The following is a 47,247-nucleotide window of genomic DNA, read 5'->3' as shown; positions in this document are numbered from 1 at the left end:
CGGACCCTTATGATTATTCCGGCGGCAAGCAGGTTAGCCGCCGTAAGCTGCAGGCTCCGTCCTGTAGTGGCCGGAGAGTGACGCCGGGGGGCGCGCGCCCATGGGGTTTCACCATCCGAGAGAGGAAAGGGCATCTTTCCAAGCTTTTGAAGGGGGCTGAGATGGAGGAACGGGGCTCCATCGCCTGGGAGGTGGTCGACGGCGCCGGATGGATATATTTCAACCGTCCGGAGAGGCTCAACGCCCTGCAACCGGGTTCGGCCCGAGACCTCTGGGCCTGCCTGAATGCCCTCGAATCCCGCGGCGAGGTCCGGGCGGTGGTCTTCACCGGCCGAGGGAACGCCTTCTGCGCGGGGATGGAACTGAGCGAACTGGAGGGTGCCACGCCGCTGGCGGCGCGACGGCGCGCCCGGGAGGCCCAGATGATCACCGACCGCATAGCCGAGCTCTCCCTGCCCACCATCGCCGCGGTGAACGGCGTGGCCATGGGGCTGGGGCTGGAGATCTGCCTGGCCTGCGACCTGGCCCTGGCCACCCCGGGAGCGCGCTTTGCATTTCCCGAGGTCCGGCTGGGAATGATCCCCTCCGGGGGCGGGACCCAGAGGCTGGCCCGCCTGGTGGGGCTGCGAAGGGCTCGCGAGATGCTTCTCGCCGGGCGTGTGGTGGACGCGGAGACGGCCGCGGCGTGGGGGCTAGTGAACCAGGTGGTGGGGGAGGAGGAACTGGTCTCCCGGGTGCGGGAATGGGTGGAGAAGGTGTCCCAGGGAGGAAGGACGGCCATCTACCTGGCCAAGCGCTGCCTGAATCGTTCCCTGGACCTGGATCTCACCCGGGGCATGGAGCTCGAACTGGAATCCTTTTCCACCTGCTTCGCGAGCGGCGATCCGGCGCGCAGCATGCGCCGCTTCGCAGAGAAGAGGGTCTCGCAGGAAATGTCCACCGGCGTGGATGAAGGAAGGGCCGCCGAAGAGAGGGCCGGAGCCACGGAGAATGAGTCCAAGGCTCCGGGGAGCGATTCCGACTGGGAAGGCGGGGAGGGGGAGGGCGGAGAAGAGGAAGACCTCTTCGAGTGAAGATCTTCTCTGGGATATCGCCGGTCATACCGGGAGAGGACGGGCATAGGCTTCAGGGTGGGCATCGCGGGGTTCCGGTCGCCGGCAAGCCCACCGGGTTCGGCATCCGGGCGGCAGCACCTTCGGGATGCCCGATTCTACGGCATCTTGAGGGGCGGCCCTTTCCATCGGCCGGTCGCCGTTTCCGCTTCACGCGCGTTCAGCGATTTCGTTTTCCATATATCCGGCGCGTTTATCGCGCCCGGGGGCGGGAAACCGAGGTGTAGATCGTCCACCGGTATATTCCTCCCGTCGCCGAAGGGAGTGAGCGATGTATGTGGAAAATATTTCCTCGACCTCCTGTTTCCTCCCGGCGTTGGAGAGAGGCGCGAAGGCGCCCACGTTGCCGTCGAGAGGTGATCTTCTCGCGTGCCGGAGGAGGGATGAGGCGGGGGGCGAAATGAGCGCGGATGCCGTGGGCTTCGGGTGACCTGCCGATGGACGGCGGCGGAGAGGGCCTCGCCGCCGGCAGGCGCGGGCATGAAGGGAAAGGAACGAGGAGGCGAGATGGGCACTGAGACCGCGGAATTCAGGTACCTTCTGGTGGAACGTGACGAGGAGGGCATAGCTGTGCTGCGGCTGAACCGCCCGGAGGCCAGGAACGCCCTCAACCTGGAGCTCATCGCCGAGCTGGGCCGGGCGGCGGACATGCTGGCGCGGGACGATTCCGTGCGGGCGGTGATCGTCACCGGCGGGGAGGAGGTCTTCGCCGCCGGTGGTGACATCAAGGAGATGGCCGGAAAGTACGCCCCGGACATGCTCAACGCCTACGGAGCCGACCTCTCCGGGTTCGAGAAGATCGAGCGCATTCCCAAGCCGGTGATCGCCGCCGTCAGCGGCTACGCCCTGGGAGGGGGATGCGAGCTGGCCCTGGTCTGCGACATGATCGTGGCCTCGGAGACCGCCGTCTTCGGCATGCCGGAGATCACCCTGGGCATCATCCCCGGGGCGGGGGGGACCCAGCGCCTGCCCCGCCTGATCGGGCCCCACCGGGCCAAGGAGATGATCTTCACCGGCTCCTTCTTCGACGCCCAGGCCTGCCGGGAGATGGGGCTGGTGAACAAGGTGGTCCCGGTGGACAGGCTCATGGACGAGGCCAGGGAACTTGCCCGGCGCTGCATCCGCAACGGGGCCGTGGCCCTGGCCTGCGCCAAGGCCTGCGTGAACGAGGGGATGAACACCGACCTCTATACCGGCCTGGCCTACGAGCGCAAGTGCTTCAGCCTTCTCTTTTCCACCGAGGACCAGAAGGAGGGCATGCGGGCCTTTATCGAGAAGCGCAAGCCCGCCTTCAAGGGCAGGTAGGTCGCAGGGAAAATGCGAGCGAGGGAGGTGCCAGAGGTGATTTCCTTCCAATTGACCGAGGAGCAGGAGGCCGTCCGCAAGGTGGCCCATGAGTTCGCGGAGCGGGAGATCCGGCCGGTGGCCGCGGAGTACGACGAGCGGGAGGAATACCCAGAGTGGTTCGTGGAAAAGGCCTTCCGGGCCGGCCTTACCTACACCTACGTGCCCGAGGAGTACGGGGGGCAGGGCATGGACTTCCTCACCGCCTGCATCGTGAATGAGGAGCTGGCCTGGGGGTGCTGTGGATTCGCCACCATCCTGGGGGCCAACAACCTGGGGGTGACCCCTCTTTTGGTGGCCGGAAGCGAGGAACAGAAGCGGAAGTATCTCACCGACCTCACCTCCCGCCCCTCCCTGGCGGCCATGGCCCTCACCGAGCCGGAGGCCGGCTCGGACGCCGGGGCGGTGAAGTCCACCGCCGTCCGGGACGGGGATTATTACGTGATCAACGGCAGCAAGTGCTTCATCTCCAACGGGGGCATCGCCGACCTGCACACCGTGTACGCCTCCACCGACCCCTCCAGGGGTACCCGGGGCCTCTCCTGCTTCCTGGTGCCCAAGGGGACGCCAGGTCTCTCCGGGGGCAAGAAGGAGCGCAAGATGGGGGTGCGCGCCTCGGTGACCTCGGAGGTCATCCTCTCCGACTGCCGGGTGCCGGTGGAGGATCGCCTGGGAGAGGAGGGACAGGGCTTCAAGATCGCCATGATCACCCTGGACAAGGCCCGCGTGTCCGTGGCCTCCAACTCGGTGGGCATCGCCCGGGCCGCCCTGGAAGCGGCGGTGGATTACGCCCGGCAGCGGGTGCAGTTCGGACGCCCCATCATCGAGAACCAGGCCATCCAGTTCATGCTGGCGGACATGGACATGGACATCGAGGCGGGCAGGCTCATGTACTACAAGGCCGCCTGGCTGGAGACGCAGGGGATGCCCTTCACCCGGGAGGCGGCCATGGCCAAGACCTTCTGCTCGGACATGGCCATGCGGGTGACCACCGACGTGGTGCAGGTCTTCGGCGGCTACGGCTACATGCGCGATTACCCGGTGGAGAAGCTCATGCGGGACGCCAAGATAAACCAGATCTGGGACGGGACCAACCAGATCCAGCGCATCGTCATGGCCCGTTCCCTGCTGGGGCGCTGAGGACGGGGTGATGAACCCGGCCGGAAGTGATGTTAGTATATTAGGCGGCCGGCGACGGGGGCCCGCAGGGTCCTCCCGGACCGGCGAACCTCCGCCGCCCCCGTCATGAGAGGTAAGAGGGAGGGCCTCGCAAGAGAGCAACGGATGAGGAAAAAGGAGGTAGAGGATGGACTTCGAGCTCTCTCCGGAACAGAAGGCCTTCTTCAAGGAGGTCAAGGAATTCGCCGCCAAGGAGATCGCCCCCTACACCGAGGAATACGACCGCAAGGGGGAATTCTTCTGGGAGGGATGGAAGAAAATGGCAGACATGGGCCTGCTCGGCCTGCCCTTCCCTGAGGAGTACGGCGGCTCCGGCGCCGGCGCCCTGGACACGGCCATCGCCATGGACGCCTTCGGGGCCGGGGGCGGCGACGCCGGGATGTCCCTCTCCTGGGGCGCCCACACCATAATCGGGGCCGTGCCCATATGGGTGATGGGGACGGAGGAGCAGAAGAAGAAGTACCTCCCGTCCATCTGCAGCGGGGAGAAGATAAGCTGCTTTGGGCTTACCGAGCCCGACGCCGGCTCCGATGCCGCCTCCATTAAGACCACCGCGGTGCGCGACGGCGACTACTACGTCATCAACGGAACTAAGATGTTCATCACCAACGGCCCTATTGCCGACCTGTGCATCGTTATGGCGGTGACGGACAAGGAGAAGGGCGGCGCGGGCATCAGCGCCTTCATTGTGGAGAAGGAGTTCGGCGGTTTCGAGGTGAGCAAGGAGCTGGACAAGATGGGCAACCGCACCTCCCCCACCGCCGAGCTGGTCTTCACCGACTGCCGCGTCCCGGCGGAGAACCTCCTGGGGGCCGAAGGCGAAGGCTTCTATGGAGTGGGCAAGGCCACCCTGGAATGGGAGCGCGCCATCATGGTGGCCCCGGCGGTGGGAGGCATGGAGGCCAACATCGAGCGCTGCGTGGAATACGCCCGGGAACGCAAGCAGTTCGGGAAGCCCATCGGCAAGTTCCAGGCGGTGGCCTTCAAGATAGCCGAGATGAAGTGCCTGCTGGACGCCGCGCGGCTGCTTGTCTACCGGGTGGCCTGGATGAAGGACCAGGGCATCCCGGCCATGATGGAGGCCTGCGTGTGCAAGCTCTTCGTCACCGAGGCCGCCTTCCGGGTGGCCAGCGAGGCGGTGCAGATCTTCGGCGGCTACGGGTACATCCGCGAGTACCCGGTGGAGAGGACTCTGCGGGACGCCAAGCTGGGGACCATCGGGGCGGGCACCTCGGAGATCCAGAAGCTGATCATCAGCCGCCTCCTCCTGGGCAAGCTCTGAAGGGGAGGTAACCACGCGAGGCCGGCAGTCATCCCCGGCCCCCTTAACCTTCGATGTGCAAGGAAAGACTTGGAAGAGAAAGACCCCACGGGTTAATTTATTGAAGAGCTGACGCGGGATCGGAAAACAGCTCGGCTAGGCCTATTTGGCCGGAAGGTCGAGTTATTGGGGGAATGCCGATGCGGGTGAGGGTGCGTTTCACGGGCTTGATACGGCATCACCTGGGTGACAAGGAAAAGGAATTCGAGCTGCCGGAGGGTTCCCGCCTGGGAGACCTGCTGAAGATGGTGGGAAGGGAATACGCCTCGCGCATGCCGGCCCAGATGTGGGACGCGGAGAACGAGAGGTTTCATCCCCTCATCGTGGCCATGCGCAAGGGGGAGCCCTCTTCCGGCGCGGACACCCCCTTGCGCGACGGGGACGAGATATTCCTCCTTTCTCGCATGGCCGGAGGATGAGCATGTGCCGCAAAAGCGGCGGCCGAGGACCATCGATCGCCCTTACGGGAGTTACGCCATTCCGGGAGGGGGAGGTGTTGAAAGGGAGGGAGTGGAATGAGCGACTACGACGCCATCGTGGTGGGTGCGGGTATCGCTGGGCTGGGGGTGGCCACCCAGCTGCAGCAGGCGGGGAAGAGGACCCTCCTTTTGGAGACGTATCCCCGGCCGGGAGGCCGCATGCAGTCCTACGACCTGCCGGGAGGCTACCGGGTGGACACCGGCCTGCACCTCATCGAGATGGGGGACAAGGGGTACTGCCACCAGCTGGGGACCAGGGTGGGGGTGGAGTTCGAGTGGGCCTCCTTTTCCACCACCCTGGACCTCTACCAGGACGGGGAGTGGCGGGACATGCAGTCCTTCATCCGCCTCACGGACGAGGAGAAGGCCCTCTTCATCGAGGTCATGAAGGGGGTGGCGGCCATGGAGGAGGAAGACTTCCGGGCCTGGGACAACCGCTCCTTCGACCAGTGGCTGGACGAGAAGGGCATCTCCGGCAGCCTGCGCGAGGTGTGGGAGAACATGAGCATGATCATGACCACCATTCCCGACACCCGCGAGCAGTCCGCGGGGGAGTGCCTGTACATCGCCCGGGAAGCCCTGCGCAAGGGACGCGCGGTGCTCATCGCCGCCTATCCCCGGGGAGGCATGGGTGGGATAATCAACCCCCTGGCGGTTGCCTTCCAGGAAATGGGAGGCCGGCTGGAGCTGGGCCGCAGGGTGGAGATGGTGGTCTTCGAGGGGCGCAAGGTAATCGGGGTGAAGGTGGCCCGGGAGGGTGGAAGCCCCATCGCCCGGGAATGGCGCGTCCCCTCCACCGACCTGGTCACCGCCCCCCTGGTGGTGCTGGCCCTTCCCATCTGGCACCTGGACAAAGTCCTGGACTTCGACCGGCGCTACTCCCCGCTTCCCTCCTGGTGGCTGAAGCGTATCGAGGACATCCGCGGGGAGCGCACCGGCCTTTTGGGTTACATCATCGCCACCCGCAGACCGCTTTACGAGCGCACGGTTTTCATGTCCGCCCTGCGTTCCCCGCGCACCGGGCTTCCCTTCCAGGCCTTCGCTCCCACCGCCTTCGACCCCGGCGTGGCCCCGCCCGACCGCTACCTCCTGGTCACCGACAACGTGGTGGAGCCGGAGGAAGTGGAGGACAAGTTCAGCCGGGACCGCCTGCTGGAGGCCCACTGGGAGGACGTCAAGGAGATGTACCGCTTCGAGGACGGGGAGGTGGAGTTCGCCATCCCCTATTACACCGCGGGTTGCGACGGCCTGGCCCGCAAGCCGGGGCTCACCGGGGATTTCAAGCCTGACGTTCAGGCCCCGGGCGTGTACGGCCTCTACTTCGCCGGGGACACCTACCTGGGACGTGGCCTGGCCATCGAGGGGGCGGCTCGCTCGGCCATCCTCTGCGTGGAGCGCATCCTGGGCTGAGGGTGACACCTTGGCCCTGATCTTGGCCGTAGCGGCTAGGTGTCATGCCCGTCGCTCCCCCGGGCGCAAGGCTCGCTCCGAGGCCTTTCGGTCGCGCCGACCAGGCACGGCGCCGTCAACTCAATTCCTGGTACCTGGTATTCCGTGAGGTGGCAAAGGTCGATTTTTTACGTATTTCACGACTTGAAAGGGCACCGGGCGGTGACGGTAAGGCGCTCGTGCGCCGCTCAAATTGCTGGCGTTCGGCCATTTGGTGCCGCTCGGGAAACTGGTTTATTATTAACTCCGTATGGAGAGGGAAAAGGATGGAAGAGAAGCGATGCAGTTTGACATATCCCTCCGGAAGGTTTGAAGATACGGAAAGAACCAAGGTGGGAGCCCGGCTTGCTCGGCAAGGGAACCGCGCCCCGCGTAAACCAATCAAGTTTTGCGCATGGAGAAAGACAGCCTTAACCCGGTGATCATCTCCGACGCCTGGGGGTACGGGCTCCTGGAGACCAAGCCCCATCCCCTCTGGCAGGTGCGCTATGCGGCTATCCGCAACAAGGCCCTGCTGGTCCCGGAATACGGGGCCATGTACATCGCCGCCTTCCTCAAGAAGCATGGCTGGGAACCGCGGGTCCTCAACCTGGTAGCCGACGTCTTCCGGGAGGAATCCTGGTTCCGGGAGCGGGAGGAGGGTCTTCCCGACGACTTCCGCTCCACCGCTCCCGTGGGCGGGGAGGAGGCCCTGGCGCTCATGAGGAAGAACTTGGAAGATTCCCTGCGAGACCTCCAACCCCGGGTGGTTCTCTTTCCCATCTCCATCTACTACATCGCGCTCCATGCCCGGGAGATGCTGCACCGGCTGCGGGAGATGCTCCCCGAGGCTGTCCTGGTGACCGGCGGCATCTACGCCACCCTGCACTCTCAGGAGATCATGGAGGATGGGGCGGCGGACTTCGTGGTCCGAGGAGAGGGAGAGTGGACCACCCTGGAGCTTTTGCGGGCTTTGCTTCGGGGGGAGAGGGATTTTTCCCGCATCGACGGCCTTACCTGGCGGGACGGAGATGGAAGGATCATCCATAACCCGGACCGGGAGAGGGAACGCGACCTGGACCGCTTTCCCCACATCTACACCGTCTCCGGGGAATTCCGCATCGCCGACCGCCACCGCCTCCTCAAGTCCCTGAACCCCTTCGACGATTACATCCCCGGCGCCGGCTTTCTTACCTCGCGGGGATGCCCCGAACAATGCACCTTCTGCTTGGACCCCGCGGTGTGGAAGCGCCGCACCCGCTTCCATTCCCCGGCTTACGTGCGGGAGGTTCTCGATTACTGCTGGGAGCATTTCACGGAGGGGGAGCGCTCCTTCTACTTCGGGGATGCCACCTTCGCCCTTAACCGCCCTCGCCTGCGGGCCCTGCTGGAGACGGTCCGGGAGGTCCCCTACGCCTACCACATCCAGACCCGCGCTGATTCCCTAACGCCGGAGGTGCTGCGGGGCCTCCGGGAGAGCAACTTCCGGACCGTGGCCCTGGGGGCGGAATCCTTCGATGACCGCGTCCTGCGGGAGGTGGTGAAGAAGCGCACCACGCGGGAGGAGATTCTCTCCGCGGCGCGGGCGGCCCGGGAACACGGGCTGACTCCCATCCTGACCTTTATCGCCGGCCTTCCGGGCGAGAGCCGGAAGAGCCTGGAACGCACGGTGGAGATCCTGCGGGAGGAGGGCATCCGGGAAGCCACCTTCTTCCCCCTGGTGGTCTTCCGGGGCACCGAGCTCTATAACCTCTTCCTGCGCACCTTCTCCGAGGAGGAGCGGGAATCCCTGCGCCTCAACCCCTGGTCGGAGGAATTCTGCTTCGCCAGCGAGGATTTCCCCACCATGGAGGAGTTGGTCGATTACGCCCGCCAACTTAACGACGCCATCCGCGCCTGAACCCCCGAAAGTTCCCGGGGCACGCGGATTTCTCACCACCTAAAAGACCACCGGTTTCCCGTGACCTATCAGGTGGACCGATCGGGATACGCCCATGAAGCGCCCCGGGCACGCCTTATCCCCGGGGTCCAGGCGCACCCGCGTTTATTGATTTCTCCAACTGTGGCCGGGGAGAGGGTCGTCGACTCGAGTAACGCCCTCCAAGAGCGATGTTTCCAATCATACGTCGGGTTGGGATTCACCGGCTCACCGGTCACTTCGAGGCTTGGACGGAGTAATCATGGCGATGGCCTTGCTTTGCTCCATCCATCGTGGTTGAGGGAAATCCCCACGGTAATCTTGGGTTCCTGGCCCGCTTTCCTTTCCCGCTCCCGGGACGGGGAGGTTTGCGACGGATTACGGCGCGGATTATCATGGGGATAAAGAATGATGCCGGAAAACGGAAGACGGCGGCACGGAGCGAGGGAAGCGGCTTAAGTACGGATTCGCAGGCTGAAGATTTAGATTATAACGGGAGGCGGGATGATCGCCAAGGAGCTGAGGACCTTCGCCCGCACCAGGGTCTTAACCAGCGTGGAGAAGAGAGCGGCCGGAAGCGGCCTGGATAAGAGGCTCTGGAAAAAACTGGCGGATCTGGGCATCCTCGGGGCGCCCATCAAGCGCCGCTACGGGGGTGAAGGTGGCGGGGTGGAGGAGTTCGTGGAGAGCCTGGCCATCCTGGCGGCGGAGGGTTACGATCTCGGCTTGGCCTTAAGCGTCCTGGACCACGTCATGCTCTGCGCTTACCCCCTGCAGACCTTCGGTTCGGAAAGCCTCAAGAAGCGTTACCTCCCCCTTCTGTGCAGCGGGGAACAAATCGGCGCGGCGGCGATCTCCGAACCGGGTTCCGGCGCCAACCCCTCCCGCATGCGCGCCCGGGCGGAACGCCGGGAAGAAGGCTACGTCATAAGCGGCGAGAAGGGCCCGGTGACCAACGCCCCCTCGGCGGGGATCTTCCTGGTTCTCGCCGCCACCGACCCCGCGGCCGGGAAAAGGGGTCTCTCCGCCTTCCTGGTGGAGAAAAACGACGGAGTGAAGGTGGAGGAAGTGGAGCTGGGATTTCTTGCCACCTCTCCCCATGGAAAGGTTATCTTGGAGGAGGTCCGGGTTCCCGGGGACCGGCTGGTGGGCGAGGAGGGATGGGGACACGAGCGTATTTCCAGGTCCCTTTTCCTCTGGGAGAGGACGGCCGTCATCCCGGTCATCGTGGCCTTCCTCGAGCGCTGGCACCACCTGCTGGTCTCTCCGCTGGACCCCGCCTCCATCCCGCCCGACGTGCGTGCGCCGCTGGCACAGAGGAAGGTGGAACTCACCGCCTTCCGGGTGCTCGGAAAGCGCCTCCTGGAGCTCACTTTCGGGGACACGGAGGACGGAAGGGAGCGCCTGGAGCTGCTGCTCTTCTTCGGCAAGGCACTGCCCGAATGGGTGGAATCCATGCGCCTCCTGGTGGAGGAGGCCCGCATTCCCCTGGATGACAACGCCAACCGCATGCTCAACGACCTGCGCCTCCTCGAGGTGGGCAAGTCCATCCTCGACTGGCAATTGCAGAACCTTCTCTGATTACACGACTTTAATCCAGGTCAATGCCGCATGCCGTGCATGGATCGGCGGTTCCCTCCTCGACCGGCGGCGGAATTTCCCCGGTTCCCCGTGCGCAATCCGGCGAGGACCCCGGGACGGAGCTGTCTTCCGCGCCGCGGAAATCTTCCGCGGCCCTTCGACCTTAATCCGGGTCAACGCCGCGTGCCGGGCATGGGTTATCATAGGGTTGTTATCGATTAACAAGCGGGATACCGGTCGATGCCGGCGCAAGGACCGGCGGCGCCGTGGGAGGTGAGGAAGGTGAGGGAAAGCGAAGTAGTGAGCCCGGACCGCATCTGGCGGCCCTCGGATAACCTGTCCCCGCGGGTGAGGAGGCTGCGGGAGGAATACTATTCCCTCGAGAAGCGGCCCTATTTCCGCAACGAGGTGCTTCCCTTCACCACCGGAACGGAATGGGACGAGGTGTGGTCCCCGGTGAACTGGGGCATCATACCCGAGATGGTCCCCTTCATGGGGGACTTCGCGGAATCCCTCAAGGTTCTGGCCCGCAAGGTCGAGCTTCCGGAGGGATTCTGGGATAAACCTCTCATACTGCGCCGGGCGATCTTCTTCCGTGAAGTACTGCGCCGTTACCTGCCGGTGAACATCCTGGAGGGCGAACTTATCGTGGGAGGCCAGTTCAACACCGCCCTCTCCAAGTGCCACAACAAGAAGGAGGGAAAGCGGTGGAAGAAGGCTGTGGACCGGTGGTGGAAGCGGTGCGCGGAGATAAACGAGCTGGGCATCGGCAATACCGGCGCCGTTCCCGGGCATCTCATTCCCGACTATCCGCGGGTGCTCCGCGAGGGCCTGCGCGGCATCTGCGAGGAGCTGGAGCGCAGGCGCGGGGAGTCCGACGACCCCTCCTACCGGGATTTCCTGGAGGCCTTGATCATCGCCTGCGAGGGAGCGCGTGAGCTTGCCCTGCGCTACGCCGAGGAGGCGGAAAGGCTGGCGGGCGAGGAGAAGGACGAGGCCCGGGCAATGGAGCTACGGGAGATCGCCCGCATCTGCCGCAAGGTCCCCTGGGAGCCTGCGGAGACCTTCCACGAGGCGGTGCAATCCATCTGGTTCACCCACATGCTGGTCATGGCCGCCGAGTCCTATCCCGGGGCAGGGCTCTCCCACGGGCGCTTCGACCAGTACATGTACCCCTACTATCGGAAGGATCTGGATAGCGGCCGGCTGACCCGGGAGCAGGCCAAGGAGATCCTGCAGTGCTACTGGGTGAAGCACAACTACGCCTACGACTTCCAGTGCCGGGTGCTCAGCAACCAGGGCATCAACTCGGGTTTCGGGCAGCTCATGACCCTGGGGGGCATCGATGCCGAGGGCAACGACGCCTCCAACGAGCTCACCTGGCTGCTTCTGGAGGTCATCGAGGAGATGAACATGCTGGAACCCAAGCCCAACATCCGGTTGCATTCCAAGACCCCAGAACCCCTGCTGCAGCGGGTGGCGGAGATGATCGCCCGGGCTCAAGGTTCCCCCTTCCTGATGAACTTCGACGAGAACGCCATGCGCGGCCTGGAGTGGCAGGGCCTGCCCAAGGAGCGCCTGTGGGATTACGCCCCCGTGGGCTGCCTGGAGAACACCCTGCAGGGGGACGACCGCTCGGGAACCGTGGATGTCAACGTCAACTTGGCCAAGGCGGTGGAGATGGTCTTCTTCCGCGGCCGGGACGCGGCCACCAGCAAGCGCATCGGGCCGGACACCGGGCCCGTGGAAAAGTTTTCCACCTGGGAGGAGTTCCGCCGGGCCTTCGAGGTGCAGCTCAAGGCCCTCCTTGATTACGTGCTGGACATCAGCGACGAGGCGGACCGCATCCGGGCGGAGTACGAGCCCACTCCCTACCTCTCCGCCCTGGTGGGCGGCTGCGCGGAGAAGGGGAGGGACATCACCCAGGGTGGGGCGCGCCACAACTACATCACCGTGGAGGGGGTGGCTTTCGCTACCACCGCCGATTCCCTCACCGCGGTGAAGAAATTGGTCTTCGAGGACCGCAAGGTGAACCTCGGTGAACTGAAGAAGGCCCTGGAGGACAACTTCGAGGGGCACGAGGCCCTCCGCCTGACCCTTCTGAACAAGGCCCCCAAGTACGGGAACGACGACGATTACGCGGACGAGGTGGCCCGCTGGCTCTCCCGCACCTGGACGGAGGAGGTCTTCAAGCGCACCTCACCGGCCACCGGGAGGAGGTACCGCGGAGGCTACCTCTCCTGGAACTACTGGATATCCTTCGCTCCCTCCACCGCCGCCACTCCCGATGGGAGGAAAAGGGGCACCTACCTCTCCAACGCCATCGGGCCGGTGGACGGGGCGGACCGCAACGGCCCCACGGCGGTGACCCTGTCGGTGGGAAAGCTGGGCCTGGAGACGGCCCCCAACGGGGCCTCCCACACCATAAGCTTCAGCCCTTCCCTGCTGCGGGACGCGGAGCATATCGAGAAGCTCATGGCCTTCCTGCGGGCCTACGGGGAGAAGGGAGGAACCGCCCTGCAGGTCAACGTCATCGACCCGGACACCCTGCGGGAGGCACAGCGCCGCCCGGAGGAGTACCGTAACCTGCTGGTGCGGGTCACGGGTTACAATGCCTACTTCGTCATGCTGGGAAAGGAGATACAGGATGAGATCATTGCCCGGGAATCCCACCGCCTCTGAGCCCGGCAAGATCTGCGGCGTGGTCTTCAACGTGCAACGCTACTCCACGGAGGACGGCCCGGGCATCCGCACCACCGTCTTCCTCAAGGGATGCCCCATGCGCTGCCCCTGGTGTCATAATCCGGAGGGATTGGACCGGCGACCCCAGCTGGTGTGGTACGACGTGCGTTGCATCGGCGCACGCGATTGCCTGCGGGTCTGTCCCCACCGCGCACTTACCCTGACCCCGGAGGGCATGGTCATCGACCGGGAGAGGTGCGACGCCTGCGGCCTGTGCGAGGAGGCCTGCCCCGCCGCCGCGCTGGAGGTCATAGGGAGGGAGAGGACGGTGGAGGAGGTGGCCGCGGAGGTGTTGCGGGACCGCGTGTTCTACGAAAAGTCTGGGGGAGGGGTGACTCTGTCCGGAGGCGAGCCCGCCCTGCAGGAGGAGTTCTCGCGGGCGCTCATGGAGGCGCTCAAGGCGGAGGGCATCCACCTGGCCCTGGACACCTGCGGGGGCATGGCCTGGAAGAGATTGGAACCCCTGGTGGACCTGGCCGACCTGGTTCTATACGACATCAAGGTCATGGACCCGGATGCCCACCTGGAATACACCGGCGTCCCCCTGGACCTGGTGCTGGAAAACGCATGCCGGGTGGCGGCCACGGGGAAGCCCATGTGGGTGCGCACCCCGGTCATCCCCGGCTACACCGACGCGGAGGAGAACGTGCGGCGCATCGCCCGCTTCATCCGGGACCAGCTGCCCACGGTGGAGAGGTACGACCTGCTGGCCTTCAACAACACCTGCGACGCCAAGTACCGGCGCCTGGACCTAATCTTCACCCTGGCGGGACGGGGACTCATCCCCGAGGAGAAGATGGAGAGGCTGGCAAAGGCGGCCAGTGAGGAGGGGTTGGCCGTGGCCCGCTGGTCGGGAGCCACGGCGAAGGAGAAGGGGGTGAGTTAGGGTGGAACTCTCGCCCGAGGCGCGCGGGCTTTTCGCCGAAGAGATGGCGGCCAAGTTCCTGGCCACCGTGGACCCAGAGGGCCGCCCCAACGTGGCTCTCATCGTCACCCTGCAACCGTCACCGGACGATCGCCGGGACCGCCTTATCTTCGGGGAGTTCCTCATGTGGAGGAGCAGGGAATACCTGGCAAACAACCCCAGGGTGGGTATGGCCTGCGTGAACACCAAGCTGGAGATGGTCACCCTCACCGGGGACTTCCGGGGATTCGAGCGCACCGGTCCTTACAAGGAGACCATCGACTCCTCCCCCCTCATGCGCTACAACGCCTATTCCGGGGTGAGGTCGGCGGGAGTCATCGACGTGCGGGACCAGGGCCCGGTGCGCCGGGCCTCCTTCCTCTCCATCCCCCTGGACCTGGTGCGCCTGAGGCTGTGCGGTCGGGACGGGCTACCGCAGGGGGTGGACATGCCCCGATTGGTTAAGGAAAAATTTACCATGTTAACCTCCATCAAAGCCCTGGCGGTGATGGGGGAGGACGGCTACCCCCGGGTGATACCGGTGCTCCCGGTGGTGGAGAAGGGACCGGGCCTGCTGTTCTTCAGGGCCGCGTCCTACAACCGGGAGCTATCGGAGGTGCGCACTCCCTGTCCCGCGGCCATGGCCCTGGTGACCATGGACGCCAAGTCCTACAAGGTGAAGGGGGAGCTCCTGGCCGCGGGGAGGAGACGCTACGCCCTTCGCGTGGACGAGGTGTACAACGCCATGCCTCCCCGCGTGGGCGACCTCATCAAAGGGGTCAGGTCTTGAATTATGATACCCCTGGGGGTATATTGAGAAAATAAGCCGCCGGGTAACGGTCTCGCTCTTCTCCACGCAATAGATTGGGGTCAGTCACTTGCTGTTGCTGGGAAAGAGAAAGGGAAAGGGACTGACCCCTGAATCTTGCTGGGGGAAGGCAGGGTCTTTGTGCTGGACCCCATCGCTGCCCTGCGTATTCGCGGTGGTCAGTAGACACCGAGACGGGCGAAGCCGGGAAGGTTGAAGGGGGCCCGGAAACGGCTGAAGTAGAGGGCGGCCAGCTTCTTCATCCGCGTGGGGCCTACCAGGCTCATCTGCCATTCCAGCCAGTTCACGTGGGGCCGTATCCGGTACCACACCCGGTTCTTGAAGTTATACCCGCGCCGGTAATGGCGGTTGAAGCGATTGAACTCCTCGACGGCTTTGGAGCGGTCGTACACGGCCATGGCTGCCACCTTTCCCGTCACCAGCGCCCCCAGGATGCCGAACCAGAAGAAGGGGTCCATGGCCCCGCTGATGGTCCCGCAGAGGATGAGGCCGTGGTGGAAGAGACGGGGATTATCGGGGCTGGCCAGGGGGACCGCGCCCGACACGTAGGTCCAGTTGTCGTGCTCCACCCCCTCGTGGCGGACCATGAAATCCCGGTACTTGGCCAGGGCCTTCCGGTCGATGTGGCGATTGGAAAAGAGGAGATCGAAGTAGTAGTTGTTGCAGGAACTAAGATAACCGTATTCCGAGACTACCTCGTCCACCCAGATCCAGGAGAGGTTGCTGAAGCCGATCTCCCCACGGGATATCCAGCCGTACCAGCGCAGGTAGGGAAGGTCCAGCATCTCGTAGACGCTGGGGGTGAGGCCGCAGGCGATGATGGTGTTCTCGGGAAGCCCGGGCAGGTCCTCCTTCCGGAGGGGAGAGTTGAAGCGGAACTCCACCCCCAGCTTCCGGGCCTCGCCGTAAAGCAGGGTGTCCAGGCTGGTGGGGCGGTTGCCCCGCTCCACGGTGTACATGTCCAGGACCTCCAGGGGTGGATGGAAGACGGCCTCGTGGAAGTAGAAGGGACAGCGTAGAAGGGGATGGAACACTGGCGAGAGATCGATTCCGATGTACTCGGAGGTACGTTCCACGTCGATGGAGGTGGTATGGGTGGAGGGGTTGTAGATGCTGTCCCCCCCGTAATCCCCTTCGCGGTCGTGTACCACCACCCGGTAACCGCGGCGCGCCAGGTCGATGGCCGCCACCAGTCCGGACATGCCGGCGCCGTAGATGGTAACATCGTATGCTTCAGTCAAGGCAGAACCCCCTTTCGTCCCGCCCTCTCGTACGCGTGCGCCGGAAATATCTTATCACTTGTCACCGGCGGAGCCGGTCACGATAAAGAAGGGGTATGGGCCGTTTCCCCGGGCTCAGGCCTTGGAGGCCGGGCACGAGAGCATGAGAGCAGCAATGGTTAACCGTCCACGGTACATGGGCCGTGACCCGGGTCCACGCCCTGGAGAAAAGGGATGAGGAGTCCAAGGGAGGGAGTCCCCGGCAGCAGGCAGGTGCCGTGGGGAAATGGGGTTAAGGAATGTCCAGGTCCACGGGGTGGGCGGCGGTCCATGGCGGCCTGCCCAGGAAGGGGGTGCGGGCAACGGGTGAAGGTCGTTTACCGCCCGCCTGGCTATAATGGGGAGCATGGAGGAAAGGTACCGCACGCCCGCGGGGAGGAAACGGAACCTCCTGGCCGAGGAGATGGGAAAGTTTTCCATATGCTACGCCCTCTCCGAGCATGCCTCGGCGGAGGGCAATGACCGCCGGGGAGAAACCTTCTCCGGCCTGGAGGTGCAGGGAATAAAGGAGGGCATCTTCAGGGAGATACTGCGCGAGGGGGATACGGTGGAGGCGGAAGGGATGCTCAGCCCCTATGCCGCCATCTACCAGCCCCGAGCCTACTACCCGGCCTACGTGATGGGGGAGATGCGGGCCGCCCTGCGCCGGGGGGAGCCGCCTCCCCAGGCCTCACCCCATTACCTGCCGGTAAGCCGCCTGCCCGAGCTCCCGGATGGAAGGAGGATCGGCTTCCTCTACTCACCCCGCAAGAAGGATTTCGACCGCCCCGACTTCCCCGCCCACGTGAGGGACGTGCTCACCCGCGATTTTCCCCGCCTCCCGGTCCTTCTCCACGCCGGGGACCACGGGAATTGGGGATTGGTGCGACTGCGCGCCCGGCTCCTGCGGCTCGAGCGGGAGGCCATGCGCCGCCTGGCCGGAATGGGCGAGGAGGCATATACGGCTTACGCGGCCCGCGGGTTGGTCCATTTCCTGGAGCCCCTGGAGATGGAGAGGGTGCAGCCGCTTCCCATGCGGGGTTCCCTCTTCGCCGAGATATCCTTTTCGGGTGGGACTTCCTGGGAGCGGACCTGCGGGGCGCTGGACGTCATCCTGCGGGAGACGGTAGAGGAAGTCTTTCCTCCCTGCGAGCGCGGGGAGAGGCAGGAGGGCACCTACTGCCTTCCGCACAGCGGCCACCATGTCTTCCGCTTCCGCAGCCGCCTTTTCGCCCTGGTCTACCATCCGGCCATCGCCGTCTTCCGTGCTCCCGGGCTCCTGGGTCTCTTCCTGCCCGCGAACCTGGGGGGCGGTGAGGATGAGCCCCACGAGCTCTTTCAACGCCTCGCGGAGGGTGTGGCGGAGCGCATTTTAGCCGATTCCGGGGTGGCAAGCGGCTGTAAGGTGGAGGTGGCCTACGACAACCGCCTGCCCTGGGTTCGCGAATGGGGGGTCCTGGCGGGACCTGATTTCACGGCCCTGAGCGAGGAATATCCCTTCCTGGTCCCCACCCTGAATTGGCTGCAGGGATGACGGGTGGGTGTTATTCAACCTCACTGGTCAGGAGGAGTCTACTTCCGCCTCGTCTTCCCCTGCCCGAGAAGAAGTCGACTCCTCTTTCTTGTCCTTTTCCTTCTCCTGCCGCTTTTTCTTCTCCGGGACCACGAACTCCCCGCCCTCCGAGTGCCCCGCCCTTTCCACCCACACCTGTATGGAGTCAGTGGGGCAGACCGCGGCACAATCGCCACAGTTGGTGCATTTCGTGTAGTCGATGGAGGCGAAGCCGTTCTCCACGCGTATGGCGTCCACCTGGCAGGCCTTCTCGCAGCGCCGGCAGCCTATGCACGCCACCTTGCACACCGAGGTGGCCTTCTTCCCCGTGTACCGGCTCTTGCAGCGCACGAAGACCTTGGCCGCGGCGGGAACTATCTCTATGAGGTCACGGGGACATACGTCGGCGCACAGCCCGCATCCCGTGCACTTGTGCACGTTAACCCGGCGGATGCCCTCCTCGTCGAAGGCGATGGCGCTCACCGGGCAGACGTCGGCGCAGTCCTGGAGTCCCAGGCACCCGAAGGGACAGGCCTTACCCCCTCCCAGCAGGTGGGCGGCGCGGCAGGAATTCACCCCCTGGTAGAAGGCGCGCTGGGGGGAGAGGGATTTCCCGCCACGGCAGTGGATGTGGGCCACCAGGGCCACCCCGGCTTCCACCTCCAGGCCCATGATCCTTCCCACGGCGATGGTCACGTCCGGGCCCCCAGCCCGGCAGACGCTGACCGGGACCTCGCCTTTGGCCACCGCCTCGGCGGCCGCCTCGCAGCTGGGAAGGCCGCAGGCCCCGCAGTTGGAGCCGGGGAGGATCTCCAGGATCTCCGCCATCCGGGGATCGGTTTCCACGTGGAAGCGCCTGGAGGCCACGGCTAGAACAGCTCCCAACAGGATGCCGAAGCCCGCCAGGCTGATTATCGCTTTCCACACCAGGGACCAGTCCATGTCTCACCCCTCAAAGGTTGAACATCCCTGCGAAGCCCATGAAGGCCAGGGAGAAGAGGGCAGCGGTGATGAAGGCGATGGGCACCCCGCGGAAAAACTTGGGAATGGGGGCCAGCTCCAGCCTCTCCCGCATGGCGGCGAAGAAGATGAGCACCAGGGAGAAGCCCACGGCCACGCCTATGGTGTAGACCAGCGCCTCGGGGAACCCATAGTGGTAAGCCACGTTGAGTTTGGTGAAGAAACCCGGCTTGACGCTTTCCGTGGCCGCGGCCAGGACGGCGCAGTTGGTGGTGATCAGGGGCAGGTAGATGCCCATGGCCCGGTAGAGAGGAGGGCTGGTCTTTTTGATCACCATCTCCACAAATTGCACCAGGCTGGCGATGATGAGGATGAAGGAGGGGATGTATAGGAACTCCCCCACCCCCAACGGCTCAAGGACGTAATTCCAGGCTATCCAGCTCACCGAGGTGGCCATGGTCATGACGAAGATGACCGAGATGCTCATCCCCAGGGAGGTCTCCAGGCTGGTGGAGACCCCGAAGAAGGGGCACAGGGCGATGAAGCGGATGAGCAGGATGTTGGCCACCACGGAGGCGCCGAAGAAGAGAAGGAAGTATCTCCAGGCCTCGTTCACGACTATCCCTCCTCGGCTCCGGGTTTTTTCCGCGCCTGGTACCATTGCAGCAGGGCGGAAAGCAAGGCGTAGGTGATGAAGGCGCCGGGGAACATGATCAGTATCATTGGCACCGCCTTGATATGCAGGTCGATGACCTTCTTCTCGAAGAGCACTATCTTCCCGGTCCCGAAGAGTTCCCGGAAGACGCTCATGATGAGCAGCACGGAGGTGTAACCCATCCCTATGCCCAGCCCGTCCATGAAGGCGTGAGATACTTTGGCGCTGGATGCGTATCCCTCTGCCCGGGCCAGGATAATGCAGTTGACCACGATGAGGGGTATCCACACCCCCAGCCTTTCGTAGACCGCCGGGATGGTCTTCAGGGTAAGGTCCACGATGGTCACGAAGGAGGCGATGACCACGATGTAGATGGGGATGCGCACCTGGTCGGGGATGAAGTTGCGAATCAGAGAGATGATAACGTTGGAACAGGTGAGCACGAAGATGACCGCCAGCCCCATGAAGATGCAGTTCTCCACCCGGGTGGAGATGGCCAATGCGGAACACAGCCCCACCATGAGCACCAGGAGGGGGTTGGTGGTGATGAAGCCCTTGCGCAACTCGCCCCAGAGGGTCCTCTTCTTCTCCTCCACGGTCAATCCTCACCCCCCTCCTGCAGTTTTCTCCACATCTCCAGGGCCTTGTTCACCCCGTTGGTGATGCCCTTGGAGGTGAAGGTGGCTCCCGTCCAGGCGTCCACGTCCACCTTGAGGGTCAGGGGCTCTGGGCCCTTGCCCTGGAAATTGGAGAGATATTCCTCCGAGTCCAGGGCCACCGCCCCCAGCCCCGGGGTCTCCTCGTTGCTCACCGCCTTGATGCCGGTGACCTTCCCCTCCATGTCCACCCCTACGGCCATGGTGATGAAGTTATAGCCCTTGCTCTTGAGTACGAAGGCGTAACCGGCACGCCGGCCGGCCTCGTCCAGGCCCTCGAAGACGGTCAGGAGGTCAGGGAAAGCGGGTTGCAGCAGCGCCGTCAGTTCCTCGCTCTCCCGGGGTTGAGCCTGTATGGAGGAAAGCACCGCCTCCGCCGCCCTGGCCCGCCGCTTGGCCTCCTCCTGGGCAATGCGGTCCTTGACCACGGTGTAGGTGAACCCCAGTCCGGCCGCGGCCACCGCGCAGACCAGGAAGAGGCGCAGGCCGAGATTGAGGACGTGGCGCATCATGATCCGCTCGCCTCCTTGGTCCTGGGGACCTTACCGTAGGTGCGGGGCAGGATGTAGCGGTCGATTATGGGTACCAGCCCGTTCATGAAGAGGATGGCGAACATCACGCCCTCCGGATTGTTGGACCAGAAACGCAGGAGCCAGGTCACCAGGCCCAGCCCCAGGGCGTAGATCACCTTTCCGCGCGGGGCCAGGGGGCTGGTAGTGTAGTCGGTGGCCATGAAAATGGCCCCGATGAGTAACCCACCCGCCAGGGTGTAGAAGAGGGGGTCCCTGCCGGTAAGGGCGGTGAGCGCGGCCACCGTGCTCACGTAGATGACCGGTATCCTCCAGTCGATGATGCGCATGAACACCAGGTAAACGCCTCCCAGGATGAGGAGCAGGGCCGAGACCTCCCCCAAACATCCCCAGGGATTGGCGAAAAGAAGGGGCTTGTAGTAGGAAGAAGCCTGGATACCGTGGGGAACTCCGCCAGGCCCGACGGGGCTGAGGGAGGGGTCGTAAACGATCTTCATGGCCGCCAGCGGGGAGGCTCCTCCGGCCACGTCCACCGCCTTCTCGATGGCCTTGTGTGCCGAGGTGTTGGCAATGCCGATGGCCGCCGATTTTACGTACCCCGCCGTCATGTAGGCGGCCCAGGAGACGAAGGCCACTGCCCTTCCCACCAGGGCGGGATTGAAGAGGTTGTGGCCCAGTCCGCCGAAGACCTGTTTTCCCAGCACGGTGGCCACCAGCCCGGCCACCAGGGCTATCCACCAGTTGACCCGTGGAGGAAGGGTGAGGGCCAGGAGCAGGCCGGTGAGCAGGGCGCTGCAGTCGTCCAGGGTCACTGGGAGGCGCCTGGCCTTCTGCACCGCCAGTTCGCCCAGGAGCGCCCCGGCGATGGAGGAGAGGATGACGTAAAAGCCGTGAATGCCGTGGATGATGACCGAATACAAGGTCACCGGGGCCAGGGCGATGATCACCTGGCACATGATCTTCCGGGTGGTTATGGGGTCCCGGATGTGAGGGGAAGTGGATATTATGAATCTGGAGGTCTCCATTTCAACCTCCCTGCTGGCCGGCGGCTTCCCTTTCCCGGGCTCGCCTTTCCTCGGCGGCCTTCAGGCGGGCCAGTTCCGCCTTTCCGAACTTTATGAGCTGCACGATGGGGTTACGCGTGGGACAGGTGTAAGTGCAGCATCCGCACTCGATGCAGTCGTTGATGTTCAGCCGCCTCGCCTCGTCCCATTTCTCGCGGTGGGAAAAGGCTGCCAGGTAGGTGGGGACCAGGTTCATGGGACAGGCCTCCACGCAGCGGCCGCAGCGGATGCACACCGGTTCCCGGGGGATCTCGTACGCCGCTTCCTCGTCCGAGAGGGCCAGGATGCCCGAGGTTCCCTTGACCACCGGAACCTCCAGTGTATATTGGGCCAGGCCCATCATGGGTCCGCCCATGATAACCTTGGCCGGGTGGGACATGAACCCGCCGCAGGCCTCCACGGCGGCGGCGAAGCTGGTACCCAGGGGAACCAGGAGGTTGGAGGGTTCCCGGATCACCGAGCCGGTCACCGTGACCACCCTCTCCACCAGGGGCAGGCCGGTCCGGAAGTAACTGGTGATGGCCCGTGCCGTCCCCACGTTGTTCACCACCACCCCCACGTGCATGGGCAACCCCCCGGAGGGGACCTCCCTGCCCAGCAGGTTGGTGATGAGCACCTTCTCCGCGCCCTGCGGGTAGCGGGTCCTGAGGGTGCGCAGCTCGATGGCCGGGTCGCGGACCACCTCCGCCAACCTTCGGACGGCCAGGGGCTTGTTGTCCTCCACGGCGATGATAGCCCGGGGGGCCCCCACGGCCTTCATGATGATCCTCAGCCCTTCCACCACCTCCTCGGTATGTTCGAGCATCAGGCGGTAGTCGGCGGTGAGGAAGGGCTCGCACTCCGCGCCGTTGAGGATTACCGTGTCGATGGGGAATTCTTTCGGGGGCGCCAGCTTCACGTGGGTGGGAAAGGCGGCCCCTCCCAGCCCCACCATTCCCGCCTCGCGCACGGCGCGGCGGATGTCCTCGGGCTCCATGTTCTCCCATTCCAACGGCTGAAGGGAGGGATCCCGCTCGTACCGGCCGTCGTTTTCGATGATCACTGCCGGTGATTCGCCGCCCGCCGGATGGGGATGGGGGGCTATGCCCCGCACTGTTCCCGAGACGCTGGAATGCACGGGGGCGGAGACGAAGGCTTCGGAGTCACCGATCACCGTGCCCACGAGTACGCGGTCTCCCTTGTCCACCCGCGGGGAGCAGGGCGCTCCGATGTGCTGGCGGAGGGGGATGGTAACCAGCTCCGGGGCTTCCATGCGGATGATGGGTTTATCGGCGGTGAGGTGCTTGTTGTCCGGAGGGTGGACTCCACCCCTGATCCTCTTTCTCAACCCGGCGTTTATCCCTGCCCCGATTCTCATTGATGCTCCATGTCCGCGGGAAAACCGCCTGTTCCGAGCACAATAAAACCGTATTGTAATTTAACCCTTGCCCCAGGTGATGTCCAGGGTTTTTTCGAAATTTCCAAAAAAATTTTTAATGACCCCGAAAATTGTTTATACCTGGTCGGGTGACCGGTGACATGTCCGGGGTCCGGAAAACGGCGGGGATGAAGACCATAAGGCTTCCGGCTGCGGGACGCGGTGGTGGGGAGGAGACGATGCTTACCGGGGTGAACGGCGGGAATACGGCCTTTGTGGCCTGGGCTGCGGGGCCCGATGAAGAGGAGACAAGTTTATCGGCTGTTGATATTGGTCGGCTGGGTTTCGGCAGCGTCAAGTTGATAAAAACAAATTTGGTCCATGGCTATGTTGCGGGCTAACGCCCGTCCAATGCCTGGATTTCCGACTTCGGCTTCCCTGGGTGCGAATGGCTGTTCCCCGTGACCAGGCAGATTCCTGTACCGGAGATTTTAACAAGGTTGCCGAGAAACGACGGATAGCACGAGTATACTCCGTACTTGCCGGTATTGATCGGGCAGGCACCGGCCTTGGTCCTGCAGAATTTCCATACTAGGGCGACCTGGCTAATCTTGGCCCATCAGACAAAGGCTTCGGGAGGGCAATATGGAGGTATCCTCCTTTGGGGGTTAATCGACCTCCGCCTCGGGTCTTATATCAGCTTGACCCCGGGTCTTATACTTGACCCATGGAATGCAGGGGTCTGGTCGTCGGCCGCGAGGACGGGCGGGTCCGGGTGCGCGTGGCGGGAGCGGAATGCGCCGAATGCGGAGCGTGCGGTATCTTTTCCCGGTGCGGCGGCCGGGAGGTTGAGTTCACGGCCCACGACGAAACGGGAGCCCAAGAGGGGGAGGAGGTGGTTCTGGACATCCCCGACCGCGCCGTGCTCCTCTCCTTCCTTGCGGCCTTCGGGATTCCCCTCCTATCCATGGCCGCCGCTTACCTGCTCGTGTACTTCCTCTTCCTCGCCGTTGGTGGAAGCGTTCACCAGGGCGCGGCGGTTATCACCGCGGCGGCCGCCGGAGGAGGCTCCTTCTGGTGGAGCGTCAGGCTGGCGGGGAAGAGGGTTATCCACCCTCGTGTGATTTCCGTGTTTGGGAAGGGCCCTTCCCTGACCGAGGGGCGAAAGGGAACGGATTAGATTTTTCTTCTCTCTGGGCGAAGCCCCGGACACGAGCCTCCGAGGACGGCAGGCTGGTTCAGCGAATCGAGCACTCCCTATGTACCTCAAAGATGAAGTCCCGGGCACGAGCCTCCGAGGACGGATGGCGTGGGTGGACTAAAGGACCTTTGCCAGTTCGGTGAGGAATCCCTCGATTGTTTCGCGGTCCTCGGGATAGGAGCTGACGGTCACCCGGACCTCGGCTGGGCCTTCTTTCTCCCGGCCGGTGAGCATCCCGTTTATCTTGTCCCCCAGGCGGGCGCCGCAGGCCCGAGCCCCTTCCGGTCCCACGTTGGGGAGGAGGACCACCAGTCGGTTTTCCACCCGGGCGAGTTCGTCCACGGCGCGGGTGTCGCTCTTGAGCACGTTGACCGTAATGTCCCGGAGTATCTTTACTTCCCTGCTCCTCATCCGGGAGAGAAGGGCGGGATCGAAGGAGAAGATCACCAGGGAGAAGGGTTTCCCGTACCTCTCGTGCTCCAGGATGCGGTGCCGTATCTCCCGGTGCAGGAATCGGGCGTTCCCCACCTGGGTCTCGTCGTCCACCAGGTCCTGTTCCTCCATCTTCACGAAGAAGTAGCGGAACTGGACGCGTATGTAGTAACAGAGGAAGGCCAGTACCCCGTAGACCAGGAACTTGGCCCCTATCAGCTGGACGAGCACCCCGCCCTGGAATTCCCCCCTCCACGCCAGGCGGGAAGCGGTATAGATGACGAGGGAGAGGAGGAAGGAGAAGGCGGCCCCTCGCTTGCCCCCGTAGAGGCTGGCCACCACGACCACCAGCATGAGGCAGTGACCCAGGACCTCCACGGCGTCCGTCTTCTGCACCGCCATTCCCACCGCCATGGCCGCGACGGCCAGGCTCATCACCAGGAGTATCAGGCGCTCGAACTTGGCGTATCTCATGGGCTTTCCTTCCTCCCGAAGGTCACAGGTCCTGGTGATACGGACACCGTACCTCGCCCTCCAACGGATCGTAGAGGTAATCCTGTCCCGACCTGGGGCAGCGGAAGTCGAAGCCCCCCTCCAAGTACTCGGGTGCCAGGTCCCGGAGGGAAGGGGGGTAGGCTCCGTTCTTGGCCTCGTACATACGGATCGCCTCCCTTATGGTCTTGAGGTTGGCGCGGCAGGCGGTCTGCCTGGTGCGGTCCAGGGAGAAGGAATAGGAGACGAAGGCGATGCCCAGGAGGATGCCGATGATCAGGAGGACCATCATCATCTCCACGACGGAGAAACCATCCTGCTCGCCATGGCGCCGGCTTCTCATCATCCACCATCCTTTGCCTTCTTAATTCTCGGTGCATATATTTATCTCCTTGAACATTCCGCCTGGTCTTCGACCTTCCGACCCCGGACTATTTTGTTTACATGATTTCGGCTCCACCGGGGAATAATAAAAAAAAGGATTGCGGAGCAGGACCTGAAAATAGGAACGGAGTACCGGGAGCGGGGCCAGGGGAAGGACGAAAAACCGCATTTCCTGGAAGCTGTCTTTCGGTAGCTGGAGAAGGGACGGCGTTCGGCCACCGGGCGAGTGCTCCTGTCTCCGGGGATTCCAGGACCGCGAAGAATGAAATGAGCTGGCAACATATGTCATGTAGTGAAATGCCGGTTAAGGAACCGGGGAGAGGCTCGCCGACGGAAGTCAGACGGCTGGCGAGCGGCCGCTTCGTCCGGGATGAGGATGAGGCGTTCCTGGCGGGAGGAACCCTGGTCCTCGCCGCCTCCTTTCTCTATCCCTACCTGCAGGGGTGGGTGGAACGCCTCTCCCCCGGGTGTCTTTTCCGCCACCTCACCGGCCTTCCCTGCCTGCTGTGCGGGATGTCGCGCAGCTTCGCCGCCGCCTCCCATGGACGCCTCGCGGAGGCCTTCCGTTACCACTTGCTGGGCCCACCATTGTATTTCCTGGTGACGGTGGTCACCCTGGGGCTTTTCCTGGAGTGGGTGGTCGGACGACCTTTGCTGCCCCGGCCAGGGGAAGAGGCCCGGAGGCGCCTGGCGAGAGCAGGATTGGTCTTGCTTGCGGCGGCCTGGGTGGCCCGACTGCTGCTCTTCGGCGTGGAAGTTTGATCGGCTCATGTGTTGGGAAGGAGGAAAGAAGTAAGCATGGAAGATGTCCCCTACGCGGTGCAAGCTGGGAACTCCCTCGAATACCAGGTGGGAGCCCGGGCGAGCACGGATTTCATCACCGATCCCGGGACGGCCATCCTGCTCTCCATCGTCACCTGCGGTATCTACGGCCTGTACATCGTCTACAAGCTGGTACAGAGGAGGGACGAACATTTCCGGCGCATGGCCGGGGTGGCCGACGCCGCGGTAGCCGCCCTGCGGGCCAGGGCCCAGGGCAGGGAGGAGCTCATTGCCCCGGAACTTGCCCAGCTGGAGCAGGTGCGCATGCAGATGGCCGCCATGGCTGTGGAGCGGGGGGCTGCCATCTGGCTTCTCATCTGCATGTTCACCGGGATCGGCTACCTGATCCTCTACTACCTGCTCATGCAGGATTACGTGCAGCACGACGTCCTGGAGGCCCAGTTCTTCACCCTGATGAGCGGGGCGCTGGCCAAGCTGGGGCTGGCCGCGGAAGCCGGGCAGGCGGTGCCTTCCGTGCCCCGGCGGGATTTCGTCACCTTCCTGATCCTCACCCTCGTCACCTGCGGCATCTACGGCCTCTACTGGATGTACGTGATGATCAAGGACTTCAACGACCACTTCATGGTCCAGGTGCCCTGGGAGGACTTCCTGGTCCAAGCCCTGCGTTGAGCCCGGATCCCGGTTCTTCAGGCTGGAAGCCACAGGGAGAGGGCCACTACCCCCGCTACTGCCGCGAGGGCGGCCAAGTCCGCGCGCCGGAAGCGCATCGCCCGGTAGTGGGTGCGGCTCGCTTCGCCCTGGTAACCCCGGGCGGCCAGGGCGGCACCCAGCTCCTCGGCGTCGCGGAAGCAGGCGGAGAAGAGGGGGACCAGCAGGGGGACGAGGTTTAACACCCGCCTAATGGGATTGCGGCCGGAGAGATCGGCACCCCGCGCCTCCTGGGCCAGGGCTATGTCCCCGGCGCGACCCAGGAGGAGGGGCAGGAAGCGGAAGGCGGCGGTCAGGATCATGGCCATGTCCCGGACAGGAAAGCCCAGCCTGTGCAGGGGGGCGGCCAGGGACTCCAGGCCGGAGAGCATCTCCACCGGTCCGGTGGTCATGGTGAGTATGCCCAGGAGCAGGACGGCCAGGGCCAGCCGCAGGGAGTAGAGCACTCCATTCTCCAGCCCGGTATTGGTGACGGAAAGGAGCCCCCATCTCCATATCTCCCGCCCGGGGGAGAAGAGGAGCTGGGCGACCCCAGTGATCAGGAGGAGGACGGCCACCGAGCGCAGGGAGGAAAGGGTCTGCCCCGGGGGGAGCTTGGCCAGGTAAACGACGGCTAGGCAGAAGACCAGGAGGAGGACCATGCCCCCCGGGCGGCGCACCAGGAAGGCGCTTATCAGGAGGGCCAGGGTGCAGGCCAGCTTGGTCCTGGGGTCCAGGCGGTGCACGGGAGAGGATAGAGGGTAATACTGTCCGATCCGGATGCGCTGAAGGTTCCTCATCCCCTATCACCCCTCATCAAGGCATCGATTTTCTCCGCCGCTTCCTTCGCGTCGCGGGCGTAGGGGGGAAGGGAGGGGCACCTGGATCGCAGGCGGTGGAGAAGCTCCACGCGGGGCGGGGGCTCCAGGCCGGCGCGGCGCAGCCCCTCCCGGTCCCCGAGCACCCTTTCCTTTTTCCCCTGCAGGAGCAGGCGCCCCTCGAAGAGCACCGCCGCCCGGTCCGCCAGGAGGTCGACCTCCTCCCATTCGTGGGTCACGAAGAGGATGCCCGCGCCGGCGCCGCGCAGCTCGCGCAGGAGGGCGGCGAGCCGTTTCCGCCCCTCGCCGTCCAGGCCGGAGAAGGGCTCGTCGAGGAAGAGCAGCCGGGGTTCCCTCACCAGCACCCCGGCCAGGGCCACCCGGCGCATCTCACCACGGCTGAGCCCGAAGGGCGAAAGCGGGAAATAAAGGGAGGGTTCCAGCCCCACGGACCGCAGGGCCGCGGCCGTTTTCTCCTTAACCTCCCGGGGGGAGAGGCCGGCGCGGCGCAGGCCGAAAGCTACGTCCGCTTCCACTGTGTCCGCGAAGAGCTGATCCTCCGGCGACTGAAGGAGCAATCCCACCTCCTGCCTCAAACGTGCCCGGGCGCCCCCCGCCCCGTCACAAGGCTTCCCGTCCAGGAGCAAGGTGCCCCGCTGGGGAGTGAGCAGTCCCGCCGCCACCAGGAGAAGGGTGGATTTTCCGCAACCGCTTGGACCCAGTAGAAAGAGTATCTCGCCTTCCCGGATCTCCAGGTCTACGCCGCGCAGCACCTCCCTGGCTAGGGGAGTACCGGGATGGTAGGAGAAATGGACGTTCCTCAGGGCGAGGCCCATAAGCCCTCCAGGATATCATCCACGCCGCGGGGGTACTCGGGCAGCGTCCATCCTTTCTTACGCAGTTCCCGGGACAGGAGCAGGGGTTCCGGCTCGCTCGCCGCGATGCGGTCCCGGAGCTCGGGCCGGGAGAGGAAAAGTTGGGGCGGGCCGTCGAAGGACACCCTTCCCTCCTCCAGAAGCACCAGGCGGTCGGCGAGCAGGAATTCCTCCGGGCGGTGGGTGACGTGCAGCAGGGTGATGATCCACTCCTCTCGCCAGCGCTGGAGGAGGTCCAGGAACTCAGCCCGGCCCGCGGGGTCCAGCATGGAGGTGGATTCATCGGAGAGGATGATGCGGGGGCGCATGGCCAGCACCCCGGCCAGGGCCACCCTCTTCTTCTCCCCCAGCGAGAGCAGGTGCGGCTGGCGGTCGCGCAGGTGGGCGACGCCTGCCAGGCGCAGGGCCTCCTCCACCCGCAGGGCTATCTCCTCGCGGGGAAGCCCCAGGTTTTCGGGGCCGAAGGCCACGTCGTCCTCCACGGTGGCGCCCACCACCTGGTGGTCGGGATCCTGCAGTATCATGCCCACGCGGCGGCGGATCTCGCGGAGGTCGCCCGGCTCCGAGGTATCCAGTCCGTACACCAGCACCCTTCCCCGCCCGGGAAGCAGGAGTCCGTTCACCAGGCGGCAGAGGGTGGATTTCCCGGAACCGTTGAGCCCCGTGAGCGCCACGAACTCCCCTTCCTCCACCCGCAGGTTGAGGTCGGCGAGGGCTGGGCGATCCTCCCTCCCGGGAAACCACATGGTAACCCCTTCCAGGAGGACGGCCGGTTTGCCTTCCCGCCCGGCCCTTCCTTCCCTTTCATTGGGGATTGGTTCCGCCTGGAGGGAGGCCGGAAGCGCGGGCGGCCTCCCCTGCAGGTTAACCCGTTGGGCGTCCCCACTGCCGCGGGCGCGGCGAGACGGAACCGCGGAGAATGAGGACAGGGGGCCCAGGGACAGGAGCAACCTGCGGGCCAGCACGCCGACCAGAAAGCCGGTGGGCAGGGCCAGGAGGAGGAGGAAGGGAAGGTAGTGTGTAAGGCCCGGAAAACCCACTAGCCATACGGCTACCCCCAGCTGTGCGGCGTTGTGGGAAACGGCGCCGGCGATGCTCAGTCCCGTGAGGGTCATCCCCGGGGGCCTTGCGACGTATACGGCCATCATCACCAGGGTGGCGGCCGTTCCGGCGGCCAGGCTTATGGTCAGGCCCACAAAACTTCCCCGCAGCAGCCCGCCCAGAAGGCAGCGGAGCAGGTTGACGACCAGGGCTTCCCAGGGTCCCAGGACGAAGAGGGCTACCAGGGTGGCCAGGTTGGCCAGCCCCAGCTTGGCGCCGGGCAGGGGAAGAATGGGAGGCAGCATGCCCTCAAGGATCTGCAGCACCAGGCCCAGGGTCACCAGCAGGCCCAGGCGACTGATCAAGTAGGCACGGCGGTCGGAGGGGGGTATCCCGTGGAGAGGGCTCAGCTCAGCGGTTGACGACATCGGGGCCACCTTCGCCGCTCACCACCTCGATGACCACCCGGTTGGGAAGGCAGACGATGCTCTCCCCGGGACGGGATATCCATCCCGTGCGCACGCACAGTTTGTCCGGGCAGGCGGAGTCCACCATGCGCACCCTCCAGCCCTCGATCTCCAGGTAACTCTTCCCCTGGTAACCGTCCACGGCCAGGGATCGCTTTCCCTGCGGAAGGTCCAGTTCGGCCACCTTCCGGCCGTCGGCCAGGACGCGCACCTTGAGGTTCGACCCTCCCGCCCGGCTGGCGCCGTGCAGGATGAGGAAGACGCTCAGGAATCCCACGGCCAGGACCAGGATCACGTCGCCCGGAGCCCACCACCTCTTGAGCGACGCAGCCCACCGCCCGGACCGCCCGGCGTTACTCATCGTCGTTCCTCCTCGTTCATCCTTCACATGTATGTTCATCCTCCATTCTACAACCACAACTCCGACGTCGTATCGCGCGGGACGGCGCTTACGAGTTGAACGGTCCTCCCGCCCTCTCGCTTACTCGAGCCGTCCGGTAGGCTCCGGTTGTTATGCGTCGATACCGCACATATAATCTTTCCTATGGATGTCAAGGAAGCCAACCTGGTCTTCCACGACGAGACCAGCCGGGAATACGACCGCAAGTGGGCCATCCGCTTCGACGACGACATGGCCCGCTTCGTGCTCTCCAAGTTCGAGCTGGGCCTGGGAGGACCTTTCCCCCGCGGGGTGAAGGTCATGGAGATCGGGTGCGGCACGGGATACGCCATGCTCAACCTGGGTCTGGCGGGGGTCCTGGACGAGGCCTGGGGATGCGACATATCCCAGGGCATGCTCGACGTCTGCCGGGAGAACGCCGAGCGGCTGGGCATCAAGGTCCACCTCCAGCAGGCGGATGCCGAGAAGCTCCCCTACGAGGACGAATCCTTCGACCTGGTCATCGGCCACGCCGTGCTCCACCACCTCCCCGACCTGAGGGCTTCCCTCCGGGAGATCCACCGCGTGCTCAAGCCGGGGGGGAAATGCGTGGTGGCCGGTGAACCCACGGTGGCCGGGCACCGGCTGGCCCGGGTGGCCAAGGACCTGGCCTCCTTCGGCATAAGGTGGTACGCGCGACTGGGCGGCCGGCTGGGAAAGAGAAGGGTGGAGCTGCGCCGCTACGACGCCGCGGGGTCTCCGGAGGACCACGAGCTCCAGGAGCTGGAGTTCATGGTGGACATCCACAACTTCCGCCCCCGCGAGCTCTGCGCCCTGGCCCGCGAGGTGGGTTTCCGCGAGGTCCGGTACGAGTGCGAGGAGCTGTGCTCCAGCTTCATCGGCTGGATGATACGGACCGTGGAGGGGAGCGTCAGCGAGGAGAACATCACCGACCGCTGGAGGTGGGGGGCCTACAACACCTACAAGAGGGCCCGCGCCCTGGACCGCGTGCTCTACCGGTATCTTCCCCGCGACTGGTTCTACAACCTGATCATCTGCCTCGGGAAGTGATGCGAAAGGGGGCCGCCTTGGGGGGCTGCAGCCGGGAGGCCGTGGAGGCCGTGCGGGAGGTGGAGAAGGTTCAGGGCCTGGAGGCCGAGGACCGTCCCCGAGGCTGGAGATGGCTCACCCGCACCGTCCGTTTCGTGATCTCCAGGCGCATGTACACCCCGCGCTATTGGGTTTTCCTCTACCGTTTCCTGCGCTTCAAGGTCCTGCATCCCAGGGTGGAGACGGAGGGTTTCATCTTCCTTCCCCGCCGCTACGAGGTGGTGCTCAAGAAGGGGGGGCGCATAAGAATCGGGCGCTGGGTGTGGATAGGCCGGAACAATGCCATACGCTGCCACGAGGGGGAGCTGTACATCGGGGATAACACCATCTTCGGAACGGACAACACGGTGAACTGCTACGCCGGGGTGTACATCGGGCCGGAATGCCTCTTCGCCGACTCGGTGTACATCGTGGATTTCGACCACAACTACTGGGACCCGGTAATCTCCATACGCTCCCAGGGCATCACCAAGAAGCCCATCCGCCTGGAGGGGGACATCTGGGTGGGGGAGAAGGTGACCATCCTGCGGGGGGTCACCGTGGGAAGGGGCTCGGTCATCGGGGCCATGAGCCTGGTGAACCGGGATGTACCTCCTTACGCGGTGGTGGGGGGAGTGCCAGCGCGGGTCATCGGCTGGAGGCCCCGGCCCGTGGACCGCGAGGCGGTGGAGGCAAGGCCCGGGGCGGATGCGGCGGGGGAGGGACATGGTGCTGGGAGATGATCATCCGGAACTGCGGCGCGATGCCCTGGCCGGGGGATGGACCATCGTGGCGCCTGCCCGCTCCCGCCGCCCGGGTGGGGGGAGGGGAACCGGATCCCAAAAAGAACCCTGTCCCTTCTGCCCGGGAAACGAGCACCTCACGCCCCCGGAGGTATGGGCGGAGAGCGACGGGCACAGGCGTAAGGACGGGCCGGGATGGAATATCCGGGTGGTCCCCAACCTTTACCCCGCGCTGGAAGCCTCCTTTCCCCCGGGGCGGGGGAGGGGAGGACGCCGGGTGCTCCCCGCGCAAGGCTTCCACGAGGTGATCATCCATTCCCCCCGCCATGACCTCTCCCTGGCCCGCATGGACCCGGAATCCGCCTACCGGCTCATGCGCGCCTACCGGCTCCGCCACCGCGCACTGTGCGGGCACCCGCGGATAAAGCAGGTGCTCGTCATCCTCAACCACGGCCGGGAGGCGGGGGCTTCCCTGGAGCACCCCCATACCCAGGTCTTCGCCCTGCCCCTGGTGCCCCGGGCGGTGCGGGAGGAGCTGGGACGCTGGAGGAGGGCCGGCGATCGGGGTTGCCCCCTGTGCGCGGCGGTGGAGGAGGCCCGCCGAGAGGGAAGGATGGTCCTGGAGAACCCGACCTTCGCCGCCCTGGCCCCTTACGCCTCCCGGCAGCCCTACGAGACCTGGTTCGTGCCCCTCCGCCACAGGGACGATTTCTCCTGGGCCGGGGAGACCGAGCTGCGGGGAATGGCTGATGCCCTGTGCCGGGCGCTCCGTGGAATGGCCGAACTCCTCGGCGACCCTCCTTATAACCTTTGGCTTCATTCGGCACCCTGCGACGGAGCGGACCACGCCTATTATCACTGGCACCTGGAATTGATACCCCGCCTCGCGGTGACCGCGGGCTTCGAGATGGCCTCCGGCCTGTTCATCAACCCGGTTCCTCCCGAGGAGGCCGCTCGGAGGCTCCGCGAGGTGGTGCGGTAGGTTCCGAATCCTCCCTCAGCCAGGGTCCGCGATGGAGGAGCGATGAAAATCCACGTAGTGGCGGAGGGAGAGGCAGGCGGCGGTGGGGGTGAGGTAAGCGGGCACGCCGGCCTGGTGCAGCCTCGTCGCCTGGGGCTGAACCAGGGAGCTGGGGAAGAGCACCACCACCAGGGGCTTGGAGAGGTTGGGCCTGGCCTCCAAGACCTCGTCGGTTATGGCCCGGAGGAGCCCGATGTCCCCGTCGCGGGAGGCGGGGGCGCTGCCCACGGCCAGGATGATGTCCACTCCGGGGTCCCGGTCCAGCAGCTCCAGCACCCGCCGGTAGTTCCCGGGGACCACCGCCCCGAATCCCAGGTCCACCGGGTTGGAAAGGCTGGTGCCCTCGCGGGGGAGTAAGGAAGCCAGCGCCTCGCGGGTCTCCGGGGAGATCCGCGCCATGGAGAGTCCCGCCCTCTCCACGGCGTCGGCGGAGTTCACTCCCAGGCCGCCGGGGGCGCTGACCACCGCCACCCGGTCCCCCTTACAAGGAGGGAGGTGGAGGAGGGCGGAGGAGAAATCCAGCATTTGGGCCAGGTCGTCGGCCAGCACGATCCCCGCCTGGCGGGCCGCCCCCCGGAAGATCTCCGCCCTTCCTCCCAGGGCGGCGGTATGGCTGGCCGCCGCCCTCTCCCCGGAGGGGGTGAGGCCCCCTTTGATCATCACCAGTGGCTTCCTTCCCCGCATGCTCGATGCCGTGTCCAGGAAGCGGCGGGCGTCGCGCACCTCCTCGAGGTAGGCCAGAACGATCTCCACCGCCGGGTCCTCGGCCAGGTATTCCAGGTAGTCGGCGCAGTTTAGGTCCAGCTCGTTGCCGCTGGAGACTATCTTGTCGAAGAGGATGCCCCTCTCCAACCCGGTGAGGAAGCTAATGCTGGAGATGGAACCGCTCTGGGAGATCATGCCGGCTTGCCCCTGCACCGGGAACATCCCGGCAAAGAGGGCCACTTTGCCCCGGGCGGAATAGATACCCATGCAGTTGGGGCCCACCAGGCGCAGCCCGCTTCCCCGCAGGGCCTCCCGGATCTCCTCCTCCAGGCGCCGGCCCTCAGGGCGGCCGGTCTCCGAGAACCCGGCGGTGTTGACCACGCAGCCTCCCGCCCCGGCCGCGGCGCATTCCCGCACCAGCGCGGGCACGGCGGAGGGAGGGACGCTGAGGATCACCAGGTCGGGAACGCGGGGAAGGGAGGAGATGTCCGGGTAGCACCTCATCCCCAGTATCTCTTCGTGGCGGGGGTTGACCGGGAAGAGATCCCCCTCGAACCCCATGTCCAGGAAGGAGCGCAGGAGAAGGGTCCCGGGATTGTCCCGGCGTTCGGAGACCCCCACGATGGCCGCCGCGCGGGGATGGAAGATGCGGTCCAGGCTCTCCTTCAGTCGCGGGTCCATGGTGCCGGGCGCGGTCACGATTGTCTAACCGCCCTGGACGCGTTCCTCGGGGAGGGGAGGACAGACGTGCAGGACGCGGGGCCGGTACTCGTATTCCCGGATAGACCGCTCGTAAACCTCCACCGTCTGGCGGGCGATGCGCCCCCAGTTGTACTTCTCCCCGATGAAGCGGCGGGCGTCGCTGGTGAGCCTGCGGGCCAGCTCCTCGTCCTTGAGCACCCGGATCATGGCCTGGGCCAGGGATTCCGGGTTGCCGGGCTTGAAGCACAGCCCGGTCTCCTCGTGAACCACGATTTCCTTGAGGCCCCCGGTGTCGGCCACGATGACCGGGCACCCGGCGACCATGGCCTCCAGAACCACCATCCCGAAGGGCTCGTAGAGGCTGGGCACCACGGTGAGGTCGGCGCACTTGTAGAACTTGGCCAGCACCTCGGAGTCCACGAAGCCCAGCAGCTTTATCTTCTCCCCCAGCCCCAGCTCCTCGATCATGGCCTGCAGGGCCCGGGCGTGGGGCCCGGTGCCGGCCACCAGGAAGCGCAGGTCGGGCACCTCCTTGAGGACCATGGGCATGGCCTCGATGACCGTCTGGACCCCCTTCTCGTAGACCAGGCGGCCCACGAAGAAGACCATGCGCCGGTCGGGGTGGATGAACTGGCGGAAGATGCGCTCCCGGTCCGGGTTGACGTTGAAAATCTCGTACTCTATCCCGTTGGGGATGACCGTGACCTTGTCCGGGGGAAGCTCGAAGATGCGTACCACCTCGTCGCGCATGTAATTGCTGCAGCAGATGGTGCGGACGCTCTCGAAGGTCAGCCACCACTCGATCTGGTGGATTATCCTCTGCATGGGGCCGGGAAGGTTGCCCTGGTGCCTCCCGTACTCGGTGGCGTGGATGGTAGCCACCAGGGGGATACGGTAGGCGTGCTTGAGGGCTATGGAGGCGTGGGCCACCAACCAGTCGTGGGCGTGGAGAATGTGCACTCTCCCTATCCTCTCGTTGATCAGCGGCACCGTTCTCTCCAGGAGGGCCACGTTGAACTGCAGGGTCCAGGAGACCCAGTCGTCCTGCGGTATTTCCGGTGGATAGAGGGGTACGCGGTGGATCTTCACCCCTTCCGCTTCCTCGTAATCCGGCGCCCCGGGCGAGTCCTTGGTCACCACGTGGACGTTGATTCCCAGGCGGGCGAGGTTCACCGCCAGTTGGTGGACGTGTGTTCCCAGGCCGCCGATGATGCGAGGGGGGTATTCCCAGCTGAGGATCAGGACCTTCATCTCCCCTACCTTTATACACGAGTGACGGCTCCCTTCCCGGGGCGCCGTCCCGCCGGCATTTCCGCCCGCCCTTCCAGAAGGGCGTAAATATTTTATTAGACCACCTGGGCATTGGCAATAAAGCGCACGAATGGGAGTAATTGGTAATCGTTGCCCGGGGCCACGCCGTCCCGGCGGCTGTTGCCTCCGGGGCGGAAGGGGGGTAGTGCTGGGGCGGAGCTTGGAAAAACGTGCCATGAAGCGGTTTTCAGGTCGTGAGCGCGGAGGCCGAAATGTTCTTATAAGTCTGCGGAATTGAGCTGGAAAATCATTCCAGATAATCCGCCCAGTGTCCGGGACGCAGCCAGGAAAAGGGGTTGTCCACCTCCTCCAGCAGGGCGAGCTCTTCCTCCTCCAAGCCGCTGTCCAGCATGGCCATGCAGCGCCGGAACCGCTCAGCATGGGTGAAGAAGCGATCCCTGGCATACCCGGCCGCCGTGTCCCGGGTGACCATGTAGGACCAGTCGCTGGCCTCCATGAGGAGGAGCTCGCGCCCCGCTTGCAGGAGGGCCCTCCTCTTTCCCGCGTCCAGGTCTCCGCCGAAGCGGGAGAGGAAGGCCTCCTCCGAGACACGGGTGACCTCCCAGATGTCCCGCGTACCCTCGTTCTCCCAGGTGGCGAAGGTACCGTCCACGTTCCAGGCGGTGCATGGGGGGGAGAGGATGGGAAGGCCCTCGGGTCGGAGTCCGGCCGCCACCCTCCCCGGGAGTTCGCATTCCGGGCCCAGGATGCCCAGCACCTCTCGCAGCCAGAGGGGGCCCTCGCGCCACCAGTGTCCGAAGAGCTCGGTGTCGTAGGCCGCCAGCACCAGGCGGGGTCTGCCCGTGCCCTCGGGTTTCACCAGTCGGTCCCACCTCTCCCGCATCCGGGCCGTGAAATGCTCGGCGTCCGCCCGCGCCCGCGCCCACGCCTCCTCCGGCTCGTAGACCTCCTTGTCCTCCAGGCGCGCGGAGGAGGAGGTTATCCTCCAGTACTGGAAGCCGTGGCCCTGGTAGTCCCGCTTGACGTATTCCCGGTATTCCCCATGGGAAGGATACCCGTCAGGTTCCCACACCAGCCGATGGGAGAGAGAATCGCGGAGGAAGGCCGCCAGGGAGGTACGCCCCAGGCGGCATGCCTCCCAGGTGGGCACGGGCTGTGGTGCGCCGTCCGGCGCCGTGTGGTCCAGCACTACGTAGCGCAGGGGAGGCGAGAAGCGCTCCAGGACCCTGTCCAGTTGCGGTGTGTAGGAACACTCCGGCAGCCAGAAACCCGCCGGCTGGCGGCCGAAGCAGCGAAAGTATTGCTCCAGGCCGATTTCCACCTGGGCCGCCCGGCAGGCGTCCGAGGAGAGGAGGGGAAGGTGGGCGTGGGTGGCCGAGCTGGCCAGAACCTCCAGTACCCCGGCCTCCATGCCCCGGCGAAGGGCCGACATCATGCCTCCCCGGTATTTCTCCTCGAAGAGGCGCAGCAGGTCTTCCAGCTCCCGCGCGTAGTGGATGGCCAGCCGCGAGCGCCTCTCGTCGCCCATGGAACTCAGGCGCATTACCTCCTCCTCGGCCTGGCGCCTGCGGTTCTTCAGGTAGGCCACGAAGCGTTCCTGGAGGTAGGCGTCCTCCAGCTGCTCGGCGAGGATGGGGGTCATGGTCAAGGCCAGCTTTCCCGGACACCTTCCCGCAGCCATGTCCTCGATGAGCTGCCAGAGGGGAAGGTAGCACTCCGCCCAGGCCTCCAGTATCCACTGCTCTCCCACCGGCCAGTCAACGCCGCGCCGCACGTAGGGCATGTGGGAATGCAGGAGGATGGCGAAGGAACGTCTTTCCATTTACGGCATATCCTTCCATCCCAGGCCTATGAAGTCCAGGGCTTCCTCGAGCGAACGGTCGCGGACCGTGAAGTCCCTCGTGCTCAGGAGGGGGATGAAAAGGGGCCGGTAGAAATACCTCTCCAGGCGTGGCGGGAGTTCCAGGCACCACTGCGAGAAGTTGCGGCCGCTCAGTCGGTCGTGGAGGCGGAGGAACCGGGCGTGGAAGATACCCTTCACCTCCGAACGGGGGTAATAGCGGCGCATGAAGGCGGTGAACTCGCGGTGGTCGTATTCCCGGATATGGAAGGGATTGAGGGGCGTTTCCCGGCCCGGGGAGATAACCCGGCGGTTAGGGGTGGTAATCACGCACAGGCCGCCCGGCTTGAGGACCCGACGGGCCTCCTCCATGAAGCGATCCGGGTTATGGAGGTGCTCCACCACTTGCAAGGAACAGACTAGATCGAAGGACCCGTCCTCGAGGCCCAGGTCGTAGATGTCCCGGTACAGGAACCTGAGGTTGGGACGGCGGTAGGTGCGCCGGGCGTGGTAGATGGCCTCGGGTGCCAGGTCCACCCCCACCGCTTCCCGGGCAACGGAGGCCAGGAGATCCGTGCCGTATCCCTCTCCGCTTCCCAGGTCCAGGACGCGCTTGCCCCCCGCATAGGGGAGCAAGAATCGATACGCCACCAGGTGGCGCTGGAACCAGTAATTCTCCTCCCGGACCCCTGGGAGGGTGCGTTCCCCGGTCAGGACCAGGGGAGGATAGTGGTCCTGGGGCAGGTCCGAGGTGTCCACTTCACGGTCCATGGTGGATATTCTGGCACCTCCGGCCATTCTTGCCAAGCTCGCCCGGGCTCGGGCCGCCGGAGCGGACTCATAGGAGAGGCAGGGGCATGGAAAGGGTGGCCAGGGCTCCGCCCACCAGGATGATGCCCGCGACTATCAGGTAATAATTTCCAAAACCGAAACCCAGCCCCAGGAGGAGTAAGCCGGCCGCCATCCCAACGCCCAGGTAGCGGAATCGCCTCCGGTTCATTTCACTAGGTCCAGGATTCTCACGGGCCTTTCCCCCCTACAACATGGAATTCGAGAAAGCTTGTCCGTACCTCGGAAGTAGGAAAGCGGCCTTCATACTCGCTCCCGGTAGGAGCGGTACGTGACCTTCCTTCACTTCACCAGGTCCAGAACCCTCTTGAACTCCTCCCCGTCGGCCCGGCAGGTGATCTCGTAGATGAGGGCCTCGGAGGTGGTGACCGTGGCCCCGGCGCCGCGCATCCTCTCCAGGGCTGTGAGGTGATCCTCCAAGCGGCGCGTGCCTACCGCGTCGGCCACCACCTGTACCAGGTAGCCGCGGTGCAGGGCGTCGAGGACCGTCTGGCAGACGCAGATGTGGGTCTCGATGCCGCATACCAGGAGCCGCTTCCTGCCGGCACGCCTTACGGTCTCCTCGAAATCGGGGACCCCGAAGCAGCTGAAGATGCGCTTGAGGAGGGGCCGGTATTCCGGTAGTTCCCTCTTGACCTCCTCCACGGTGTAGCCCAGCCCCTGGGGATAATGCTCGGTGAGGATCACCGGCAGGGAGAATAGGGAAGCGAATCGAAGCAGCCGGGAGATGTTGCCCACCACTTCCTCCCGGTTGTGGATCATGCGCACCAGCTTCTCCTGGGGGTCGATGACCAGGAGGAGGCTGTCTTCGGCGTTGGCCAGGTCGGGGTGTCTTTCCATGTCTCGAGCTCCTTTCCCGGATTTAAACCCTCATACAACTCGCGCTTTTACCCGCCTTGCGCAAGCGACCGGATGGCCGGAAGAGTACCGCTTTCCCGGGTTGAGGGGGGACAATCCGCCTTTCTTCATTCCCCCTCCCCCTCCTCCTCGTTCCCCTTGGCCTCCCGGAGGTATTCGTCCACCAGCTCGGAGACCCGGAGGGCGGAGTTGAAGGCCGTGTCCCCACCGGTGCCCTCCGCGCAGGTGGTATCCCCGCAGAGGAAGAAGTTGTCCAGGCCGGGAAGGGTGAAGCCCGGCCGGTCCTCGCGGGTCTGCCCGGGGCGCGGCAGGAAACCGTCCACCATGTTCAGGCGCATGGTGCGTTCCCACTCCACCGCCTCCCAGATCCCGGGGAACATGTTTCCCAGCATCCCCCGCAGCCTCTCCTCCTCCCTCTTCACCTTGTCCGGGTTCTTCATCCAGGGCAGGGGAAGGGGATAGAACCAGGAGAGGAGCTGCTTACCTTCCGGGGCCGTGGAGGGGTCGATGTTGGAGGTGAACTGCCCCATGGTCACCGGGTCGGGGGTGACCAGGAGCCCCCTCCGATCGCTGACCTTTTCTCTCAGGCCCAGGTCCAGGGCAATGCCCGCCGTGGGCACCAGTTCCCGGGCCTTCTTCACGAATTTGATGGGCAGATCCTTTCCCCCGAAAAGATCGGGAACCCCCTGAACGGGAATGGCGCTGACCACGGCGCGGGCGGAGTAGGTGGCGGATTCCGTCTTCACCTGGCTGACCTTGCCCTTGCGCAGGACCAGCCGGGTGACCTGGGTGGAGGTCATTATCTGCCCGTTGGCCTCCACCTCCTCCCGCAGGCCCTCGATGATCCGGCGGGTCCCTCCCTCGGGATATCCCACCTTGACCTTGGCCCGCAGGGCCTTGCGCAGAAAGGCGGCCATCTCTCCGGCGGAGGCGTACCGCAGGTCGGGAGCGATGATCCCGATGCCGGAGAGGACCCGCATGAGCTCCAGGGTCTCCGGCGAGCGGCACCGGGAAGTGAGCTCCTCCAGGGAGAGCTGGTACTTGCGTTCCGGGCGGCCCAGGACCAGCCTGAGGAGGTAGTAGGCGGCGCTGAGCTTGGCCCGCGCAGGTAGGAGGGGGGAGCGGAATATCTTCCCCACGTTGTTGGGCAGGGGGAGGAATTTCCCGTCGCGGTAGAGCTCCGGCTCCCCGGGCTCGATGAACTTGAGCTCCCGGCCCAGGCGGCGGAAGACGGCTGCCGCCGCCCCCTCCGAGGCGAAGCGGTTATCGTGCAGGCCGTATTCCAGGAGGAAGCCGTCGCGTTCCTGGTACCCCGCCCTGCCTCCCAGGGACCTCGATTTCTCCAGGAGCAGCACCCGGTAACCCTTCTTGGCCAGCAGGGCTCCAGCCGAGAGCCCCGCGTATCCGCCCCCGATAACGATAACGTCGCTGTCCATCATTCCCCCGTTTCCGTCACGGCCCGCTCCTTCCGGAGCACGGCCCTTGCCAGCACACACCTATACGTGCTCCAGCACACACCTATACGTGCTTATTAAACCACAAAGCGGAAAAACGGGGGATCGGGTAGCGGCACCCGGTGTTATGATAACCTCGGTGAAGCGCCGGCAAGGGGCACGGCGTACGGTTAGCGTGCACCGGCTTGGAGTGGAGCATCTCATCGGTCATAAGGTACCGAGCCGGAAAGCCCCCAACTACGGGCCGCTGCTTCCCCCGGCGATGCGGGGCGGAGTGGCTTTCAGCGAGCGGGCTGTTCCCGCCGCTGTTTAACCGTGCACCAAGGGCGATGGGGGAAAGAGGAAGGAAGGGCGGTGCCGAGATGCGAAGTGAAAGGATCGCCTTCTATTCCGAAAGCCTGGAGCAGCTGAGGCTGGAAGGGATACTGGAGCTTCCCGAGGGGGAGGGGCCCTTTCCGGCCTGTATCCTCTGCCATCCACATCCCATAGGGGGAGGTTCCATGCACGTACCCCTCCTCCGGGTGATATCCGAGGTGCTGGTGGGGGAGGGATGGGCCTGCCTGCGCTTCAACTTCCGGGGGGTGGGGGAAAGCGCCGGGGAATCCTCCGGCGGGCTCCGGGAGACGGAAGACGTGGAGGGGGCCTACCGTTTCCTGGTCCAGCGGGAGGACGTGGACGCCGGGGACCTCTCCCTGGCCGGATGGTCCTTCGGCGCCTGGGTGGGCCTGCGCTGGGCGGTCAAGAGCGGCCGCTGCCACCGGGCGGCCCTCATCAGCCCTCCCATGGTGGGGTTCGACTTCTTCCATTTTCTGGAAGACGGGGAGGTGAGGTTGCCCCCTGAGGTACTCGTCCTCGCTGGGGCGCGGGACCAGTTCGCCTCCCGGGAGAAGCTCGAGGAGCTGGCTTCCCGCTTGAGGGGAGAGCTTCACCTCCTGGAGGGAACGGACCACTTCCTCTTCGGGCGGGAGGAGGAGGTGGCCCGGGTCATCGTCTCCCGCTGGAAGGGAGTCACGTGAACCCGTGGCGGCCAGGGGATAAGGTCCGGAGGACCGGCGGCGTCCGGCTCGCGCCCGGGCCAAGCCGGTGGCTGGACGGCCGTGGCGAGGGAAAGGGGATCGCGCCCCAGGCGCTCAGCCTAAAAGCCTCTTTGCCGGATTCGAGGAAGGAGCGGGAAGGGCGTACGGCAAGCCCGTCAAAGGGCGGCCTCCGCGCTCTTGCCCGGCTGCGGGAAGGCGCTTCCTTTCCCGGGTCGGCTTTGAATCAGGGCCAGGCGGACATCGCTCGAAAGTGCCCGGGAGCTGTCGGGGAATCGATAAGCCGCATTCGATTTACCGATATTTACCAACAGCTTATGGAACCGGAGGCACCTTTCCGCCCGGGATCCCATCATCCGGGGTATTCATGAGCAAGGGATGATACGGGATCGGTCTGGTTATCGCCTCCGCTCCCGGCGCGGCTCGGTTGGAGGCGAGCATGGAAACCGGCGGCGGAGGCGGCACGGTGGGGAAGTGATTATCCCGGGAGCATGACGGAAAGAATTAAAGTAGGGGATCATTTGCGGCGGTCGCGGGTGCAGGAGGAGACATCCCCGACGGATCCGCGGAGAGAGGGGGCGATGAGGATGCTGCGGGAGGAGTTCCTGAGGAAGGTCAAGGAGGCCGCGGGGCTGGACACCGTGAGCCAGGCGGACCGGGCGGTGAGGGCCGTGGTGGCCGTGCTCAAGGCCGAACTGCCCGCGGAACAGGCGGAGATGATCGCCGCCGCCCTCCCAGAGGACCTGAAGCAGGGATGGGAGATGGTGGATGCCTACCCGGCGGATATCCTGGAGAGGGAGGACCTCTACTACGAGGGATCGGAGGCCACCCCAGAGAAAGAACGGCCTTCCATCACCCCCGGATGATATTCACTATCGGATGATATATACGCGGCACGTATACGCGGCACGAGACCGCACTCGGAGGGCGTCGCATCCCTCACCGCGAGCCCGCTTCCTTCCTTGCAATGGCCGGGACCAGTGGATATAATACCGTCGGTGTCCGGGAGGAAAAGAACCGGGACCGCTTTCCGCGATGAGGACTCACCGGGGACTCCAGGCCTTAGGGGCTGAGAGCCGTCGGTTAAAAATATGCCTAAAATCGGAAAGAGGGTTGAAAGGAAGGCTACAAGGGAACGGAGAAGGGACCGTCACCGGAGGAAGAGGAAAGGAGTTGCAGCATGATTCCGAGCGACCTTGAAATCGCCCAGGCGGCGGAGATGCTCCCCATCACCGAGATCGCCAAGAAGATGGGGCTGGAGGAGGACGAGATCGAGCTTTACGGCAAGTACAAGGCCAAGATCAACTTCGAACAGGTACTCGAACGTATGAAGGACCGCCCGGACGCTAAATATATCGACGTCACCGCCATCACCCCCACCCCCCTGGGAGAGGGAAAAACGGTGACCTCCATCGGGTTGACCCAAGCCCTGGGCAAGATCGGCAAGAACGTGATACTCACCCTGCGCGAACCCTCCCTGGGACCGGTGTTTGGCATCAAGGGAGGCGCGGCGGGAGGAGGCTACTCCCAGGTGGTCCCCATGGAGGACCTCAACCTCCACTTCACCGGGGACATCCACGCCGTGGGGGCGGCCAACAACCTGCTGGCGGCCATGATCGACACCAGCATATTGCTGGGCAATCCCCTGAACATCGACCCCCTGACCATCTCCTGGCGCCGGGTGGTGGATATCAGCGACCGCGCCCTGCGGGACATCGTCATCGGCCTGGGAGGCCGCGAGAACGGGTATCCCCGCCAGACCGGTTACGACATCACCGTGGCCTCCGAGGTCATGGCCATCCTGGCCTTGGCCAAGAACCTCCGGGACCTCCGGGAGCGCCTGGGGCGCATCGTGGTCGCCTATACCTACGACGGCAAGCCGGTGACCGCCGAGGACCTCAAGGCGGCGGGCGCCATGACCGTACTCCTCAAGGAAGCCCTCAAGCCTAACCTTATCCAGACCCTGGAGCATCAGCCCTGCATCATGCACGCCGGGCCCTTCGCCAACATCGCTCACGGCAACAACTCCGTGGTGGCCGACTTGGTGGCCCTCAAGTGCGCCGACTACGTGGTCACCGAGTCCGGTTTTGGTGCCGACTGCGGCGCGGAGAAGATGATGAATATAAAGGTCCGCGCCCTGGGTAAGTCCCCGGACTGCGTGGTCATCACCTGCACCATCCGCGCCCTGAAGATGCACGGCGGTGCCTTTGAGGTCCGTCCCGGCAAGCCCATCGACGAGGAGCTGGTGAAGAAGGAGAACATGCCCGCCCTGGAGGAGGGCACCGGTAACCTCCTCAAGATGATCGAGAACATGAAGCTCTTCGGCCTGCCGGTGGTGGTGACCATCAACAAGCGCCTCACGGACACGGAGAAGGAGATCGAGCTGGTGAAGAAGCTGGCCGAGGAGGCCGGCGTGGTGGCCTGCGTGCCCATCGAGGTGTGGGCCAAGGGCGGCGAGGGCGGCAAGGAGGCTGCCGAGGCGGTGGTCGAGGCCTGCAACCAGCCCAAGGACTTCAAGTTCCTCTACGAGCTGGACTGGCCCATCAAGAAGAAGATCGAGACCATCGCCACCAAGATCTACGGCGCCGACGGAGTGGACTACAGCCCGCTGGCGGAGCAGAAGATAAAGCAGTACACCGAGGCGGGCTGGGACAAGCTGCCCATCTGCATGGCCAAGACCCACCTTTCCCTCTCCCACGACCCCAATCTGAAGGGGGTACCGAAAGGATTCCGCCTCCCTGTGGTGGACATCCGCCCCTCCATCGGGGCCGGATTCCTCTACCCCCTGTGCGGGGCCATGCGCACCATGCCCGGCCTGCCCAGCCGGCCGGCGGCGGTGGACGTGGACATCGACGAGAACGGCAGGACGGTGGGCCTGTTCTGATAGGCCGAGGAAAACAGTGAGGATTTGCGATGCCCCGGTCCGCTGGACCGGGGCATCAACCGGAAAGGACCGACGATAACTCGGAGGACCGCACTTGGAGGAGACCTGCAGGGTACTGTTCCTTCCTGACAACCGCTACATAGTGGTTCCCAGGGGAGAGAACCTCCTCAAGGCGGCCATGGACGCCGACGTGCACGTCAACGCCTCCTGCGGGGGCTCCGGGTCCTGCGGGAAGTGCCGGGTGGTGGTGGAAGAGGGGGAGGTGGAGAGGGAGCCCAACCCCAAGCTCACCGAGACGGAAATAGCCCAGGGATACGCCCTGGCCTGCCAAACCAGGGTCCTCTCCGACCTCCGGGTGAGGATTCCCATCGAGTCCCGCATCGGTGATAAGAGGATCTTCGAGCGCAAGGAACCCGAGCCCGCCCACGGCCATCTCCTTTCCGCGGCGGACTGGGAGAAGAGGCTTCCCCACTGGGAGCTCAATCCCTCCACCCGCAAGGTGCACCTGGTCCTCCCGCCCCCCACCCTGGACGACAACGTCAGCGACGCGGAGCGGGTCAAGCGGGGCCTGGCCATGGAGGCCGGGTTGCGAAACGTGGTCATCGATTACCCCGTCCTGCAGCGGCTCCCGAACATGCTGCGCCAGAGCGGCTGGGACATCACGGTGACCGTCCTGGACAGCGGGGAGGAGCTCCGCGCCGTGCGCATCGAGCAGGGTGACACCACGGAGCGCCAGTCGGCCATTGCCATCGACGTGGGCACCACCACCATCTCCGCCGAGCTTATCGACCTGCGCACGGGCAAGGTGACCGCCAGGGCTTCGGATTATAACGCCCAGGTGGCCTTCGGAGAAGACGTGATCACCCGCATCATCTACGCCACCCGCGGCACCGGGCTGGCCAAGCTGCAGTCGGTGGTGGTGGGGACCATCTGGAATCTCATCAAGACCCTGGTGGAGCAGGCGGGAATCGAGTACTGCAACATCACCCACCTGGTGGTGGCCGGAAACACCACCATGACCCACCTCCTCCTGGGCCTCAACCCCAAGTACATCCGCGAGGAGCCCTACATCCCCTCGGCCACCTTCTTCCCCTGGATAAAGTGCAGCGACATCGGCCTGCGCATCGCCGCCGGGGTGTACATGTACGCCATACCCTGCGTGGCCTCCTACGTGGGCGGGGACATCGTGGCCGGCATGCTGGCCTCGGGCATCTTCAACACCGACAAGCTCACCCTGTACATCGACATCGGGACCAACGGGGAGATGGTCCTGGGAAACCGGGAATGGATGCTCTCCTGCTCCTGCTCCGCCGGCCCGGCCTTCGAGGGGGGCGGGGTGAAGCACGGCATGCGCGCCACCCGGGGGGCCATCGAACAGGTGCGCATCAACCCCGGGAATTACGAGCCCATGATCATCACCGTGGGCAACCGCAAGCCCATCGGCATCTGTGGGTCGGGGCTCATCGACGCCCTCTCGGAAATGTTCATGACCGGCATCATCAACGAGAAGGGGAAGATAAACACCGACCTCCCCACCGACAGGGTGCGGGCCACGGAGGGAGGAGCGGAGTACGTGCTGGTGCGGGCGGAGGATTCCGCCACCCGGAGGGACATCGTCATCACCGAGGTGGACATCGACAACCTCATGCGCGCCAAGGCCGCCGTCTATGCGGGGATAGAGATACTCCTCTCCTCGGTGGACATGGACGTGTCCATGATCGACGAGCTGCTCATCGCCGGGGCCTTCGGTCGTTACCTGGAGGTGGACAAGGCGGTGAACATAGGGCTCCTCCCGGATATCGGCTTCGAGAAGATGAAGTTCGTGGGCAACGGGTCCCTGCTGGGGGCCCACCTCTCCGCCCTCTCCAAGGACATGCTGGAGAAGGCCAACGAGATCGCCCGGCAGATGACCTACCTGGAGTTGTCCATGAACCCGGCCTTCATGGAGCACTACCTGTCAGCCCTTTTCTTTCCCCATACCAACCTGGACGCCTTCCCCTCGGTCAAGGAGAAGCTGGAAGTTTACCGGAACGTACGCTACCACGGGGGAGAGGCCGCTTCCTCCGGGGGGGTGGGATGAATGAGTTTCGTCATCGCTGTTTCCGGCAAGGGAGGAACGGGGAAGACCACCTTCTCCGCCCTGACCGTGGACTACCTGGTGCGCACCACGGGAAAGGCGGTCCTGGCTGTGGATGCCGACTCCAACGCCAACCTGGACCAAGCCCTGGGGACGCGGGCGGAGAAGACCATCGGGGCGGTGCGGGAGTACCTCACCGAGAACGTGACCCGCATTCCCGCCGGGATGTCCAAGGAGGTCTGGGTGGAGACCATGCTCCGCCAGGCCTTGGTGGAGGAGAAGGGTTTCGA

43 protein-coding genes are annotated in these 47,247 nt (G+C 64.8%); 23 read left to right on the top strand and 20 right to left on the bottom strand.

The window, feature by feature from the left end; translation table 11 throughout:
• Positions 1-161: 161 nt before the first annotated feature.
• From QME84_01885 to QME84_01835, 11 genes are all read left to right on the top strand, one after another.
• Positions 162-1,073 carry an enoyl-CoA hydratase/isomerase family protein gene (locus QME84_01885; protein MDI6873026.1) on the top strand — a complete coding sequence of 304 codons (912 nt, stop codon included), beginning with the start codon at positions 162-164 and terminating at the stop codon, positions 1,071-1,073.
• Between the two features lie 546 nt (positions 1,074-1,619).
• The gene (locus QME84_01880; protein ID MDI6873025.1) at positions 1,620-2,417 is read left to right on the top strand and encodes an enoyl-CoA hydratase-related protein; all 798 of its coding nucleotides are present in this window, start codon (positions 1,620-1,622) and stop codon (positions 2,415-2,417) included.
• 39 nt (positions 2,418-2,456) lie between these two features.
• Positions 2,457-3,596, top strand: coding sequence for an acyl-CoA dehydrogenase family protein (locus tag QME84_01875; protein ID MDI6873024.1), 1,140 nt, complete (start codon positions 2,457-2,459; stop codon positions 3,594-3,596).
• Between the two features lie 166 nt (positions 3,597-3,762).
• The gene (locus QME84_01870; GenBank protein MDI6873023.1) at positions 3,763-4,917 is read left to right on the top strand and encodes an acyl-CoA dehydrogenase family protein; all 1,155 of its coding nucleotides are present in this window, start codon (positions 3,763-3,765) and stop codon (positions 4,915-4,917) included.
• Between the two features lie 179 nt (positions 4,918-5,096).
• The gene (locus QME84_01865; protein MDI6873022.1) at positions 5,097-5,375 is read left to right on the top strand and encodes a MoaD/ThiS family protein; all 279 of its coding nucleotides are present in this window, start codon (positions 5,097-5,099) and stop codon (positions 5,373-5,375) included.
• Between the two features lie 96 nt (positions 5,376-5,471).
• Positions 5,472-6,845, top strand: a complete 1,374-nt coding sequence (locus tag QME84_01860; protein ID MDI6873021.1) for an FAD-dependent oxidoreductase — start codon at positions 5,472-5,474, stop codon at positions 6,843-6,845.
• Positions 6,846-7,278: 433 nt separating this feature from the next.
• The gene (locus QME84_01855) at positions 7,279-8,763 is read left to right on the top strand and encodes a radical SAM protein (protein MDI6873020.1); all 1,485 of its coding nucleotides are present in this window, start codon (positions 7,279-7,281) and stop codon (positions 8,761-8,763) included.
• Positions 8,764-9,285: 522 nt separating this feature from the next.
• Positions 9,286-10,362 (top strand): acyl-CoA dehydrogenase family protein, encoded by a 1,077-nt coding sequence (locus tag QME84_01850; GenBank protein ID MDI6873019.1) that lies wholly within the window; start codon positions 9,286-9,288, stop codon positions 10,360-10,362.
• A 282-nt stretch (positions 10,363-10,644) separates the two neighbouring features.
• Entirely contained in the window at positions 10,645-13,044 is a 2,400-nt protein-coding gene (locus tag QME84_01845; GenBank protein MDI6873018.1) for a pyruvate formate lyase family protein, read from the top strand.
• Positions 13,010-13,990, top strand: coding sequence for a glycyl-radical enzyme activating protein (locus QME84_01840; protein MDI6873017.1), 981 nt, complete (start codon positions 13,010-13,012; stop codon positions 13,988-13,990). Before QME84_01845 ends, QME84_01840 begins: the two co-directional genes overlap by 35 nt.
• 1 nt (position 13,991) lies before the next feature.
• Positions 13,992-14,798 (top strand): pyridoxamine 5'-phosphate oxidase family protein, encoded by an 807-nt coding sequence (locus QME84_01835; protein MDI6873016.1) that lies wholly within the window; start codon positions 13,992-13,994, stop codon positions 14,796-14,798.
• Between the two features lie 197 nt (positions 14,799-14,995).
• Here the strand turns inward: QME84_01835 and QME84_01830 are convergent, their stop codons facing one another.
• Positions 14,996-16,078: an NAD(P)-binding protein gene (locus QME84_01830; protein MDI6873015.1), complete on the bottom strand. Its 1,083-nt coding sequence runs from the start codon at positions 16,076-16,078 to the stop codon at positions 14,996-14,998.
• A 385-nt stretch (positions 16,079-16,463) separates the two neighbouring features.
• Between QME84_01830 and QME84_01825 the strand changes: the two genes are divergently transcribed.
• Positions 16,464-17,630: a hypothetical protein gene (locus tag QME84_01825; GenBank protein MDI6873014.1), complete on the top strand. Its 1,167-nt coding sequence runs from the start codon at positions 16,464-16,466 to the stop codon at positions 17,628-17,630.
• Positions 17,631-17,657: 27 nt separating this feature from the next.
• Here the strand turns inward: QME84_01825 and QME84_01820 are convergent, their stop codons facing one another.
• Genes QME84_01820 through rsxC form a run of 6 tightly spaced genes read right to left on the bottom strand, consistent with a single transcriptional unit; the run spans position 17,658 to position 22,870 of the window.
• Positions 17,658-18,590 (bottom strand): RnfABCDGE type electron transport complex subunit B, encoded by a 933-nt coding sequence (locus QME84_01820; protein MDI6873013.1) that lies wholly within the window; start codon positions 18,588-18,590, stop codon positions 17,658-17,660.
• Positions 18,591-18,600: 10 nt separating this feature from the next.
• The gene (locus tag QME84_01815; GenBank protein ID MDI6873012.1) at positions 18,601-19,224 is read right to left on the bottom strand and encodes an Rnf-Nqr domain containing protein; all 624 of its coding nucleotides are present in this window, start codon (positions 19,222-19,224) and stop codon (positions 18,601-18,603) included.
• A 2-nt stretch (positions 19,225-19,226) separates the two neighbouring features.
• Positions 19,227-19,859, bottom strand: a complete 633-nt coding sequence (rsxE, locus tag QME84_01810; GenBank protein MDI6873011.1) for an electron transport complex subunit RsxE — start codon at positions 19,857-19,859, stop codon at positions 19,227-19,229.
• A 2-nt stretch (positions 19,860-19,861) separates the two neighbouring features.
• Complete coding sequence (locus QME84_01805) at positions 19,862-20,431, bottom strand: FMN-binding protein (GenBank protein ID MDI6873010.1); 570 nt, start codon at positions 20,429-20,431, stop codon at positions 19,862-19,864.
• Positions 20,428-21,474: an RnfABCDGE type electron transport complex subunit D gene (locus QME84_01800; protein ID MDI6873009.1), complete on the bottom strand. Its 1,047-nt coding sequence runs from the start codon at positions 21,472-21,474 to the stop codon at positions 20,428-20,430. Before QME84_01800 ends, QME84_01805 begins: the two co-directional genes overlap by 4 nt.
• 1 nt (position 21,475) lies before the next feature.
• Positions 21,476-22,870, bottom strand: a complete 1,395-nt coding sequence (rsxC, locus tag QME84_01795) for an electron transport complex subunit RsxC (protein ID MDI6873008.1) — start codon at positions 22,868-22,870, stop codon at positions 21,476-21,478.
• A 727-nt stretch (positions 22,871-23,597) separates the two neighbouring features.
• Between rsxC and QME84_01790 the strand changes: the two genes are divergently transcribed.
• The gene (locus tag QME84_01790; protein ID MDI6873007.1) at positions 23,598-24,050 is read left to right on the top strand and encodes a SoxR reducing system RseC family protein; all 453 of its coding nucleotides are present in this window, start codon (positions 23,598-23,600) and stop codon (positions 24,048-24,050) included.
• A 138-nt stretch (positions 24,051-24,188) separates the two neighbouring features.
• Here the strand turns inward: QME84_01790 and QME84_01785 are convergent, their stop codons facing one another.
• Both QME84_01785 and QME84_01780 read right to left on the bottom strand, forming a co-directional pair.
• On the bottom strand, positions 24,189-24,977 hold the full coding sequence (locus QME84_01785) for a hypothetical protein (protein MDI6873006.1): 789 nt from the start codon (positions 24,975-24,977) through the stop codon (positions 24,189-24,191).
• Positions 24,978-24,999: 22 nt separating this feature from the next.
• Entirely contained in the window at positions 25,000-25,338 is a 339-nt protein-coding gene (locus tag QME84_01780; GenBank protein ID MDI6873005.1) for a prepilin-type N-terminal cleavage/methylation domain-containing protein, read from the bottom strand.
• 338 nt (positions 25,339-25,676) lie between these two features.
• On the opposite strand from QME84_01780, the gene QME84_01775 reads away from it, so the two are divergent.
• Both QME84_01775 and QME84_01770 read left to right on the top strand, forming a co-directional pair.
• A complete protein-coding gene (locus QME84_01775) occupies positions 25,677-26,141 on the top strand; it encodes a DUF2752 domain-containing protein (protein ID MDI6873004.1) in 465 nt (154 codons plus the stop codon).
• Positions 26,142-26,177: 36 nt separating this feature from the next.
• Positions 26,178-26,831 (top strand): DUF4234 domain-containing protein, encoded by a 654-nt coding sequence (locus QME84_01770; protein MDI6873003.1) that lies wholly within the window; start codon positions 26,178-26,180, stop codon positions 26,829-26,831.
• A gap of 17 nt (positions 26,832-26,848) precedes the next feature.
• Here the strand turns inward: QME84_01770 and QME84_01765 are convergent, their stop codons facing one another.
• The 4 genes from QME84_01765 to QME84_01750 are packed head-to-tail and all read right to left on the bottom strand — an operon-like array spanning position 26,849 to position 30,411.
• Positions 26,849-27,649: an energy-coupling factor transporter transmembrane protein EcfT gene (locus QME84_01765; GenBank protein MDI6873002.1), complete on the bottom strand. Its 801-nt coding sequence runs from the start codon at positions 27,647-27,649 to the stop codon at positions 26,849-26,851.
• Positions 27,646-28,503: an ATP-binding cassette domain-containing protein gene (locus QME84_01760; protein MDI6873001.1), complete on the bottom strand. Its 858-nt coding sequence runs from the start codon at positions 28,501-28,503 to the stop codon at positions 27,646-27,648. Before QME84_01760 ends, QME84_01765 begins: the two co-directional genes overlap by 4 nt.
• Positions 28,488-30,011, bottom strand: coding sequence for a Gx transporter family protein (locus tag QME84_01755; protein ID MDI6873000.1), 1,524 nt, complete (start codon positions 30,009-30,011; stop codon positions 28,488-28,490). The genes QME84_01760 and QME84_01755 overlap by 16 nt, the downstream gene beginning before the upstream one ends.
• Positions 29,995-30,411 carry a NusG domain II-containing protein gene (locus QME84_01750; GenBank protein MDI6872999.1) on the bottom strand — a complete coding sequence of 139 codons (417 nt, stop codon included), beginning with the start codon at positions 30,409-30,411 and terminating at the stop codon, positions 29,995-29,997. The genes QME84_01755 and QME84_01750 overlap by 17 nt, the downstream gene beginning before the upstream one ends.
• A gap of 183 nt (positions 30,412-30,594) precedes the next feature.
• On the opposite strand from QME84_01750, the gene QME84_01745 reads away from it, so the two are divergent.
• Genes QME84_01745 through QME84_01735 form a run of 3 tightly spaced genes read left to right on the top strand, consistent with a single transcriptional unit; the run spans position 30,595 to position 33,243 of the window.
• Entirely contained in the window at positions 30,595-31,500 is a 906-nt protein-coding gene (locus QME84_01745) for a class I SAM-dependent methyltransferase (protein MDI6872998.1), read from the top strand.
• Entirely contained in the window at positions 31,500-32,261 is a 762-nt protein-coding gene (locus tag QME84_01740) for an acyltransferase (GenBank protein ID MDI6872997.1), read from the top strand. The genes QME84_01745 and QME84_01740 overlap by 1 nt, the downstream gene beginning before the upstream one ends.
• On the top strand, positions 32,245-33,243 hold the full coding sequence (locus tag QME84_01735) for a galactose-1-phosphate uridylyltransferase (GenBank protein ID MDI6872996.1): 999 nt from the start codon (positions 32,245-32,247) through the stop codon (positions 33,241-33,243). Before QME84_01740 ends, QME84_01735 begins: the two co-directional genes overlap by 17 nt.
• 15 nt (positions 33,244-33,258) lie before the next feature.
• On the opposite strand, the gene QME84_01730 is transcribed toward QME84_01735, so the two are convergent.
• The 7 genes from QME84_01730 to QME84_01700 all read right to left on the bottom strand — a co-directional run bounded on the left by QME84_01730 (position 33,259) and on the right by QME84_01700 (position 40,944).
• The gene (locus QME84_01730) at positions 33,259-34,686 is read right to left on the bottom strand and encodes a CoA-binding protein (GenBank protein MDI6872995.1); all 1,428 of its coding nucleotides are present in this window, start codon (positions 34,684-34,686) and stop codon (positions 33,259-33,261) included.
• A 6-nt stretch (positions 34,687-34,692) separates the two neighbouring features.
• Positions 34,693-35,940, bottom strand: a complete 1,248-nt coding sequence (locus QME84_01725) for a glycosyltransferase family 4 protein (protein ID MDI6872994.1) — start codon at positions 35,938-35,940, stop codon at positions 34,693-34,695.
• 307 nt (positions 35,941-36,247) lie between these two features.
• Positions 36,248-37,783, bottom strand: coding sequence for a DUF1957 domain-containing protein (locus QME84_01720; protein MDI6872993.1), 1,536 nt, complete (start codon positions 37,781-37,783; stop codon positions 36,248-36,250).
• On the bottom strand, positions 37,784-38,572 hold the full coding sequence (locus tag QME84_01715; GenBank protein ID MDI6872992.1) for a class I SAM-dependent methyltransferase: 789 nt from the start codon (positions 38,570-38,572) through the stop codon (positions 37,784-37,786).
• 67 nt (positions 38,573-38,639) lie between these two features.
• The gene (locus QME84_01710) at positions 38,640-38,801 is read right to left on the bottom strand and encodes a hypothetical protein (GenBank protein ID MDI6872991.1); all 162 of its coding nucleotides are present in this window, start codon (positions 38,799-38,801) and stop codon (positions 38,640-38,642) included.
• A 131-nt stretch (positions 38,802-38,932) separates the two neighbouring features.
• A complete protein-coding gene (locus QME84_01705) occupies positions 38,933-39,490 on the bottom strand; it encodes a hydrolase (protein ID MDI6872990.1) in 558 nt (185 codons plus the stop codon).
• 125 nt (positions 39,491-39,615) lie between these two features.
• Positions 39,616-40,944 (bottom strand): NAD(P)/FAD-dependent oxidoreductase, encoded by a 1,329-nt coding sequence (locus QME84_01700; protein MDI6872989.1) that lies wholly within the window; start codon positions 40,942-40,944, stop codon positions 39,616-39,618.
• A gap of 380 nt (positions 40,945-41,324) precedes the next feature.
• Between QME84_01700 and QME84_01695 the strand changes: the two genes are divergently transcribed.
• The 5 genes from QME84_01695 to QME84_01675 form a co-directional block, all read left to right on the top strand.
• Complete coding sequence (locus QME84_01695) at positions 41,325-41,978, top strand: CocE/NonD family hydrolase (GenBank protein ID MDI6872988.1); 654 nt, start codon at positions 41,325-41,327, stop codon at positions 41,976-41,978.
• Between the two features lie 509 nt (positions 41,979-42,487).
• Complete coding sequence (locus QME84_01690) at positions 42,488-42,862, top strand: DUF2267 domain-containing protein (GenBank protein MDI6872987.1); 375 nt, start codon at positions 42,488-42,490, stop codon at positions 42,860-42,862.
• A gap of 314 nt (positions 42,863-43,176) precedes the next feature.
• Positions 43,177-44,880 (top strand): formate--tetrahydrofolate ligase, encoded by a 1,704-nt coding sequence (locus QME84_01685; GenBank protein MDI6872986.1) that lies wholly within the window; start codon positions 43,177-43,179, stop codon positions 44,878-44,880.
• A gap of 94 nt (positions 44,881-44,974) precedes the next feature.
• The gene (locus QME84_01680) at positions 44,975-46,960 is read left to right on the top strand and encodes an ASKHA domain-containing protein (protein ID MDI6872985.1); all 1,986 of its coding nucleotides are present in this window, start codon (positions 44,975-44,977) and stop codon (positions 46,958-46,960) included.
• The coding region (locus tag QME84_01675; protein MDI6872984.1) for an AAA family ATPase at positions 46,961-47,247 on the top strand (287 nt) is incomplete at its 3' end.

It is taken from the genome of Actinomycetota bacterium (assembly GCA_030019255.1).
GTDB lineage: Bacteria > Actinomycetota > Geothermincolia > Geothermincolales > RBG-13-55-18 > Solincola_A.
Note: the sequence above shows the minus strand (reverse complement) of the source record. Positions and strands in the feature narration are given on the sequence as shown.

What these genes read in the sequence shown, in the direction of transcription:
- QME84_01885 (MDI6873026.1), top strand. Translation starts at nt 162, where the DNA reads ATGGAGGAACGGGGCTCCATCGCCTGGGAGGTGGTCGACGGCGCCGGA.
- QME84_01880 (MDI6873025.1), top strand. Translation starts at nt 1,620, where the DNA reads ATGGGCACTGAGACCGCGGAATTCAGGTACCTTCTGGTGGAACGTGAC.
- QME84_01870 (MDI6873023.1), top strand. Translation starts at nt 3,763, where the DNA reads ATGGACTTCGAGCTCTCTCCGGAACAGAAGGCCTTCTTCAAGGAGGTC.
- QME84_01865 (MDI6873022.1), top strand. Translation starts at nt 5,097, where the DNA reads ATGCGGGTGAGGGTGCGTTTCACGGGCTTGATACGGCATCACCTGGGT.
- QME84_01860 (MDI6873021.1), top strand. Translation starts at nt 5,472, where the DNA reads ATGAGCGACTACGACGCCATCGTGGTGGGTGCGGGTATCGCTGGGCTG.
- QME84_01855 (MDI6873020.1), top strand. Translation starts at nt 7,279, where the DNA reads ATGGAGAAAGACAGCCTTAACCCGGTGATCATCTCCGACGCCTGGGGG.
- QME84_01850 (MDI6873019.1), top strand. Translation starts at nt 9,286, where the DNA reads ATGATCGCCAAGGAGCTGAGGACCTTCGCCCGCACCAGGGTCTTAACC.
- QME84_01840 (MDI6873017.1), top strand. Translation starts at nt 13,010, where the DNA reads ATGAGATCATTGCCCGGGAATCCCACCGCCTCTGAGCCCGGCAAGATC.
- QME84_01825 (MDI6873014.1), top strand. Translation starts at nt 16,464, where the DNA reads ATGGAGGAAAGGTACCGCACGCCCGCGGGGAGGAAACGGAACCTCCTG.
- QME84_01820 (MDI6873013.1), bottom strand. Translation starts at nt 18,590, where the DNA reads ATGGACTGGTCCCTGGTGTGGAAAGCGATAATCAGCCTGGCGGGCTTC.
- QME84_01805 (MDI6873010.1), bottom strand. Translation starts at nt 20,431, where the DNA reads ATGATGCGCCACGTCCTCAATCTCGGCCTGCGCCTCTTCCTGGTCTGC.
- QME84_01800 (MDI6873009.1), bottom strand. Translation starts at nt 21,474, where the DNA reads ATGGAGACCTCCAGATTCATAATATCCACTTCCCCTCACATCCGGGAC.
- rsxC (MDI6873008.1), bottom strand. Translation starts at nt 22,870, where the DNA reads ATGAGAATCGGGGCAGGGATAAACGCCGGGTTGAGAAAGAGGATCAGG.
- QME84_01790 (MDI6873007.1), top strand. Translation starts at nt 23,598, where the DNA reads ATGGAATGCAGGGGTCTGGTCGTCGGCCGCGAGGACGGGCGGGTCCGG.
- QME84_01785 (MDI6873006.1), bottom strand. Translation starts at nt 24,977, where the DNA reads ATGAGATACGCCAAGTTCGAGCGCCTGATACTCCTGGTGATGAGCCTG.
- QME84_01780 (MDI6873005.1), bottom strand. Translation starts at nt 25,338, where the DNA reads ATGAGAAGCCGGCGCCATGGCGAGCAGGATGGTTTCTCCGTCGTGGAG.
- QME84_01775 (MDI6873004.1), top strand. Translation starts at nt 25,677, where the DNA reads ATGCCGGTTAAGGAACCGGGGAGAGGCTCGCCGACGGAAGTCAGACGG.
- QME84_01770 (MDI6873003.1), top strand. Translation starts at nt 26,178, where the DNA reads ATGGAAGATGTCCCCTACGCGGTGCAAGCTGGGAACTCCCTCGAATAC.
- QME84_01765 (MDI6873002.1), bottom strand. Translation starts at nt 27,649, where the DNA reads ATGAGGAACCTTCAGCGCATCCGGATCGGACAGTATTACCCTCTATCC.
- QME84_01760 (MDI6873001.1), bottom strand. Translation starts at nt 28,503, where the DNA reads ATGGGCCTCGCCCTGAGGAACGTCCATTTCTCCTACCATCCCGGTACT.
- QME84_01755 (MDI6873000.1), bottom strand. Translation starts at nt 30,011, where the DNA reads ATGTCGTCAACCGCTGAGCTGAGCCCTCTCCACGGGATACCCCCCTCC.
- QME84_01750 (MDI6872999.1), bottom strand. Translation starts at nt 30,411, where the DNA reads ATGAGTAACGCCGGGCGGTCCGGGCGGTGGGCTGCGTCGCTCAAGAGG.
- QME84_01745 (MDI6872998.1), top strand. Translation starts at nt 30,595, where the DNA reads ATGGATGTCAAGGAAGCCAACCTGGTCTTCCACGACGAGACCAGCCGG.
- QME84_01740 (MDI6872997.1), top strand. Translation starts at nt 31,500, where the DNA reads ATGCGAAAGGGGGCCGCCTTGGGGGGCTGCAGCCGGGAGGCCGTGGAG.
- QME84_01735 (MDI6872996.1), top strand. Translation starts at nt 32,245, where the DNA reads ATGGTGCTGGGAGATGATCATCCGGAACTGCGGCGCGATGCCCTGGCC.
- QME84_01725 (MDI6872994.1), bottom strand. Translation starts at nt 35,940, where the DNA reads ATGAAGGTCCTGATCCTCAGCTGGGAATACCCCCCTCGCATCATCGGC.
- QME84_01720 (MDI6872993.1), bottom strand. Translation starts at nt 37,783, where the DNA reads ATGGAAAGACGTTCCTTCGCCATCCTCCTGCATTCCCACATGCCCTAC.
- QME84_01715 (MDI6872992.1), bottom strand. Translation starts at nt 38,572, where the DNA reads ATGGACCGTGAAGTGGACACCTCGGACCTGCCCCAGGACCACTATCCT.
- QME84_01710 (MDI6872991.1), bottom strand. Translation starts at nt 38,801, where the DNA reads ATGAACCGGAGGCGATTCCGCTACCTGGGCGTTGGGATGGCGGCCGGC.
- QME84_01705 (MDI6872990.1), bottom strand. Translation starts at nt 39,490, where the DNA reads ATGGAAAGACACCCCGACCTGGCCAACGCCGAAGACAGCCTCCTCCTG.
- QME84_01700 (MDI6872989.1), bottom strand. Translation starts at nt 40,944, where the DNA reads ATGGACAGCGACGTTATCGTTATCGGGGGCGGATACGCGGGGCTCTCG.
- QME84_01695 (MDI6872988.1), top strand. Translation starts at nt 41,325, where the DNA reads ATGCGAAGTGAAAGGATCGCCTTCTATTCCGAAAGCCTGGAGCAGCTG.
- QME84_01690 (MDI6872987.1), top strand. Translation starts at nt 42,488, where the DNA reads ATGACGGAAAGAATTAAAGTAGGGGATCATTTGCGGCGGTCGCGGGTG.
- QME84_01685 (MDI6872986.1), top strand. Translation starts at nt 43,177, where the DNA reads ATGATTCCGAGCGACCTTGAAATCGCCCAGGCGGCGGAGATGCTCCCC.